Source organism: Bacillus sp. JJ783 (genome assembly GCF_036963225.1).
GTDB lineage: Bacteria > Bacillota > Bacilli > Bacillales > Bacillaceae_G > Bacillus_A > Bacillus_A cereus_U.
On sequence record NZ_JBALMG010000016.1, the window covers coordinates 1 to 43,390 of the forward strand.

Sequence of the window (43,390 nt, forward strand, 5' to 3'; positions counted from 1 at the left end):
CAATGCAGCAAGTGGTAGTGGAATCACAAGTAGAAGAAAAACCGATGCAACAAGTAGTGGTGGCTGAACAAGTACAAGAGAAAGCATATGTTGTAAATCAAAAAGAGAACGATATGCGCAACGTACTACAAACGCCGCCGAAGTATGAATTTCCGCCATTAACGTTGTTGACAATTCCGCAGCAGGCAGCATTAGATAATACGGAGTGGCTAGAAGAACAGGAAGAATTATTAAATACGACATTTAATAATTTCCATGTTGGAGCACATGTTATTAATGTGTCACAAGGGCCGGCGGTAACTCGTTTTGAAGTACAACCAGACCCAGGTGTGAAAGTAAATAAAATTACAAATTTAAGTGATGATATTAAGTTAAGTTTAGCTGCGAAAGATATTCGAATTGAAGCACCAATTCCAGGGAAGAGTGCAATTGGAATTGAAGTTCCGAATAAGGAAAGTAAGCCAGTATTCCTTCGTGAAATTTTAAGAAGTCCTGTATTTACAAAGAGTGAATCACCGCTTACAGTTGCGCTGGGGCTTGATATTTCAGGTGATCCAATTGTAACGGATATTCGAAAAATGCCACATGGACTTATTGCGGGTGCAACTGGTTCAGGGAAAAGTGTGTGCATTAACGCGATTTTAACGAGCATTTTATATAAAGCGAAGCCGCATGAAGTGAAGTTGATACTAATTGATCCGAAGATGGTTGAGCTGGCACCATACAATTCTGTTCCGCATCTTGTAGCACCTGTTATTACTGACGTAAAAGCAGCTACAGCCGCGTTAAAGTGGGCGGTTGAAGAGATGGAACGTCGTTATGAATTGTTTGCTCATGCTGGTGCTCGTGATTTAACTCGTTACAATACGATTGTAAGTGGGAGAGAAATCCCAGGTGAGACATTACCTTATATTGTAATCGTCATTGACGAGTTAGCGGACTTAATGATGGTTGCTCCTGGTGATGTTGAGGAAGCGATTTGTCGTATTGCACAAAAGGCCCGAGCTTGTGGTATTCACTTATTAGTTGCGACGCAGCGTCCATCTGTAGACGTTATTACAGGTTTAATTAAATCAAACATTCCAACGCGTATTTCGTTTACGGTATCATCTCAAGTTGATTCGCGTACGATTATTGATATTGGGGGCGCGGAGAAATTACTTGGCCGTGGTGATATGCTATTTTTAGGAAACGGCACATCTAAACCAGTTCGTGTACAAGGCGTATACGTATCAGATGATGAGATTGAAAGAACCGTTGATCATGTGAAAAAGCAAATGAAGCCAAATTACTTATTTAAGCAAGAGGATTTATTAGCAAAATCAGAGCAGAGTGAGTCTGAAGATGAACTGTTTTTTGATGCATGTCAATTTGTTGTAGAGCAAGGGGGAGCGTCCACATCTTCTGTACAGAGAAAATTCCGCATTGGCTATAATCGCGCAGCACGTCTAATTGAAGAGATGGAATCGCAAGGGATTATTTCTGAAGCAAGAGGAACGAAACCGAGAGATGTCCTTATTTCTGAGGATGAATTTGCCGCTATGCAGGAAACGAATGTATAGTAAACGGTTTTGCTGTATACTAAGAGAAAATGTTGGATAGTAAAGTAGGGAGTAAAGCGACATGAAAGAAATTGAATTAAAATTAAAAGGTGAAATAAATCGACTAACAAATAAAACATTTAAATTTGATGAACGTGTTGGAGAAGGCTGGTTCTCTGCCGTTTACTTTTTAAAAACTAGAGAAATCATTGAAGAATTTCGCCCGAAAAGTGTTGTAACAATGCAGTTTTTCCAAAAAGAACATTCAGTTCTTTGCGGAGCAGATGAGGTAATCGCATTGCTACAAACATTCGCCAAAAATCCTGAGGAATTAGAAATTCATTCTTTAAAGGATGGCGATAATATTAGTCCATTTGAAACAGTTTTAACAATTCATGGTCCTTATGAATACTTCGGCTTTTTAGAAGGTGTAATTGATGGGATTTTAGCTCGTCGTACATCAGTTGCGACAAACGTATATAACGTTGTCCAAGCTGCACGTAGTGTAGATAAAGAAAAACCGGTTATTTTCATGGGAGATCGTGACGATCATTATACGCAACAAGCTGGTGACGGCTATGCGGCATACATCGGAGGTATGAGCGCACAAGCAACGCATGCAATGAATGAATGGTGGGGCAGAAGTGGTATGGGGACGATGCCTCACGCTTTAATTCAAATGTTTAATGGCGATGTTGTTGAAGCAGCAAAGGCATATCATAAAAAATTCCCAGAAGATGAATTAGTCGTACTAATTGATTATAACAATGATGTCATTACAGATGCACTTCGCGTAGCGCGTGAATTTGGATCAACATTAAAAGGTGTACGTGTCGATACGTCTCGTACAATGATTGATCAATACTTCATTCGTCACCCAGAAGTACTTGGAACATTCGATCCACGTGGTGTAAATCCATCACTTGTATTTGCTCTTCGTAAGGCTCTTGATGAGGAAGGTTTCCAACATGTAGATATCGTTGTAACTGGTGGGTTTGATGAGAAGCGTATTCGTGAATTTGAAGCTCAAAATGTTCCTGTCGATATATACGGAGTAGGAAGTAGCTTATTAAAAATGAATATTGGTTTTACTGGTGATAACGTAGAATTAAATGGAAAACCAGAAGCAAAAGCTGGTCGTAAATACCGTCCAAATTCACGTCTAGAGCGTGTTCAATTAGAAACAAAAGAAGATATGTAAAAGCGAGAAAAACTGATAGGTGATTGACCCTATCAGTTTTTCTGTTATCATAGTATAGCAGCTTGTTTTTTGCTATAATAAATGTGTTATGGACATAAAAGAAGTACGTACGAGTTTATCACTGATAAGTGAATATAAAAAGAAATTCACTGCATCAGAAATGTATGATGATTACCAAAATAAGAAAAGATTCATATACTGTCTTATAGATAGGCCGTTGTATTAGTTCGAAATGTTGGAGGTTCTTTAAGATGACAGTTTACCATTTTGTAGGAATTAAAGGAACAGGAATGAGTTCATTAGCACAAATTCTTCATGACATGAAGCATACTGTTCAAGGGTCTGATTATGAAAAGCGTTTCTTTACACAAATAGCATTGGAAAAGCGTGGTATTTCCATCCTTCCTTTTGATAAAAATAATATTAAAGAAGGACAAGTGATTATCGCGGGAAACGCATTTCCTGATACGCATGAAGAAATCGTAGCAGCAAAAGAATTAAATATCCCAGTACATCGTTATCATCACTTCTTAGGTGACCTTATGAATCAGTACACAAGTGTTGCAGTAACTGGTGCACATGGAAAAACATCAACTACAGGTTTGTTAGCCCATGTAATGCAAGGCGCACACCCAACATCTTACCTTATTGGAGATGGAACTGGGCATGGGGTAGAAAATAGTAAGTATTTTGTATTTGAAGCTTGTGAGTATCGTCGTCATTTCTTGTCTTACTATCCAGACTATGCAATTATGACAAATATTGATTTCGATCATCCAGATTATTTTTCAGACATCAATGATGTATTTAATGCATTCCAAGAGATGGCATTGCAAGTGAAAAAAGGTATTATTGCATGTGGTGATGATGAAGAACTTCAAAAAATTCAAGCGAAAGTACCTGTTATTTTCTATGGATTTGGAGAAGATAATGATTTCCAAGCACGTAACATTCAAAAGAGAACTGATGGTACTATATTCGATGTATTCGTTCGTAATACGTATTATGACACGTTCAAAATTACAGGATACGGCGATCACAGCGTATTAAATGCATTAGCAGTTATCGCGCTTTGCCATTACGAAGACGTTGATGTAGAAGCGGTTAAACATCAACTAACAACATTTGAAGGTGTTAAACGTCGCTTTAATGAAAAACCGATGGGAGAGCAAGTTATCATTGATGACTATGCACACCATCCGACAGAAATTAATGCAACGATTGAAGCAGCTCGTCAAAAACATCCAGAGCGTGAAGTTGTCGCTGTATTCCAGCCACATACATTCTCACGTACAGAGAAATTTTTAGATGAGTTCGCAGAAAGCCTAAGTAAAGCTGACCAAGTATACTTATGTGATATTTTCGGATCAGCACGTGAAAACAAAGGTGAATTAACAATTGAAGATCTGCAAAAGCGTATTGACGGTGCAGAGCTAATTACAGATACAACAACAGAGGTATTAAAGAAACATAAAAACGGCGTTCTTATTTTCATGGGCGCAGGTGACATCCAAAAATTCGAAGCAGCTTACGTAAAAGAAGTTCAAGTTGCAGAGAAGTAAGAAAAAAGACGCATAGCTATGGCTGTGCGTCTTTTTTGTGCTGTTGTGGGTGTGCAGCGTTGTCGAATCTAGTCGGTAAGCCGATATATTTCAAAAAACGTTGATATATTATGGTGCATTTCTTTAGTTTTAAATGTTAGAATAATAAGAAAAATAAAAAGGGGCTAAAAAACATGTTCACACTCCGAGTAGATGACGAAATCGAATTACAACTATTAGCAAAACATCATAAAGAGGAACTATATGAATTAATAGATCAGAATCGTAACCATTTAAGAAAGTGGCTTCCGTGGGTAGATGGGACGAAATCTGCTGATGCGTATAATGAGATTTTTCCGATGTGGTTAAGGAAATTTGCAGAGGGAGATGGGTTCGAGGCTGGCATACGTTATAAAGGAAAGCTCGTTGGGATGGTAGGTATTCATCCGGTGAGCTGGGGTAAGAAAGCTACGAGTCTTGGATATTATCTTGCAGAAGATGCTGGCGGGAAAGGTGTTATGACGCGAAGTGTGAAGGCTGTGCTTCATTATGCATTTGATAATTTAAAGCTGAATAAAATTGAAATTCGTTGCGGTGTTGAAAATGCGAAAAGCCGTGCAATCCCAGAACGTTTAGGGTTTAAGTTAGATGGAATTTTACGAGATGAAGAATGGTTGTATGACCATTTTCAGGATATTGCTGTTTATAGTTTACTAGCTTCAGAATGGAAGGATATTCGATGAACGAGAAGATTTGTATTATGCCATATGAAAGTAAGTTTCAAGATGAAGTAGTAGATCTCATTGTTCATATTCAGCGAAAAGAGTACAATGTCCCAATTACGAAAGAAGAGCAGCCTGACTTACTTGAAATAGAAACGTTCTATCAAAGGGAAAACGGAAACTTTTGGGTAGCAACTTATGATGGTAAAGTAGTTGGAACGGTAGCTTTATTAGATATTGGGAAGCATCAAGTAGCGCTAAGAAAAATGTTCGTGAAGAAAGAGTTCCGCGGAAAAGAATGGGGCGCATCGCATATGCTGCTTCAAAAAGCGATTTTGTGGGCTGATGATAAAAAGTTGAAAGATATTTATTTAGGAACAACAGTAAAATTTTTAGCGGCGCATCGCTTTTATGAGAAGAATGGTTTCCAAAGTGTGAGTATAGAAGAGTTGCCGAAAAGTTTTCCGGTGCTAGAGGTAGATAAGAAATTTTATAGATATATTATTTGAAAAGATCATTCATAAATGATCTTTTTTTATAAACTAAAATGGAAATTATAGTATAATTTGGATTAGGGGGTGTGGTTATGAACTTTCCGATTCAAAGAAGTAAGTTAGGAATAATTTTCGTTAGTATAACGTTAGCTTTTATGGTGGTATATCCAATAGTTTTATTTTTTACAAGAAAAGGGGATTGGGCTTCAGCTCTAATTGGGATGGGCTTATGTTTTATTGTAAATGCCCCTCTCGTTTGGGAAATGTTCATTAAAAAACATAAAGTGGAAAATGGAATTTTAAAATACGGAATTTTAAATGACGACGTTGTATTAAAAGATATAAGGGTTGTTCGTCAAGTTGGAAAATCATTTGAGATTACAACGAATGCGTATAAAGTACATATGATTGCGATGCCGCAAGATCCGGATGAATTTTTGGCGCTTATCGCGAAAGAAAATCCATATGTGAAAATAGAAATGGTAGGTAAGAAATGAAATATGTAAAACTTTTACCCCGCATTAACGGGCAGTAAGACTCCCACCTCAAAATTCGGCAGGAGCAAAGAAGTTAGGTGGGAGATCAACTGCTCGTAAAAGCCCGATTGGTGCGGGCTAATAATCAGTGGGGGATGAACAAAACCCCCACTGATTAAAGTTTCACTTTATTTTGTTTGGAAATTTTGTTTGTGCTTGTTGGCTGCACTAGAGTATATATGAAATGGGATCTGCCTTTATATGTCCCAATATTAATAGGTACTATCGCAGTGACGCTTTTATTTTATTTTCATTTTCAGCAAACAAAAAGTGAGAAAAATAGCTCTATATAGTGCAGGGGGATTAGACATGAAAAAAATCTGTATGTTGTTTTTGTTTTTGCTAACCACATCTATTCTTTTAATAGGATGTAGTGCGAAGAAAGAGAAGTCTGATGTTAGCTTAGAAAAGGCACAAAAAATTGAAATAGAATCGCTTATTGATTCGAGCGATAAAAAAACAATTACCGATAAGAAAGAAATCACAAAGTTGTTTGAATCAATCAAGATGGATGAGTGGGAAATGGAATCGGCTCCTTTAGATACTCCGCAAGGGAAAACGTTTAAAATGTATCAAGAGGATACACCGAAATTATTGGATTCGAGTAAAGATAAAAAAGAGTTACATGAAATTGGTACTATGACAGTATATAGAGATGTCCCTTATGTTGAGGTTGAATTGAAAATTAGTAAAATAAAAAATAAAAATAGTTTTAAAGTACCAGAAGATGTAGCTAAAAAATTATTAGAGTATTAATGAAAAAGCGCTCGGATAGAATTCCGAGCACTTTTCATATTATTTTAAGTTCTCTGGGTTTAAAGCTTCTAGTTCAGTTACAACGAAGCGTCCGTCTTTACGGATTAGTACGTCGTCGAAGTAAATTTCGCCGCCGCCGTATTCAGGGCGCTGAATGCATACTAAATCCCAGTGGATGTTAGAGTTGTTGCCGTTCCATGCATCGTCATAAGCTTGTCCAGGTGTGAAGTGGAAGCTGCCATCGATTTTTTCATCGAATAGAATGTCTCCCATTGGATGTAAGATGTATGGGTTTACGCCGATTGCGAACTCACCAACGTAGCGTGCGCCTTCGTCTGTATCGAAGATTTTGTTAATGCGCTCTGAATCGTTTGCAGTTGCGTCAACGATTTGGCCATTCTCAAATTTAAGTTGTACATTTTCAAATGTATAGCCGTTGTAAGGTGATGGTGTGTTATAAGAAACTGTACCGTTAACAGAATCGCGAACTGGTGCAGAGTATACTTCACCATCTGGAATGTTTAAATGACCTGAGCATTTAATAGCTGGAATGTCTTTAATAGAGAATGTTAAGTCAGTTCCAGGGCCAGTTAAGCGAACCTTATCTGTTTTATTCATTAATGTAACAAGGCTATCCATTGCCTTATCCATTTTACCGTAATCTAAGTTACATACCTCGAAGTAGAAGTCTTCGAAAGCTTCTGTGCTCATTTTAGCAAGCTGCGCCATAGAAGCATTTGGGTAGCGAAGAACAACCCAGCGTGTTTTCGGAACACGGATGTCTCTATGAACCTTTTTACCAACTGTTTGGCCGTGAACTTTCATACGTTCACTTGGAACGTCGGCTTGTTCGTTAATGTTATCGCCAGAGCGAAGGCCAATGTAAGCATCCATATCTTTCATTACGCTCGCTTCATATGCAGCGATTTGTTCGAAATGTTCTTCAGTAGCACCCATTAATAAAGAGCGATCTACTTGATGATCTTTTAAAGAAACGAATGGGAAACCACCAGCTGCATATGCTTCTTTTACAAGTGCTGTTACAAGTTCTTTTTGTAAGCCAAAGTTTTCAATTAATACTTTCTCACCTTTTTGTAATCGGATAGAGTAGTTAATTAAATTGTATGCTAACTTTTCAATACGTGGATCTTTCATATGTAAAGCCTCCCTACTAATTATGTATCCTTACCTATTGTAACCTACTTAGTGGAATTTGTTGAATGATTTATGTTAAAGTTAACGAATAAGTATGAAAATTCTAATGAAAAGATAGGGATTAGAACGAAACGGAAAATGATTGTATAATAAGAGAAAGTATGAAAAAGATAAAGGAAGTGATGAAATGCAAGTTCTTTTATATGTAAGTGCGGCTATTATTGCAGTTGCTTTCGCTGTATTAGTAGTGTATGTATGCAGAACGTTGTTATCGGTTCAGAAGACGTTAGAAAATGTTGCAAGTACGTTAGAAGGTTTAGAGAAGCAAATGCAAGGAATAAGCGTAGAGACGGAGCAATTATTACATAAGACAAATGCGTTAGCTGATGATATTCAACAGAAGTCACAGTCGCTAAATAAAGTAGTAGAAGGTGTAGATGGAATCGGAACGACGATTCACTCTTTAAATACGAAGCTTCGCAATGTTTCAGAGTCTGTTACAGACGAAATTGAAAATAATGCAGATAAAGTAGCACAAGTTGTACAGTGGAGCAGCGCAGCAATTGAAGTATACAATCATTACCGTGCTACGAGACAAGAGAAAAAGATTGAAAAAGAAGAGCGTAAACTTGAGAAATCTGAGCAGAAGGCTGAAAAGAGAGAGAAGCGCTCTAGACTTCGCATGAGAGGTGAGTAATGATGAGTATGATGAAGATTGAAACAATTGAAGAACTTGAAGCGTTAGTAGAAAAGAATGAGCCTTACGTTCTTTTTAAACATAGTACGACATGCCCAATTAGTCACGGTGCATATACAGAGTTTCAAGCGTATTGTGGTGAAGAAAGAGAAGTGCCAGCATATTACTTATACGTACAAGATGCGAGAGATGTTTCGAACCATGTTGCAGAGCAGTACAGCATTAAGCATGAATCTCCGCAAGTGCTATACATAAAAGATGGAATGGTAGTATGGCATACATCGCATTGGAATATTAAAAAAGAAGCTTTAGAAGAGAATGTAAAATAGGGGGAGGCAAGCGAAGGGCTTGCTTCTTTTTTATTTTGTTGCAATATATTTAACGCATTATCCGAAAGAAGTCTCCTTCCTCAAGCGTGTGACAGACGATAGTCTAGCGGTAGGTGGGAGATGAATTTCGGTTTGGCGTAGCCGGAAATTTGGTTTTCCTATTTATTTCGGCTCTGATATAATCAGTTTTATAAGAGGCGAAATTTGGTATAATAATGAAAGTAGATAATAATCGTGTAGTGTTCAGGTTGTATTATCACCGTCATAGCTTATGGGAAATGAAGGCGAAAAGTGAGGTGAACTGATATGACAAAGCATAATAAGGCGTACAAATTTCGTTTGTATCCAACAGAAGAACAAGCCTATCTGATACGTAAAACTTTCGGGTGTGTACGCTTTGTGTATAATAAAATGCTGGCTGAACGGAAAGAAGTATACGAAAAGTACAAAGAGAACAAGGAAGAACTAAAGAAACAAAAATTCCCTACGCCTGCGAAATACAAAGCAGAGTATGAATGGTTGAAAGAAGTCGATTCATTAGCACTGGCCAACGCTCAACTAAACTTGCAAACTGCTTATAAGAATTTTTTTAGTGGTCAAAGTGATTTTCCTACATTCAAAAGTAGAAAGAGTAGAAAATCCTATACAACGAATCGAGTAAACGGAAATATTATGTTATTTCATGGTTATATCAAATTACCGAAACTGAAATTAGTACGACTGAAACAACATAGAGAGATCCCGCAAAATTATATCATCAAATCATGCACGATTTCGATGACACCAACTGGCAAGTATTATGTGTCTGTCTTAACTGAATATGAAAAGGAAATTGTTCAGAAAGAAGTAGAAAGTGTAGTTGGATTAGACTTCGCAATGGCTGAATTGTACGTGAGTAGCGAAGATGAGAAAGCCAATTATCCTCGCTTTTATCGTCAGATGTTAGACCGATTAACAAAGGCACAACGAGTATTAGCAAGGCGTGTACAAGGCTCAGCACGCTTTAATAAACAACGGATCTGTGTAGCCAAGTTGCATGAAAAAGTCGCCAATCAACGTAAAAATTTCCTTCATCACAAGTCTAAAGAATTGGCTACTCATTTTGACGTTGTAGCAATCGAAGACTTACATATGAAAGGAATGTCACGAGCACTTCGCTTTGGTAAGAGTGTAGCGGATAACGGTTGGAGGATGTTCACGACATTTTTAGCATATAAGCTACAAGAACAAGGAAAACAGCTTGTGAAAATAGATAAATGGTTTCCTTCTACAAAGATGTGTAGTCGTTGTGGAAACAAAAAAGAAATGTCATTATCTGAACGCACGTATGAGTGTTCGTGTGGACTAACAATAAGTCGTGATTATAACGCAGCTATCAATATCAAAAAGGAAGCCATGCGGTTATTAGCATTGATATAAACCGTAAGAAATAACCTTTGGAACAAGGGAGTTAGCTCGGCTGTCTTAAGACAAATTCGTTAGCTATCAAAAGTAACGATGAACCGAGAAGCCCCCACTTCGGGGTAAACTCGTAAGAGATACTAAGTGGTGGGTAGTTCACTGGTACACTAGAGATACATTAAAACTAAGTAAATTGACTTTTGAAAGTGGGTTTTAAGCAATGAAGAAAATGGCGTTATGCATCGCAAGCTTAAGTTTATTACTGGGGGCTTGCAGCAATAATACTATTGAGAAGAAAGATGAAGTTGTACAGAAAGATACGAAAGAAAAAAGTATGATTCCAAGAACTGCTGTTTCTAAGGATTACTATAGAACTGTTATTCCTTTAAAAGAACAAAAGGTAATTAATACAGTTAATGTTAAAACTAATTCTAAACTAGATTTAGCAGAATATGAAAATGGTTTAATGGATATTGCTTCAAAACAATTCGATACAGAAAATTACGTATTACAATTAAATCAATATATTTCAGAGAAAACAATTGATGAATTAGTTACGAAACAAGAAGTACCAGTTTTGACTAATATTATAGAACAGGACTACTTCGGTAAACAGAATTCAAATGAACTAAGCTTATCTGGTGTTGTTATTGGTTTATCTATGTCTTCAAGTGTATCTAATGAGGAAGCTATTTCTAAAGGTACTGAAGTTGCTAAGGGGCTTGTAGAAGCTATTAATAAAAATGATAAATATAACAAATCACCAATTACGTTTGCTATATTCAAGCAAGAAAGTACAAGTTCTTTAAAGAATGGTACTTATATTGCAAGCGCTACTGTTCAAAAGAACGAGACTAACCTTGGAAATTGGAATACTATTGATGAAAAATCGTATTCGTATCCTTCTCAAGAATTTGATGGAGCACAGGGAGAAGATAAGAAAAAGTTAGATGATTTTTCGGAAGCAATAAAGAAATTCTCTCCAGGAGATTATATCCCTGTTAATGCTAAGATTTCTTATAAGCAAAATAAGATGGATAAATTAAAGATGGATCTTGTCGTTAAATATAATGGTAAGTCAGAATTAATGGCACTCTCTCAAATGGCTGCTCAAAGTATGTTAGAACAATTTCCTAAAGATGCTAAAGTTCAATTACAGATAAAGTCCGAGAATAAAATCGAGGTTGTTATTATAAAAGAGAAGAACAGCGATAAACCGTTTGTTTCTTTCCTATAAAATAAAAAAGACAGTTTTTAAGCTGTCTTTTTTATTTTATAAATTTTCCGCAGTTCAATGAGTTTATGAAAGAATTAAAAGCATTCGGAAGTAAATTATAAAAAGATTTCTTAGTCTATGTAGCCCTTGTCACATAGTTTTTTACAAAAATTGACCTTTTTTGCATAAAAAATACGAAAATACGAGAAAAGAAGCGAATTTTTTCGAAACTTTTGCGGGAAAATATTGTATGACCCTGCGTTTTTATCGTATCATTAGTAAAAGGAAGAACTCGGGACGATTGTTGGCATCTGCAAATAGAGTTGATGTCTTTTTTTCATTCAAGTGAACCGATACATAAAAATAGATAACATAAATAGAAGGAGTGTGCGAAGAGATGAACATAACAATCTATGATGTAGCGCGCGAAGCAAACGTTTCAATGGCTACCGTATCACGTGTTGTGAACGGTAACCCAAATGTAAAGCCTACAACAAGAAAGAAAGTATTAGAAGCAATTGATCTTTTAGGATACCGCCCAAATGCGGTAGCACGTGGACTGGCAAGTAAGAAGACAACTACAGTGGGTGTTATTATTCCTGATATCTCAAATACGTTTTATGCAGAACTTGCTCGTGGAATTGAAGATATCGCAACAATGTACAAATATAACATCATTTTAAGTAACTCTGACCAGAACAAAGAGAAGGAGTTCCACTTATTAAATACGATGCTTGGGAAACAAGTGGACGGGATTGTTTTCATGGGTGAAGATATTACAGATATTCACGTTGAAGAGTTCAAAAAATCTCCAGTACCAATTGTATTAGCAGCGTCATTTGATGAGCAAAATGAAACGTCATCAGTAAATATTGATTATACACAAGCGGCTTACGATGCAATGAAGCATTTTATTGAGCAAGGACATAAACGTATCGGTTTCGTCTCTGGTCCTTTCATTGATAAAGCAGGAAGCGCGAAGAAGTTACAAGGTTATAAAAAAGCTTTAGAAGAAGCAGGTATTTCATATGATGAAAATCTTATAATTGATGGAGATTACACATATGATTCAGGTATAGAAGCGTTTGAAAGACTTTGGAGCATTGATGAAAAGCCAACAGCAATCTTCGTATCTTCTGATGAAATGGCGCTAGGTGTAATCCACGCAGCACAAGACGCTGGATTAAACGTACCAACTGATATCGAAGTGCTTGGTTTTGACAACACACGTCTTGCATTAATGGTACGCCCACAGCTTTCGACAGTTGTACAACCAATGTATGATATCGGTGCAGTAGCAATGCGTCTACTAACGAAATACATGAACAAAGAAAAAGTAGAAGATCACTCAGTTATCTTACCTCACCGTATCCAATTTAGAGATTCAACGAAGTAAGAATAAGAGAGCTCACAGCGATAGCTGTGAGCTCTTATTAGTATTCAGGATAGTATTGTTTAACTACTGTATCGACAGTTTCATTTTTCTTAACATGTAAAAATCTTGCGTACAATTCTGTTCCTGTCTCAAATGACGTATCATTTAATTCAAATACATGTAACACTTTTCGAAACTGCCATGTTACTTGCACATCGTACATATTATCGTACGTATCTTCAGACTGTAGAGCTATCTTTTCACCTAGCTCGTGAGCTTCCTCTAAAGTGTTCGCCTTAACGAGAATGATACTTTCTTCAAAAAGTGTATCGTGATTCTCTTCATAATGTTCATCAATTTTACTAGGATTAGGTTCACCTGAATGAACAGATTCAAATAATAATTTTACAGCGTACATATGAGATCAATCTCCTTATGCTGAATGTTTTACTTTATAAACAATACTCGCGATAAGTGAAGCCGGTATTGTAAATACGTTGCTTTGATAATGGTAATGTATTTGGGATTCTACATAAGACATTCGCTACAGTTGGGGTTATTCCTTGTTATATGTCACACAAGTGCAAATTTAACTATTATAGGGCAATGTCATGTATAATAGAAAGAAAAGGCTTGTGAGGGGGGAGAAGAGATGATCGTTCTTTGGATAATTACGCTTTGCATGACTGCTATTTTTGCATATATGACGTTAAAACAAAATGGCTTAAAGCGATTTGTTCCAGGAAGTATTCTTGCAGGAATCGCCCTTATCACGTATGTAATTTCAATTTTTACTGAAAGTATTTCGATAGATTTAAGTACGAGTTTAATGTTTATCGGTATTACACTATTTGCAGGTAGCATTATGGTACTTATGGTTGCAGGTATTATTGCATTTATTCATATGAATTCAGAAACGTTATAGCATATAAAAAAGCATGTCCCGAGAGGGGCATGCCTTTTGTCCGTTCAATTATGCTCTATCTTTAGAAGAGTTTTGTTGTTTTAGTAAGTCGCGAATTTCGCTAAGAATTTCTTCTTCTTTTGTTGGTTCTGGAAGTTCTTCTTTCTTTTCTTCTTCTCTTTTTAAAGTCATTTTGTTAAAGACTTTAACGAAAATGAAGATTGCAAATGCAACAATTAGGAAGTCAAATATCGTTTGGATAAAGTTACCATATTTAACAGAGGCCTCGCCTACTGTAAATTTTAATCCTGTGAAGTTAATTCCTCCCATTAATAAACCGATTAATGGTGTAATGATATCTTTTACTAAAGAACTAACGATTTTACCGAATGCAGCACCAATTACAACCCCGACAGCTAGATCAATGACGTTTCCCTTTAAAGCGAACTTTTTAAACTCGTTCCACATGTGTCAATCCCATCCTTTCCACGATTCAATATGAAATTTATAATTCCTATCAACATATTCTATAGAAATTTGTGAGAGAAATAAAGAGGAAATGGGAATGAAAGTAAATTCTGAAAAATGTATCCGTTTTAATTTTTGCTTACGTCGTCCAGTAGAGATTGGAGAATTTGCTGTGTTTTTAACCCTTCTAATCCATCTGTAATCGGTTTCGTATCACCTTGTACACATTCGATAAAATGGTTAACCGCACCTTCAAAACCGCGTTGTTTTAACGTCGTTTCCCATGATGGTGAACCGATTTGTGAAACTGAATTTTCTTGCTCCACTTCAAATGTGTTCATATTTTTTACGCGAATGATTTTACCTGTCGTTACAAGTTCAATTTGTTCTAAATTTGTACCAGCATGGCGATGCATCGCCGTAGAAAGTAATAGTCCATTTGAAGTTGTATATGTATGATGTCCGTAAAGAAGTTCGTTCTTTTCATTTGTTTGCACCATATTATGAACGACGTTAAGGTCATCATTAGCTAACCAGCGAGCAGTATCTACAATATGTAAGTAATCATCTAACATAGTAAAGTCATACGTATATGGCCCCACTTTATTTGTACGGTGCTTTTCAATTCGAATCCATGAAATATCATTAGCTTGTTCTTTTGCAGCGACGTACATAGGAACGAAACGGCGATTAAATCCTACCATTAATTTTCGATTATACTTTTCACTCATTTCAACTAGTTTTTCTGCTTGCTCAGTAGTAGCAGCTAGCGGCTTATCAACATAAACATCGATTCCTTTTTTCAGAAGTTCAGAAACGATTTCATAATGTGTAGCAGTCGAACTATGAACGAAGATTGCATCGCATTCCGAAGCTAATGTTTCAATAGAATGAAAATCTTGAATACGATATTGCTGGCAAATTTGTTTTCTTTTCTCTGCGTTAGGTGTAAACGCCCCAACAAAGTTCCAATCTGTTTCTTTTGTAAGTGTTGGAAGATAGGCTTTTTGTGCAATACTTCCAAGTCCAATCATTCCAATTCTAGGTTTGTTCATATTTATTCCCACCCTATTAATATTGATGTAACGGGTTAAATGTAGCATAGGGCGTGGGAGGAAGGCAAAAATTAGCTTTTTACTTACGACCTTCTAACAAAATTTTCTCTATCTCTTCAAAGTTATGAGCACGGGCATGTTGCAATGGGGTAACACCATCGTTGTCGGGAATGTTTACATCAGCACCATGTTCAATAAGAAGGCGAATGACTTGTTGCTGTGCTTCATCTCCATTACTTAGTACGATGGCTTCCATTAAAGCTGTCCATCCGAGGTTATTTATATGGTTTACATCGATATTTGTTCGAGTAAGGAGTTCTTTTATAACATCAATATAGCCATGTTCTGACGCGGGAATAAGAGCTGTTCCGCCGTAACGATTCGTAAGTGCTGGATCCGCACCAGCATCAATCGTTAGTTTTAAAATGTCCAAGTAACCTTCTGCACCGGCGTATAGAAATGGATTGTTTTTCATATCATCTTGGATATTTACGTCAGCACCAGCGTCGATAAGAGCTTTGGCGGTTTTTACATCATTTTTGTATGTAGCAATCATAAGAGAAGTACGTCCTTTATTGTCCGTTATATTTATGTCAGCCCCTTTTTTGAGTAATGATATAACAGTATTCGTTTCTTGTTTCTCAGTAGCTGTTAGTAGTGCTGTCTCCATGTTTGTCATCTCCTTTTTAACTTCTTGTGCTTGTGAGCATCCTTGTAAAAAAATTACGCAACATATCATGCTTAATGTTTTTTTGAACATGGAATTTCAACCTCCTTTTGTAAGCAATTCGGTATCCTAATTTAAACTGTAAAATAGGAACATTAAATTTTTATAAACTGGTGCTAAAATTACTATAAAATCGCTTGAGTATTTGAACATATATTTTTATGCTTATGAGTAATAAGGATAGATAAAGTGAAACTTTAATCAATGGGGGGGCATCCCCCACTGATTATTAGCCTTCACCAATCGGGCGTTTACGGGCAGCCCGACTCCCACCTAACTTCTTTGCTCCAGGCGAATTTTGAGGTGGGAGTCTTACTGCCCACAAATAGCGGGGTAAAGTGAGGATTTTAATTATGTCTATTAAAACAAGATTTTTATTTTCTTATATCGCTGTTATTCTCGTTTCCATTACGCTTATATTAGTTACGGGATTTTTAATTGTTTTTTCGATAACTGGTGATTTAGAATCAGTGAAAAATTTCTACAAAAGTTCTTATATTCAAAAGCCACTGACGGCAGAAGAAGAAAATATTTTTCTTGAATTGAAATCGGAGGCTAAACAGAATCAATCGCAATTGTTAGATGAATCGTTCATGTCATCGATTGAAGAGGAGGATGTGAAAATAGTTGTAAGGAAAGGAGAAGCAATTTCATATGCTTCAAAAGTATTTGAAAGCGTAGCTTTAAAAGAAGCTCTTCCAAAGTTTGAAAAGACAAATATCAATAGTCGTGGCACAACGGAACTAAATGGTACATTTTATCGATATGTAAAATTTGATTTTTATTTTCCAGAGAATGAAGAAGGGAGTATATTTGTACTAAAAAAGCAAAGTTCGTTCGTAGATCTTACACAAAAATTATTTCCAATTTTGTTCGTATCGCTCTTACTTTTAGCCATTTTACTTATTGGACTATTAAGTTACTTCGTTTCAAGAAGTGTGATAAAACCAATTTTTGTATTGAAAGATGCGACTGAGAGAATTAAAGAAGGAAATTTAGATTTTCAAATTCCAGCTACATCGCATGATGAAATAGGACAGTTAAACCAAGGATTTGAGGAAATGAGGAAGAAGTTAAAAGGGTCGATTGAGATGCAAACGCAATATGAAGAAAATCGAAAAGAACTTATTTCAAACATCTCTCACGATTTAAAAACACCAATTACATCTATTATAGGCTATGTGGAAGGAATAAAAGATGGGATAGCAAATACGCCGGAAAAAATGGATAAATATTTAACAACCATTCATACGAAAGCAAAACATATGGACACACTCATTGATGAACTCTTTTTGTTTTCGAAGCTCGATTTGAACCGAGTTCCATTTCAGTTTGAAACGATAGAGTTAAATATGTTTATGCAAGATTTAATAGAAGAGATGCAGATGGATTTAAGTGAAGAAGGTATATCTGTATACTTACAATTACAGCATGTATCACCGCTATATGTAATAGCGGATCGTGAAAAAATAAAGAGAGTTATATCGAATTTAATTCATAATAGTGTGAAGTACATGGATAAAGGTGAGAAAAAAATTACCGTTACAGCATCAAGTAATGAAAACAAAGTTATCGTGAAGGTAAAGGATAATGGATCAGGAATAGAATCTGATACACTTCCATATATTTTTGAGCGTTTTTATCGTGCAGAGCAATCACGAAATTCTAGCACAGGTGGAAGTGGACTTGGTTTAGCGATAGCGAAGCAAATTGTTGAAGAACATGGTGGGGAAATTTGGGCAGAAAGTAAGCTTGGAGAAAGCACAAGTATTTTCTTCTCGCTGCAAAAAGTACAGGAATGTGGTGAATGAATTGAAGAGAGTTTTACTAATTGAAGATGAAGTAAGTATTGCAGAATTACAGCGAGATTATTTAGAAATTAATGATTTTCAAGTTGATGTAGAGCATTCTGGAGAAACAGGCTTACAAAGGGCTTTACAGGAAGATTATGACTTAATTATTTTAGATATTATGCTTCCGAAGATGAACGGATTTGAAATTTGTAAACAAATACGCGCTATAAAAGACATTCCTATTTTGCTTGTTTCAGCGAAAAAAGAAGATATAGATAAAATTCGCGGACTCGGATTAGGTGCGGATGATTATATAACGAAACCATTTAGTCCAAGTGAGTTAGTCGCGAGAGTAAAAGCACATATTTCTCGTTATGAAAGATTATCAGGAAATATGGTTAAGAAACGTGATACGTTATACATTCACGGGATTTCTATTGATCAGCGAGCGAGGAAAGTTTTTATCAATAATGAAGAAGTTTCGTTTACAACGAAGGAATTTGATTTATTAACATTTTTTGTAATGCATCCAAACCAAGTGTTAAATAAAGAACAGTTATTTGAACGTATTTGGGGATTAGACTCAGCTGGTGATTTAGCGACGGTTGTTGTTCATATTAGAAAGTTGCGTGAAAAAATTGAAAGAGATCCTGCTCATCCGCAATATATTGAAACAGTGTGGGGAGCTGGTTATCGCTTTAATGTGTAGTGAACCTGTCAAATTGTTGATAGGTTTTTTTATTGAAAAAAATGAGATTAAAAATATATTATCTTTATTTTATCTTTTTTTAATAATTTATTTATAGGCAATTTATACCCGCTATTTATTATAAATATCATAGGAAACAATGAAGATATTAATCATAAATTTGGAGGGTATAAAGATGAAAAAAATGAAATTTTTAGTACCAGCAGTAATTGGATTTACAGTACTTGTAACAGGGTGCGCGCAAGGTGAAACGAAGGCGGAATCAAAACAAGAAACGAAGCAAGAGGCGAAAAAAGAGAAGAAAAAACAACAAGCACAAATTACGAAATTAGAGCCGTTAAATGCGATGACATTGCAACTAACGTTTGCTAAACCGTTATCAGAAGAAGAAGTGAAATTAGAAAACTTAGATGCTATTAAGAAAAACTTCGTGTTTAGTAATGGCCTGGAAATTGTGAATGTACCGAGACTAAAAACAGGGGCAACGAGTACATATATCGTACCTGTAAAGGTGCAAAAACCAGGTAAAAAATATACGTTAAGTTATAAGGGTGGTAAAAAAGAAAAGTTTGAAGGAAGTTCGGAAAAGATTAATGTTCGCCAAGCGAAGCAAGTGACAAATGATACGTTTGAAATTGAATCATTTTTAGAAGATGGTGTGGTAGATTATGCAAATATTATTGAAGCGTATAAAGCAGGAAGAGGTAATCAAGCATTCCAATTAGATGAAGAAAATAAAGATAAAGATGGTAAACAATATCAAATCATTTCTTCACTTCGTGATAGAAAACTAACGATTACAGCAAGTTCAGGTGAGAAAATTGAAGTTGGATATGTTCCGTTTACACAAGCAGCAGATGGTAGACAAGCGCCTAAATTCCGCCTACCTGCAGGGCAAACGTTGAAACCAGGAACAGAGTACACAATTACGTCTGACTGGGTAACCGTTAAAAATCCGAAATTTACTGCTTCAGTTATTGCGCCATTAGTCATTCAAAGTGCAGAAGCAATAGACAATAAATCTATTCAAGTTACATTAGATAAAGATCCGAGCATGGAACTCTTTGCTGGTAGAAAAGTAGAGTTGCAAAGTGAAGATGGAAAGAAAGTAGAAGCACAATATCGCTTCAGCTCTCGAAAAGGTACAGTAGGAATCTTCGACTTACAAAATGGTGCAACTCTGCAGCAAGGAATGAAGTATATAGTTGTGCCGATGGGAGGTTGGGCGACTGGGGAACAAGTTACATTTGTAGGGAAGTAAAATATGAAAAAAGTAGCAGGTTTAGTGCATGCTGCTTTTTTTTTGTAACGATTTATAAAATTTTTGAGTAGTAGAAGTAAATAAGGCGACTTCTTCTAAAAAAGGATAATGGTTACTGTCCTCAAATGGCACAAAAATAGAATTGCGTATCCCCTCATGCATTTCAATAGAATATTGAATCGGGCACTGCACATCATGTCTTCCGCAAATAATAAGCGTCTTTGTATGGATAGAAGGTAAGTACTTTCTTAAATCAAATAACGGATATTCATAAGAGAAAGCGTTCATCCGGCTAGCGGACATTGTTTTTTGGATTGGTTTACAAAAATAAGAGTTGTAGTTTTCAGGTTTATACAATGATAATTTGGTTCTCTTAGTAGATAATTCTTTTCGTTCTGCATTTGTAAGATGAGGGCTTTTCAAGTTTTCGATGAGTTCTTGCATATAATGAAACTGTGGATGTTCTGGATGATAAATACAAAATGGTGTTTCGGTATAGTTACTTGCTGCGGCTCCGGCCATGACTAATGATTGCAAGGAAGTTGGATATGTAATGGCATATAAAAGTCCAAGTATACCGCCTGTTGAATGACCAGCAAAATGCCATGTGGGAAATTGTAAAGATTCTCGAATCGCTTCTAAGTCGTGAATCGTTTCGATCATACGTAATTCATTTTCTGACCGGGCTTTTACAGAGTTACCAGCGTCTCGTAAATTAATAAGGAATACACGATGTGTAGAAGTAAAAACATCCGCAAAGTAATCACCAGTTTCATTAAATTGTGAATAGTGATGTGTAATGCAAAGCGGTTCACCATTTCCTTTTGTAAAGAGTTCAAATGTGCCACGTTTCGTGTTAATTATTTGTTGTTTCCACATAATATCACTCCCTTGTCTTATAAAAGTTGGACCAGTCCATTAGTAACTGAAAATATATCAGCGATTTTTCGATTATATCGGCCGCAACTCGAAATATATCAGCGATTATTAAAATATATCGACTTACCGACAGAAATCGACAATAAATAAAAGGAGGCTGTTCAAAAAGCGAGCCTCCTTTCTGCTTAATACAAAGATTTTGTCATATTATTCCGAATAATTTCAAGGGATTTCGCTACAGTTAATGCATTTTTTTCTTCGATTTCTGGTTTTCTAGGGATAGGTTGATACATGTTGTCTGGATCTTCCCATGTGAGGGGAAGTTCTGTTTCTGCTTGTCCTTTCCAAGCGTCAATCCATTCTGGAGGGAGATAACCTGAGATGTTTTGGATGTTGTTCATTTCGAGCCAAATGAGTGCCCAGGCTCTTGGGACGACACGCCAGTGGTCGTAGCCACCGCCGCCGACGGCAATCCAGCGACCATTGCAATATTCATTAGCGATTTCACGAGCGAGTTTCGGTATTTCACGATAAATGTTCATCGTTGCGCAAAGGTGTGTGAGTGGATCGTAATAATGAGCGTCAGCACCATTTTGCGTTAAAATAATATCCGGTTTAAAGTACTCTGCAACTTCTTTTACAACAGTTCGATATGAATTTAAAAATGATTCGTCTTCTGTAAAAGCATCGAGTGGAACGTTAAAAGAATAACTATATCCATTTCCTTGTCCACGTTCATTTACTGCGCCAGTTCCAGGGAATAAATAACGCCCAGTTTCATGTAATGAAATGGTGCACACGTTAGGATCGTCATAAAAAGACCATTGTACCCCGTCACCGTGATGAGCATCTGTATCAATATATAAAACGCGTAAACCGTATTTCTTCTGAATGTATTTCATTGCGATAGAGCTATCATTATAAATGCAAAAGCCAGATGCTTTACCACGAAAGCCATGATGTAAGCCGCCGCCTAAATTGAGGGCGTGCTTTACTTTCCCGGAAAGAACAGCATCGACAGCTGTTAACGTACCGCCAACGAGTAATGCACTTGCTTCATGCATATTTGGAAACATCGGTGTATCTTCTGTTCCGAGCCCATATGTCATCGCAATTGATTTTTCTAACTTTCCTTCTCCAGCAAGTTTTACCGCATTTATGTACTCCTCTGTATGAATGAATGCAATTTCCTCATCCGTAGCCATTCTTGGCGAGATGACTTGAGAAGGGGAGATAAAACCACTCTTTTGTAATAAATCATACGTAAGTGTGACGCGTAGTTGGTTAAAAGGATGATCAGGGCTAAAAGAATAGCCCCGAAAATCATCCGAATAAATGAAGGCGCTGCTCATGCTTGCATCCCCATTATGTTTGGCCATAATACGCGGTAGCCCTCTGCTTCAAGTGCATCAATCACTTTTAGAGGATTCATCGTTTGAATGCGGAAAACAAGTACTTTATCATTCTCGTCTTTTGCTGGATAGACGAGAACGCTCACAATATTAATTTGTAAATTGCTAAAAATAGCAACTACTTTTCCGAGAATACCAGGTTCATTCTTCACTTGAATTTCAATTTGTGAACTAGGCTGATGTGCTCCTGTTAATTTCACTAATGTGTGCAGTACTGTAGATTCGGAAATAATGCCTACTAGCTTTCCGGCCTTTGTAACAGGGAGACAGCCAATTTTATTTTCAAAAAATAAAGTAGCAATTTCCTCAACGAAATCAAGAGGATGGCAAGTCATGACAGGGTGTTTCATAATAAGTTCGAGCGGTTGCTGTAGCATATCGAGTGAAACTTGTTCATCAAGAATTGATGGACTTGCATCTCTTACATCCCGGTCAGAAATAATGCCTACTACGTGATTATTTTGATCGACAATTGGAATGTGCCGAATGCCTTTTGTACGTATCGTTCGGATTGCTGTTTCAATTGTATCGTTTGGATGTAGTGTCACTACATTTTGATTCATAATTTCTTCTACAATCATTCCAGTTGCCCCCTTTATTAATACATAAAACGATTGTGAAAACGTAGACGATCAAATGCTTGAATAGAATCCGTATCAACGCGTTTACCGATGCGAACCATTAAACAGTTGGCAGGATGTGAACATATTTCAGGATCATCTGTAGCCATCCATTGTAACCCACCAGCATTCATCATCTTTTCCATTACTTTTCGGTATTCCCAAACATTTAAGCCTGTTTGTTTTAAATCCCAGTGCCAATAATATTCAGTCGTTAATATAATGTAATCTTCCATATGATCGTCCATCATTGAAACTTCTAATAAGTTTTTTCCGACAGAGCAACCGCGAAAGGCTGGGACAACTTCAATCGCCCCGAGTTCAATTAAGTTTTCAATTTTTCCTTCTGACCATCGCTCGAGCGGATCAGGATATAAGTATGTAACATATCCAACGATCGTTTGGTCATGTCTAGCAATAATGAGACGAGCTTCTGGTAATTTAGAAATTTCGACAATTGCTTTATATTGCTGCTCGGCAGGACGAAACGCAATTAAGTCTGGATGAAATTCATACATTTCAAGATTATGTGTAGAGACAGGACCTTCAATAATTAAAGTACCTTTCGCTGTTTTTAAGTTTCTGGCATTATATATTTTTTTATGAATCAATTTATTGCTCACCACCTTGAGGGTTTGTGAATCTATTAATATCGTACTTTATAATATATGCGATGTGAATCGAATTTTGTCATTAAAAATTTGTCTAAAAATCAACAAAAATACTGAAAATTTTAAATAATGTCATTATAATAGATAATAGAATACATAGGAGGGGGATGTAAAGTATGAAAGTGGAAACGCTTCCTGTCATTAAAGGAGAAAATAATTTGCCGAATTATGAAGAGGCATACGCGAATTTTAACTGGGAAGAGGTTAATAAAAACTTTACTTGGAATGAAACTGGCCGAGTAAATATGGCGTATGAGGCAATTGATAAGCATGCGAAATCCGATCGAAAGAATAAAGTAGCACTTTATTATCAAGATGGATCGCGAAAAGAGAAATATACGTTTAAGGAAATGAAGGATTTTTCTAATAAAGCAGGAAATGTCCTGAAAAACTATGGCGATGTTGAGAAAGGCGATCGCGTTTTTATTTTTATGCCGCGTTCCCCAGAATTATATTTCGCACTTCTAGGTGCAGTGAAATTAGGGGCAATTGTTGGACCATTATTTGAAGCATTTATGGAAGGCGCGGTACGCGATCGTTTAGAAGATAGCGAAGCGAAGGTGTTAATTACAACTCCTGAATTGTTAGAGCGCATACCATTAAATGATTTACCAGCTTTAAAAACGGTCTTTCTTGTTGGAGACAATGCAGAAGAAGGCGGTAAAACTGTAGCGTTCAATCCTTTATTTGAACAAGCTTCAAAAGAATTACATATCGAATGGTTAGGCCGTGAAGACGGTTTAATTCTTCATTACACATCTGGTTCTACTGGTAAGCCAAAAGGCGTCCTTCATGCGCAAAACGCAATGGTTCAGCATTATCAAACAGCGAAATGGGTATTAGACTTAAAAGAAGATGATGTATATTGGTGTACAGCTGATCCTGGCTGGGTAACTGGAACAGCTTACGGTATTTTTGCACCGTGGTTAGTGGGGGCATCAAATGTTATTTTAGGCGGGAGATTTAGTCCAGAAGCGTGGTATGAAGCGTTACAAGATTACGGTGTAACAGTTTGGTATAGTGCACCAACAGCGTTCCGTATGTTAATGGGAGCTGGACAAGATGCAATTAAAAAATATGATTTATCACAAGTGCGTCACGTATTAAGTGTTGGTGAGCCATTAAATCCAGAAGTAATTCGCTGGGGTATGAGCGCATTTGGACTTCGTATTCATGATACGTGGTGGATGACAGAAACAGGTGGACAAGTTATTTGTAACTATCCTTGTATGGAAATCCGTCCAGGTTCAATGGGTAAACCAATTCCAGGTGTGAAAGCAGCGATTGTTGATAATGAAGGAAATGAAGTGCCTCCATACACAATGGGGAATTTAGCGATTGGTAAAGGTTGGCCAGCTATGATGCGTGGAATCTGGAATAACCCACAAAAATATGATTCTTACTTCATGCCGGGAGATTGGTACGTATCAGGTGACTCAGCTTATATGGACGAAGATGGATACTTCTGGTTCCAAGGACGTATTGATGATGTAATTATGACGTCAGGTGAGCGCGTTGGTCCGTTTGAAGTAGAAAGTAAATTAATCGAGCATGCTGCGGTTGCAGAAGCCGGTGTAATTGGTATTCCTGATCCAGTACGCGGGGAAATCATTAAAGCATTTATCGCGCTTCGCGTGGGATACGAACCGTCTGATGAATTAAAAGAAGAAATTCGTCAATTTGTAAAGAAAGGTCTAGCAGCTCATGCAGCGCCAAGACAAATTGAATTTAGAGATAAATTACCGAAAACGAGAAGTGGTAAAATTATGCGCCGCGTATTAAAAGCGTGGGAATTAAACTTACCAACAGGCGATTTATCGACGATGGAAGATTAAGAGAGAAAGGTCTGAACGATGATACGTTCAGACCTTTCTTTTTTGTGTTATGATAAACTTATATATACGTGTCGGAAGGGGAGAAGGAAATGAACACAGAAAAAGAAAAGATGATACAAGGGGAAATGTACATACCGGCTGATCCCGTTTTAGTAAAGGACAGGGAGCAAGCTCGTATATTAACAAGAAAGTTAAATGAAACATCAGAAGTAAGATTAGAAGAACGTAGTGCAATCGTAAAAGAACTATTCGGAACGACTGGAGATAACATTCATATTGAATCTTCTTTTAGATGTGATTATGGCTATAACATTCACGCTGGTGAAAATTTTTACGCGAATTTTGATTGTACGATTTTAGACGTATGCCCAGTTACAATCGGAGTGAATTGTATGTTAGCTCCAGGAGTTCACATTTATACAGCAACGCACCCACTTGATCCGGTGGAGCGCATAAGCGGATCAGAGTACGGAAAACCAGTAACAATTGGCGATAACGTATGGATTGGCGGAAGAGCGATTATTAATCCGGGCGTAACAATTGGACATAATGCAGTCATTGCATCTGGAGCTGTTGTAACGAAAGATGTACCGGATAATGTAGTAGTGGGCGGGAATCCTGCGAAGATTATTAAAAAAATAAAATAATATTTGAACGAAGTGCCTTCCTCGTCTGTATACATTTATGAAAGAATAGATGAGGGAGGCTTTTATATGTCTAATAAGTTACTTCTTACTTTTGCTTTAATTGGAATTATAGTCGTATTTTCTTGTGGTCTGTTATTACCGATGCCGATTGGATTTAAAGTTTCAATGATTACAGCTGGAGTTATGATGATTGTTATGTTTTCAATCATTATTCCGTTTGATAGAAAATATATAGTGCGGAAAAAAGGATATAAAATTGATTTTACAAAAACAAAAGTGTATTTTCGCTGGAATGTATTTGATACTATCTCGGCCAGTCTTGCAGTGTATGCATGCATATGTGTGCAAGCATTAAACATTTTAGTTTCAACCGGCCATACAATTCAAAACCCATATGTTCAATTTTTTACGAATCAATCACAAGTGTGGATTATTGTCGCAAGTGTATATTTAATTTCCCGAATTTCATTAACGTTAAAAGGAATAAAGGAGATCAAAAATCATGGCGCAGATTGGGATTGAGGAGGAGCTCATGCTTGCGTATCAAAGTGGAGATAAGCAGGCTGGGGAAAAACTATACGTTTTATTGAAACCAGCGCTATATACATTTTTGTATCGTTTTAACCGAGATGAACAATTAAGTAGCGACCTTGTGCAAGATACGTTTTTGACGTTAGAACGCAAGAAACATATGTATGAAACCGAAAAAGGAAAAATAAAAACGTATTTATTTCAAATTGGTTATCGTCTTATGATAAATAAATTGAATAGAAGAAAGAAATGGCGTTCTCTTTTACCGTTTTTAGTGCCGATTCAGGAAAAGGAGTTTTCCCATGAAGACCGTCTTACAGTAAGAGAAGCAATTTTGAAAGTTCCTGAAGAGCAAAGAGCTGTTCTCATTCTTTCTTATTATCATGATATGCAGCAAAAAGAGATTGCAGATGTATTAAATATTCCTATTGGAACAGTGAAGTCGAGACTCCATAATGGGATAAAGAAATTGAAACAATTGCTGGAGGTGGATGAAATTGAGCGAAAATCCCTTTAAGAATGAATATAAATTAAAGCAGCATTTAGATAGTGACCATGTAGAAATACCGGATTTTCCGAAAACGGTAAGTCGCTTCGATCGATTACTCGGATTTCTTGCTTCTCCAGCGAAAGATCCTGTGGAAGCGACGATTGGGAATGATTTATCGGTTTTGTTTCATATATCATTATTAGTCGGTGTCCCAGTTCTTTCTCTTATTACGATACTCCTTGCGACGTTGTAAAGGATTGGGAAGGAGAGAAACCCTACCTCTATTTGACATGCCTATATAAATGATGGTATAAAGAAAAGTATATGAATAATTGAGCGTGGAAAGGGAGAAGTAGTGATCATTTCCCTGTTTTAGAGAGCTGATGGTCGGTGAAAATCAGCACATAGATGATCGCGAATTACGCCCCTAGAGCATCTTTTTTCGATTGAGTTATATTCAAAAGGGAAAAGACGGTGCTAAGCCGTTATGTAAATAAGGTGGTAGGCTTTTTTGTCTGCAACTAGGGTGGTAACGCGATGATCAAAATCGTCCCTTATTTGAAGGGGCGATTTTTTTATGTTTTCAACCTTCACGCCAGTAATGAACTTAAAGGAGAGTATGTAGGATATGGGTATTTTACAAGATCTTGAATTTCGCGGGCTAATTAATCAGCAAACAGATGCTGAGGGATTAGAGCAATTATTAGAAAAAGAAAGCGTTAAATTATACTGTGGTTTCGACCCGACAGCGGATAGCTTACATATTGGTCATATGTTACCAGTATTAATGTTACGTCGTTTCCAATTAGCTGGTCACCAACCAATCGCACTTGTTGGTGGTGGTACTGGTATGATCGGTGACCCAAGTGGTAAAAAAGCAGAGCGTACATTAAATACGAAAGATACAGTTGCTTACTACACGGAAAGCATTAAAAACCAACTTTCAAACTTCTTAGAGTTTGAAAATGTGGACAACCCAGCAACGATGGCTAACAACTATGACTGGCTTGGTAACTTAGATGTAATTACATTCTTACGCGATATCGGTAAAAACTTCGGTTTAAACTATATGTTAGCAAAAGATACAGTAGCATCTCGTTTAGAAACTGGTATTTCATTTACTGAGTTTAGTTACATGATTTTACAATCATACGACTTCTTAAACTTATACCAACAACACAATTGCCGTCTTCAAATCGGTGGTAGTGACCAATGGGGTAACATTACAGCTGGTCTTGAATTAATCCGTAAATCAGAAGAAGATGCGAAAGCATTCGGTTTAACAATTCCACTAGTTACAAAATCTGACGGTACGAAGTTTGGTAAAACAGAGGGCGGCGCAATTTGGTTAGACCCAGAGAAAACAACTCCTTACGAGTTCTACCAATTCTGGATCAATACAGATGACCGCGATGTAGTTAAATACTTAAAATACTTCACATTCTTATCTCATGAAGAAATTCTTGAGCTTGAGAAGCAAGTAACTGAAGCACCAGAAAAACGTGCAGCACAAAAATCATTAGGATCTGAAATGACAAAACTTGTTCACGGCGAAGAAGCGTTAGAGCAAGCAATTAAAATTTCAGCTGCATTATTCAGTGGCTCAGTAGCAGAACTTACTGCAAGCGAAATCGAACAAGGATTCAAAGACGTACCATCTGTAGAACGTACTGCAGAAGATACGGTATTAATCGACTTACTTGTAGAAAGCAAAATCTCTCCATCTAAACGTCAAGCACGTGAAGATGTAACGAACGGTGCAATCTACGTAAACGGTGAGCGTACACAAGCGTTAGACTATGTTGTAACAGAAAACGACCGCATCGAAGGTAAATTTACAATCATTCGCCGCGGTAAGAAGAAATATTTCTTAATTCGTTACTAATCAGAAACGAATGTAAAACAAATAGTACCCCGAATGGTAGGCTGAAAAGTCTATCGTTCGGGGTTTTTATGTATGCATTTAAATTGCCTCATGATTTCTTTTAAATAGAATATGAAGAATTAATACGAGCATGTAAAGTAAGCTAATTAGCATAACAACAAATGCTGTTGGATAAAATTTTGCTGCATATATAAAGAAATCGATTTGATAAATATCTTGGTAATTTGAAACGGTGCCTTTAAAGTAATTCGTAAACTTAGCACTATATTTCCATTCATCAGGATAATCTATCAAATTACTCCCTTGATACCAACTCATAAGTGCTGAAGTAATAAACAGCATACATGCACTGCCCAATTGAACCATTTGGTTTATTGTCAAAACGAATCGACCTCCTATTTTATGGTTATTATAGCGTGCATTCGTATTCCTGTAACCTTTTTGTTGTAATCTCCTTTTCGAGTTCATACGGAAATCACATGTAAGCGGTATGATAAACGTATAACAAATAGAAAGGAGTGGTAAAACGAAATGTCACTAGAAGCGCTCATTATTTTTTCTTTGCTAAATGCAGGACAGCTTGCAGAGAACACGAAGGTTGATATACATAAAGAGCAGAAAGATGCTTATGTATATGTTCAAAAAGAGGAAAATAAATAACTTTATTTTATATATAAAAATGAAGGCTGTTTGAAGTAACTGTTTAGTTGCTTTAAACAGTCTTTTTTAGCTAGAAAGAATAAATCTGTCTAAGGATGTCGTCGATAAATCAAAGAGAAAATGTCGTTATTATATGCGTAGTTTTAACTGTAATTATTAGATGTAAATTAAAAAAGTCTTTTTTAAAAAATAAAGGGGGTGTGAAATGTCTACGAAAATCTATAAATTATTACATAATAAAAGCCACAACTCATATGAGTGTGACTTAAATGTTTTTATTCAGCTTCAGCCTCGAAGCGTAAAGTGATTAAAACTCAAATGAAACCATAAGATATCTAGCAGGATTTATTTTCCTAGATTTGAAATTGTTATATCAATTTTGTTTCTTTTTGCAGTGTTTAAAGCGTTGCTTAGTAAATCTAAAAAAATTGTACCTGTTGGAGTAGCATGATAATTGGCTAAACTAGTTATTTTATTAGGGATTTTATTTCCCCAAGGTGGCTGTTTTTCCATGTGCTCAATATCCCAAATGACTTCTGCAGGAGGTAATTCACTTAAAATTTTTCTTATCTCTTCTACATTTTGAAGTGCTTCTTCTGTGTCCTCCCAACGTAACTTGTCGAAATATAAATTCTTCATTAATAGTGGGTACTTAGTGCCCCAACCTTCAGACTCTGTATGATATGACATGGTTGAAAAAAAGCTATGTAAAAAATCAGGGTGTCCTGTTTCATAGAAAAATATATCTACTTTAAATCCTACTGCCATTAATATCAATCCTCTCGCTTAAATATTACGTTTTTGATGAATAATTACATAGACCAATAAAAAGAAGAACGTTTACCCTCAATACAAGGCGTTCTTCTTTTTTCTTTTATTCTTCGTCTTCAAAATCACGTAAGTTATTAAGCAATTCTGTGAAAGAGGAACAAACAGGGTAAATTGCTTCTTCCATCTCTTCTTCTTCGTGGTCCCAAAATACAACAGTTGGAGCTTCGAGATTATTTCGGTAATCAAAGCATAGAAGGTTACCAAACGGGTCTCTAGCAAAAGGGTATACTTTATCAACTAATCTATCTTTTATACCTTCATAGTTTTGGACAATCGAATATTTATCTTCTATATGAAGAGTTAAGAGGTCACTGAATACATTTTCATCTTGTCCTGGTACATCAAATACTTTTGGGTTAGGGTATCCCCCGTCATATTTCTTCACGCACGCAACAAAATCGTTGGGTAATTTAATATTAAAATATTGTTCTATCTTTTGGATTTCTTCGTCTGTAACTGGTGTTTTACTCATAAAGGACCATGTAATATTGTTCATTTTTGCCACTCCTTATTTATCGCTATCTTTTCCCCAAATTCTATATCCACCTGTATGACCAGTATCGTGATGTATCTGATAATCTACAAGTTGCATTCTACCAGTATCTTGATGGTGATGCCATGTGTAATGCTTTGGTGTTTCACCTTGTTTAAACATTTGAATTTCTTCTTTCGTAAATTTTGAAGCTAAATCAGGGTCTTTTATTATTTGTTCGTATAATGCTTTACTACATTTTCTAAAATGTGTTGGTCTAGATTTTTTGAAGTCTGCCTCTTTGAGGATTACCTCACCCTTAGATTTAAAAATAGGGAACCCATCTGCATCATACGGAATACCTGTAACAGGATGTTTGTCTCCTGCCAACTCACCTTTTCTTAATCTTATTGTCTTAGGGCCATTTGGACCTTCATAAGTATATGGAGCTGCTTTCTGCAAATACTGTTGGATACTTCCAACTCCTGCATATGAGAAAGGAGTTCCAGGTATGAATTCATAGTTATTTAATATATGCAATGCATTTCTGTATGCAGAGGAGTTTGTTAGAAGCGATTTTCCTTTTGTAAGACTTGTAACAGCTGCTACTTTTCCTACTTGTCCAACTTTATCCAGACCTTTGCTACCAATAAAACCAGTGAGTAGCGAAGTGACTGCATAAGCTGCATAATGTTCTCTGCTTTCCATATCCCCATTCCAAAATTCATTCATGAATGAATCTGATAAAGCATTCCATGCAGCGGGAAGTGTTTCCTCATAGTTTACAATCGCATCCCGCATATTCAACCAGGTCTCTTTATCTCCCAAAGTAACAAATCCGTCCCATGCGTCTACAACGCCATCTACTACACCAGTGGAAATACCAGTCCAGGCATCGTTCAAATCCTTTTTATTTCTATCCCAAAAGGATTGTTCTGATTGTGGTGGGATTTTGCCGCACATTGCACCTTCTTCAATTGAATTATCAGCCTGACGCTTCCTATCTTCTGTAATTGCTTGGATAGAAGTCACCCATTCCATATTCAACCCTTGTGTACTAAATGTACCACTTGCAGGACTAAAACCTTTTCCACTTTGGACTTCTGCAAGACCTGTTGCAATACTAGCAGCTAATTGAATTGCTGTACTGTAGTTATTGCTAGATGTTTGGTTGAACTGATACAAATGATCTAACTTTTCTTGAAGTTTGCGCCTCATGGCAATAAAAAGATTTACCATAGCGTCCATACCTGGGATTGGCATAGCTTGACTGATAGCTTCCATACTTGCCTTCATTCGGTCAATTTCTCGAATTTGTTCTAATATTTCTTGTTCGATTACATCTGTCGAAGCGACCTGTGATTGAAATTGATTTGGAAAGGCATCATTCTGACGAATTAGTTCTTCACACAAATAAATGATTCCTTGTGCTAAAGGACGAAAAGTTTCTGCAAAGAATGCCTTTGCACTGTCATATGTTTGCCCTTGTAGAACAGTATCACTGGTGAAAGCATCAATCGACTGAATAGCTTGTTCCATACCTTGAATAGTAGCGGTACAGAAAGCATTCATACTTTGTGTTTGAGCCTGTACTTCTCCCAGATACATATTTAAAGACATGAACTTTCCCTCCCCTTTACAAGGAAATAATACCAATTTAAGGGGAGGGTTGTAAATGGAATATTCTCATAAATTAATGATCAAAGAGGTACTTGTTCATTAAGTTCTTTAATCTCATTCGGATGCTCGGGTGATGCAGGGGTTTTTAAGGTTGAATGTAAATAGAAAAGGGGAAGGTATAGTTTATGTACAAAAGAATACGTTGTAAAAATAATATTAACAAAAGGGGAGTATAGGAAAGAAAAATGAGTTATGGGATAGAGCGTAGTATGTTTCCGGTGTTAGAAGAAGAGGGGAATTTTTATTAATGTGAATAAAAAATTGATGAAATTCTAGAGAGAGGGTTAATTTTTATTAACTATAGACTTGCAGTTCTTTTTTATTTTGTTACATTGTTCCGTTTCTATACATATACCGGCTATATTCAATAAAAAAAGCCCAGGCCCCTTGATAAACAAGGTTCCTAAGGCTTTTAATAATACTCTTTGCAGAGTACCGAGATTAACGAGAGTAGAACTCGATAGTATTAAAAAGCCTTATTATATCAGTGTTTGGAGTAGGTTTATTATTAACTAGCCCCAAATTTAGCCCCACTTTCTGCTAAGCTTTGACTAAATAACTCTACTGACATAGATTCCATTTCCTTTAATACATGGCCATAAATTTCATAAATCATTTGTGGAGTATTCCCTAAACGTTCGGCAATTACTTTCACATTTAAACCTTGATTTAATAATATGGTGCAATGTGTATGACGTAAGCCATGTATTGTTATCGAAGGAAGGTTTGTTTTATTTAATACTCTCCTAAATGCATATAGGACACTGCTATCTGTTATAGGTTTTCCAGTTTGATATGATGTAAATACAAAAGATTCATCATGTAGTTTATATCCAAAAGACAGCATTGTTTCCATGCACCATTTCCGATAGACCTTCAATTGATTTACTAATACATCATCTATTAGAATTGTTCTATAGCTATTTTTTGTTTTGGGTGATCGTACACCTTTATTATCCCTGGTACGTTCAATAGTAATTGTTTTTTTATCAAAATCGATGTTTTTCCATTGCAAACCACAAGTTTCGCCTCTACGAATTCCTGTGTATGCAACGGTTAATAAAAATGTATAGTTTGTGGTGTTTTCTTCTTGTTTCGCTACTTTTAAAAATTCAACTAATTGCTCAGGTGTGAAATAATTGTTGTTTTCGTCTTTAACAGTTTCTTGGCTTGAAAGTTTAATTTTTGTGAAGCGATTACGAGACAATATTTCATCTTCTACAGCTGCGTTAATAGCGATCTTGAATAGGGTGTGAAATAAATGAACTGTACTTGGCTTATATTTCTTTTCAAGTACATTCAAAAATTCTCTCTTATATGTGGTTCTATCCAATGTTTGCAACTTGTAACGGCCAAGTAATGGTTTCATTTGTAAGCGAATAGCCATTTCACGTTGCGCTCGAGAGGTTGGTTTCCAACTATTTTTATGAGTGTTATACCAAATATCTAACCATTCCCCAATGGTCATTTGATCATGTTCGACTTGTTTAGATTCGCCACGTAGTGTTGCAGCCTTCACTTCTAATAGTGATTTTAGGGCTGCTTTTTCTGTTTTAAACCCACTTTTTTTCTTCTCTTTACGCTTTCCAATGTTGTCATAATACTTATGACGGTACATCCATAGTTTTTCATTCTTTGCATTGAAATAATAGTATATTTCCGGTTCTTTTGCTGATTTGTGTAACTTCACCATTACCATTCCTTTCATTGCTTTGGCTGGCGTATGCATAGGAATGGATAAGTGTTAATTAAGGCTACTAATCTTTGGCATGATTAGATGAATCTTTCTTCAGGAATGCAAACCTATTTTTTAATTCATTATATTCTTTCTCGATTTTTTTCATCTGAAGGATAGCTTACTTCAAGTTTTCAAATAGGACATCTAACATTTTTGTAGCTAATTTCCTGTTTTCTTTAGTCAATGCTTTACCATTAAAGTAAACATTACTTTGCTCTAGAATTTCTTTTATGTCTGGATATTCATGTCTACGGTAATCTTCTGCTGCATAAGATTTATTTTCTGCTTCTTTTTCCTCCAGTTTTATGGAATGAAAAAATGTTTCCATTTCACTCAAGTTAAATCTTAGCTCTGCTATGCGTCTTTCTAGGAGAACTTTCCTCGCATACAAATTCTGTTTTTCTTCTTCAGAATCACATTGTTGCAGTTCTTTTTCAATTGCATTCAATTCGTTAACATTCATTGCATAGGATGCTTCGTCAGATTTTATCTGTTCTTTGTTTATATATCCTGCTTTTATCATTAAATCGGTGTATCCGACGTTTAATACTTTAGACAATTCAGTTATTGTTTTTGCGTTAGGAGTATTTGTGCCAAGCTCCCACATTCTTATTGTACTTTCAGCTTTTCCAAGCTTTTCAGCGAGTTGTTTTTGCGTAAATTTGTTGCTTTTCCTTAATTCTTTTATTTTCTCTCCGAATGTAGATGGTTTCATTTTTTTTCACCTCTCATATAGTACATATCCTTATTAAAGCATCCTATAAGGTGATTAGCAAGAAAAAACAGCATAATAAATGCTTGACAGCATTTCAGATGCTGTGATAAGTTATAAGCATAGTAAATGCGGAAAGGTGGTGCGAGTGAAAGTGACTGTACGACTTAAAGTATTTAGACAAGAAATTAGGCTAACTCAGCAGCAAATGGCTAATTCTATAGGGGTATCGCTGTCGATGTATGAGAAAGTCGAGCGTGGAAGTATTAAGGCATCAAGGAACTTTATAGATGCTTTAAAACACACATATCCTCACATTGATATCAATTATATTTTTTTTTGGTATTAAACAGCATTTTAGATGCTGTTTTGATAGGTGGAGATTAGAAAAAAGAGGGGGGAATAACAGTGCTTCCTGCAAATGTGCAAGTGAATATTGATGAAAAAGCTATTAAGAAATACATACTTCAGCAGATAGATCAACAACTTCATGAAACATTATTGATGATCGATCTTGAAAAATTAGTAGTTATTACATCAATGAGTAAGAGATTCCTAGAAGATGAGATTTTATCTGATCCACGTATGAGATTAATAGAGCGACGTCGCAACAGAAAACGTTGGTGGTTCTATAAGCAAGCTCTTGAAGTAATAACAGAAATTGTAGATGAATGGTAAGCAACAACGCTTTGGCTGGCGTGTGCATAGGAAACAAAGTCCATAAAAGATTAGGTGGATAATACTTATTAATTCAAATTGCTTGATATTTTGTAGCAACGTCGATTTTGAAACAATTGAGGTGAATAGGTTAATGAAAACTGCTGAAATACGTGAAGACAAGTTACATGTGATTTTAGAAAAAGCGGAGAACGGTGATCCAAAAGCAATCAAAGTTTTAAGAGAAATTAATCGAATATTAAAGCAAGTATGATGGTTCCTTTTAAAAACATTATTAAGAGAAAAGGAGGTGAGAAAGTGTTATCTACTATAACATCACATAAAGAAAAAATAGAGCTTAAATATGACAGGTTAATAGATATAACTAGTTTTAAATCCCTTACTAATACCAATGCATTTAACGAAAAAATATCATATGGAGAGTTCTTAAACAGGATAAGCGATCCTATGATAACTACCAAAAAAGGAAATGCAGGCGGGTTTGTAGGAGGGTATGTTCAAAATAAAAGAAATAAAGAAAATGTTAAAAGCAGAAGCATAATATCGATTGATATAGATGAAGTGCCACAAGGTTTAAATGTTTGGGAGAACATTGAGGGCTTTACAAATTTCGCGGTTGCTATGTATTCAACACACAAACATACAAAAGATGATCCGCGGTACAGAATCATCATACCTTTGCTTTACGACATTGAGCCGGAACACTATGAGGAGGTTACACAATATTTAGTTGGCATTCTCCAAATGTGGATAGATGAAAGTTCTTACCAATTTGAACGACACATGCACTATCCAACATGCAGTAACTCTAATGATTACGAATTTTATTATCAAGACTTACCCTTTTTTGATGCAAGTTTTCTTACAAAACAGCATGAAGAAATTAAGACGTTTAAAAAGAATGAAAAAGTGGACCCACGCACAAAGCAAAACTGGATTGGGGCATGGACAAATATTTATTTCGTTACGGACGTTTTGAACAATTTCTTATCTGATAAATATGAGCCATTTAGAAACAACAGATATATCTATATTGATGGCAGCACTAAAGGTGGATTAATTATTTATGATGGTGACACACATGCGCATAGCAATCATTCAACAGACCCTATAAGCGGTAAGAACGTAAACAGTTTTGACTTATATAGGCTACATAAATTTTCCCACCTAGATAACGGCACGGAGGATATGAAGGACAAGCCTAGTTATAAAGCTATGATTGAGCATTGTAAGAAAGACGAAAAAGTGAGGGCGTATTACGAGGAACATATAAGTGGTGGACAAGGCATTCATAAACAAGAAGAACCAAAAGTACAAAATGAAATAGATTTTAAAAGAAATAGCAGAAATAAAATTCTTGTTAAAGCTGAAAATACTAAGAAGTTATTAGATTCAATGGGCATAGAGGTTTATTACGATGTTATAAGAAAACGTGAATACTTATCATCCCTAATTTTATATTTTGATGGTGAAATAGCAGATCATCATGCGCAAGGGATTATAGAAGAAGCTATTGATATGGATTATTTCATAACAAAGGATAAACTAATTGACCATCTTTTATATTTAGCTAGCTGTAATAAGAAGAACAAAGTAGCTGAATATTTCTTAAACGTATCTAAGAAATGGGACGGAAAGAGTCGTATCGAGGAAATTTTCACCACATTAAACGCTAGATCAGATAGAGAATTAGGAATTGCATATTTAAAAAAATGGGCAATCCAAGCTGTTAAACTTGCATTTAACGAAAATGGGAAGATGAATCAAGAATTTGTACTTGTCCTTCAAGGTTCTCAAGGTTGTGGGAAAACATTCTGGTTCAAGTTGTTATTTAACTCACTAGGTGATGATTATTTTAAAACAGGTAAAAGACTTAACCCAGAGAATAAAGACAGTGTAATCGAAGCAGTAAGCAACTTTGCTGTTGAGTTAGGTGAGTTAGATTCCACAATGAAATTTGAACAGGCGGCACTAAAAGCATTCTTTACAGAGAATGTTGACGAGTTTAGACGACCATATCAGAGGTTATCAGTTAAATATCCGAGGATGACAGTATTTTTTGCAACTGTTAATGACGATGAATTTTTGAAAGATAAGACAGGAAATAGACGATACGCTGTAATAAACGTAGGCGATAAGATAAGTGACTTAAAAGCGATTGATATTGACCAGTTTTGGGGAGAAATCGCCACAATGGCGTTAAAAAATGCTTCCCACCTTCTTACTAGTGAAGAAGCACAGAAACAAAAAGAACACAACGAAGAAAGTGAACTGCAGACACATGAAGAAATTGAAATTTTAAGTGGATTTTCTTGGGGTACATCTAAAGAACTGTGGACGTGGAAGAGCAGTAAAGTTATTTTCAAGGAATTGGATTTAACTAAGAATACGAAAAATGCAGCTATAGCACTTAAGAAGTACGGTGCAGTAAGAAAACAAAAGGGTAAAGACAGAGAAAGAGGATGGATAACACCGCCTTTTGCTGGTAAACCTTCATGTTAATAGAGTGAACAGGTAATTGTTATGGTGAACACAAGCGAACACGTAGGTGAACAGGTAAAACACAAGTTGCTGTTCTACCTTTAAACCCAGTCATACCAATGGATAGAGGGAAAAGCGAACACCATGAACACCATAATCTATATAAAAGTGTAAAAGTAAGAATATAGAGAAGTAGGTAGAGAGAGTAGCAGAAAGAATTCATAGTTTGTTACTTTTGCCGATTTCTGGTGTTCATAGTGTTCGCCTTGCCGCAAACCTAGTCATATCAAGGTTTTGGGGTAGAACGTTTACATTAAATATGTGTTCACCTTGGTGTTCACTATTAATCTAGATGCTGTTCACCCAGTGTGAAGGTGCGTGTGAGGTTACTTTTTCGGATACAAACTAAAAAAATGGAGGTAAGTCAATGGCAACTAAAAAAGCTCCAATCGTATTAGCAATTGAACGTGATGAAAAAGGAAATCTTAGTACATGGTGTCAATACTGTAGAAAGTTTCATCATCACGGAACAGGTGAAGGACACAGGGATGCACATTGTTTTGAGGAAGATAGTCCATATATTCGTACAGGTTATGTCCTTAAGAAGATGAAACTATCGGGTAGAGAGGTTGTTACAAAGAGCGAACCTAAGTAGGTGATACGTAATTGGTTTGCCTTAAAGATTATCAAATGTTAGAAGAAGAAATCGCTTATTTGGAATACAAGTTTAATAGAATACATGCTGAATTAAAACGTCAGAGTAAATGGGGGAAAGATATATTATCAATTAATACAGGCAATGAAGAAACAGAAAAGATACTGGATCAACTTAAGAAGAAGCTCACATTTAAGAAAGAACAATTGCAACAGCTCGTTGACTTAGTGAGTAATTTTAAAAACTTAGAACAACAGATACTTAAGCTGAAATATATTGATGGAATGACGTTGGAAGGCATAGGAACCAAATTAAATTACAGTACGCACTATATTAAAGTGAAACATGCTGAGATTATGAGAAGAATCAAGTTTGCAGAGAGATTAAAGGCAGGAGGATAAAGAACTGTGGAAGGAAAATAAAATATTTTAAAAACTATTTAATTAATTAAACAAGAATTGAATTGTTCATTTGTAAACAAAAATTAAAAATAAATTTTTCTATAATACCCCCCGGGTAAAATATAGAAACAATTTTGCTGGGGGACCAGGCAACGCGGGGGGGAGATTTGTCTTTTTATTTTTTGCTTTTCGCGCGCGGAAAATAGAAAAAAAGGCCTAAAAAAGATGCTTTCCTATTTTTTTAGGAAAACATTTATGTTTTTAATCGGTAAATTAAATTGTTACTTATGAACCTATAAACCGCATGAAATCAACGTTTGTTTCGTTAAATTCAGATTATCACAACTCAAATATACACGTCAAATAGTGATTTTCATTTTAAAAAAATAATAAAACAAGTGATGAAAGGGTGATGAAAGTATGATTTCAAATGAAGACAAAAAACAAACAGCTTATGAAATGTATAAAAGCGGAAAATACTCGTTTAAAGAAATCGCAGCAGAATTAGAAGTCAAAGAGAGTACGCTAAACAATTGGCGTCACCGTTACAAGTGGGTAGAACTATTGGCAAATGTAGATCGTCAAAAGCTTTATGATTTACTGATGTCTAAATTGAAAGATAAAGGTCTAGAAAACGAAATGCAATTCGTAGACATGGTGAATACGTACATGAAATTTTTCGATATCAAAAACAAATTGATTGAAGATATTGAAGAACGCGGCGTATCTGTAATGGGTGTAACGGGATCAGTCAAAAAGAATGATTCTATTTCAGAATTAACAAAAGTTATCACGTCTATGTCAAAGTTGCTGGAGTTTTTAGGTATCAACATTGAAGAAGCTGAAGACGATGAAGAACTTGATATATAAATAATAATATAACAGGAGGTCATGAAAACATGGCACATTTAGAAAATAGTTTAAAATTGAAAGAATTATTTTATCAACGAATCAAAACAGAAGAAAGAAGCCTTCCAATCCTGGAAAAGCTAAAATTAGCAGAAGAGTGTCAAAGAAACGTTACATCACGCGTCGAATATGACCATATTACAAAGATTGTATTGGAACTAGAAAAAGAGTATGAAGCCGAAAGGAAATTCGGTTACACTCCAACTGTTATTTTTAGCAAAGAAGACAAAGACCAAGCCGCGAAAGTTATCAAGAAAGATATCGCAGCAATGGACAAACGGTATATCGAGTTATGCAAACGAAAAAATGACTTAGAAACGTCTATTGCTGATGAAGTTGCCGCTATTAATGTAGAACTAAATGAAATGCATGAAGCTCACAGAAAGTTAATGCATTGTAACGTGCTTTACGGAAGTTATTACCGCGAACTATATGAAATGGTTACTTCTACGAAATCGGAGGTATTACGATAATGATTACACTATATGAAAAGATTCTATCGGCACGAGAAAGAAAACATGCTTATCATACTTATGATATTGAACTAACGCCACTAACAGATGCAGGGAAAGTATTATTCGGTCGGATGGACTTATTAAAGGAAGAAAGGGACGGACAAGTTGAAAACTGGTTAAAGAATGCTTTATCACGTAACAAAAGCAACTTCAAACCTAATGACAAATATACTTTTTACTATGATGATCCGAACGAATCAGAAGATCAGCGAGTAAATGAAGTATTACGTTATGTAGAAAACAAGATTTATAGAAAATGGGAAACAAGTACAAAATGGGGTAATTTAAAATCTCCTATACTTGGAGTCGACTATTCAGTGAAGATTGAAAAGAGAGTTGACGTGATCGACGAGCCGCAAAAGTCAGGTTCGAGACAAAAAACGTTAAAAAATCCAGCGATTGATGTAGAAGAAAAAGAAGTAACCGATACATTAGTTACTGAAGGTTAACGCTTGAAAAAAATTCAGATGGATTGGAAATTGAAATTATGAGGGAAATGTATACGAATGTTAATGAAGCAGGATTGAAGTTATACAACCTTCTTGATGGGAAGTTAATCTATTCAGAGATAGAACCAACTGTGTATCGTTTGGAGATTGAATAAGGTAGTTATAAATATATTATTCTAACAGAATTAAAATTATTAAAGAACACTGATTAATTAAAATTATGCAGTGTTCTTTTTTATTAAAATAGAATCTGTTCATCCGGCTGAGGAAGAAATGTGAAGAAAATAATAATAAAATAAAAAGTTGTAATATATCAGAATATTATGTAGAATTTTTCTGAGGGGCTTTGTAATTATTTGTAATAAAGAGGAGGGAAAGCGATTGGATTTTAAATATGTACCTACTTTTAGGTACAGAAGCCAAGAAAGAAAAGCTCTTAATTCAACATCTATTAGCAATAAAATTTTACCGTTAATTGAAATTGTTACTGAAAAACCTACACAAAGGAGTAAAAAGGATTCTATAGAACAATTATTAACGGATTTAAAAGATACAAATACAAGTGTGATGATAGACATACCTATGTACATTAGATTACGGAATAATACTATAGGTAATGTTCGAAGATACTTGACACCAGTTTTAGCAGACCCTCAAACTAGAATTGATATTCTAACAGATAGTAGACTTGTAGATAGTGATAAAGTTATCCCTGTGATAACTTATAATCCAAACGATACATATATACCTAACTATCTTGCGCTTCAAAATCAACAACTAAGAAAATATTATAATCAACTTGCTTATAGGATTTACCCAAATGAATTTAGCAATACTATGAAGGAATTAGTCAACATTGTTACAGAAAGGGATATTATAATACTCGATTTAGATGAAACTCCGCACACGCACCCTGCAAATGATAATTTGTATAAAAGTGTACAACAGCTAAGTTCATCAAAAAAATGTAAGAGTGTACTACTAAGATCGGCTATTCCAAGAACTGTTTCAAATGTGAGTTTAAATCACAATGCTATTATTCAAGAGGCTGATAATAGTTTGTTAACTGCTTATAGTTCACTTGGTTTTTCAGCATTTGGGGATTATTGTGGAGTTAAAAAAGATGAATTAACTGATGGTGGGATAATAAGCCCTGGTTATATTAAGTATTCATGGGACGATAATTCTTATTATGGATTTAAAGGTATAAAAGAACAGGCAGATACTTTCGAAAGTATAGTAGCTCCATCTATAGTTTCTTCTCAAGTATGGAGTAGTTTTACGAAAGTGCACAAAGATAATTGTCGAGGATGTAAAAGTATAGATGGAATATACAATAAAATTAAAAAAGGTAAAAGCCAACCTGAGTGGAAAGGTTTCGCATGTGGCCATTACCTTTATACTATGGAGGAATTTTTATAATATACCCAGTAAGGATCAGCTTGTGTTGAAAAAAAAGACTGAATATCCACTGGCATAATTTTTTCAAAGTGATTACAAAGGTATCCCCAATTTTTATTATATCTTTTTTTTAATACCTTCTTATAGAGGGTATTAATTTTTTTATAATTTACTTTCTCGACAATTATTTCTTCTTTTACCTTTTTATTAGAAACAATATTGTCAATTTTACTTGCTTTTATAATCCAATCTAACTCTTTATTTGTTAAAGTTGAAAGTTGTGCTTCTGGTTTCATATTGTCACTTTTTAACGCCTTTTTTCGGAAACTAAATTTACAAACACCATGTTTTAAATTATAGGTAATTATTCCGCAATGCTGCGGGACTAATTCAGTGACCTTTTTTAAATGTGAAGGATGAATAATGACATAAACATACTCAAATACCTTTGAATAGTCTGTAATTTGTTTATGTAATTTATCCAATGTGTCTAGTTCTGTCTTTATTTCATATGCAATAGACTTACCATTAATCCTTCCGATATCTAACCTACTTGAATTTATTTTTAATTCAAATACAGTAATTTCATTAAGGCGATTAAGGTGATTTTTAATAAAATTGTATTTTATGGTAATTTCACCAGGGAAGTATTTCATAACCAACTCATTTATAATAGCGTGACCGACTACTGTTCGTTTAAAGGGTTTTATTTTATCAAATACTTCATTTGGAATTATTTCTTGTATGTTAGTCCAAATTTTAGAATCGAAGTCAAAAGGATTATATGATGAGTAAAGGAGTCGGGAGACCCTCTCTAGTTCATGTTGAGGTAAATTATCTTCTATAATTGTTAAACATTTACGTAACACCTTTCTATCCTCCTTTTCTAAAAGCCTTTCTCATTATAAATTCATTTATGTATTTTTTCTATAAAAAAGTTTTATTAACCTTTAATTT

General features: G+C 35.6%; 49 protein-coding genes, 1 pseudogene and 1 other annotated feature. Of the genes and pseudogenes, 33 read left to right on the forward strand and 17 right to left on the reverse strand.

Annotated features, from left to right (window positions below; genetic code table 11):
• The 7 genes from V7038_RS04145 to V7038_RS04175 all read left to right on the forward strand — a co-directional run.
• Positions 1 to 1,562 (forward strand): DNA translocase FtsK (locus V7038_RS04145; RefSeq protein WP_335469251.1); only part of this gene is annotated, 1,562 nt, incomplete at its 5' end.
• Between the two features lie 61 nt (positions 1,563 to 1,623).
• Positions 1,624 to 2,742 carry a nicotinate phosphoribosyltransferase gene (locus V7038_RS04150; protein WP_002112321.1) on the forward strand — a complete coding sequence of 373 codons (1,119 nt, stop codon included), beginning with the start codon at positions 1,624 to 1,626 and terminating at the stop codon, positions 2,740 to 2,742.
• A 251-nt stretch (positions 2,743 to 2,993) separates the two neighbouring features.
• On the forward strand, positions 2,994 to 4,304 hold the full coding sequence (gene murC, locus V7038_RS04155) for a UDP-N-acetylmuramate--L-alanine ligase (protein ID WP_002112319.1): 1,311 nt from the start codon (positions 2,994 to 2,996) through the stop codon (positions 4,302 to 4,304).
• 173 nt (positions 4,305 to 4,477) lie between these two features.
• Positions 4,478 to 5,026 (forward strand): GNAT family N-acetyltransferase, encoded by a 549-nt coding sequence (locus tag V7038_RS04160; protein WP_335469255.1) that lies wholly within the window; start codon positions 4,478 to 4,480, stop codon positions 5,024 to 5,026.
• Positions 5,023 to 5,514: a GNAT family N-acetyltransferase gene (locus V7038_RS04165; RefSeq protein WP_335469258.1), complete on the forward strand. Its 492-nt coding sequence runs from the start codon at positions 5,023 to 5,025 to the stop codon at positions 5,512 to 5,514. Before V7038_RS04160 ends, V7038_RS04165 begins: the two co-directional genes overlap by 4 nt.
• A gap of 77 nt (positions 5,515 to 5,591) precedes the next feature.
• Positions 5,592 to 5,996, forward strand: a complete 405-nt coding sequence (locus tag V7038_RS04170; RefSeq protein ID WP_002112316.1) for a PH domain-containing protein — start codon at positions 5,592 to 5,594, stop codon at positions 5,994 to 5,996.
• 348 nt (positions 5,997 to 6,344) lie between these two features.
• Entirely contained in the window at positions 6,345 to 6,791 is a 447-nt protein-coding gene (locus V7038_RS04175) for a hypothetical protein (protein ID WP_070129071.1), read from the forward strand.
• A gap of 39 nt (positions 6,792 to 6,830) precedes the next feature.
• Here V7038_RS04175 and V7038_RS04180 read toward each other — a convergent pair whose 3' ends face one another.
• Positions 6,831 to 7,946, reverse strand: coding sequence for an aminopeptidase (locus tag V7038_RS04180; RefSeq protein WP_002034367.1), 1,116 nt, complete (start codon positions 7,944 to 7,946; stop codon positions 6,831 to 6,833).
• A gap of 187 nt (positions 7,947 to 8,133) precedes the next feature.
• Between V7038_RS04180 and V7038_RS04185 the strand changes: the two genes are divergently transcribed.
• The 5 genes from V7038_RS04185 to ccpA all read left to right on the forward strand — a co-directional run bounded on the left by V7038_RS04185 (position 8,134) and on the right by ccpA (position 12,985).
• Positions 8,134 to 8,643, forward strand: coding sequence for a DUF948 domain-containing protein (locus tag V7038_RS04185; RefSeq protein ID WP_179117558.1), 510 nt, complete (start codon positions 8,134 to 8,136; stop codon positions 8,641 to 8,643).
• Between the two features lie 2 nt (positions 8,644 to 8,645).
• Entirely contained in the window at positions 8,646 to 8,972 is a 327-nt protein-coding gene (ytxJ, locus tag V7038_RS04190; protein WP_002145356.1) for a bacillithiol system redox-active protein YtxJ, read from the forward strand.
• 306 nt (positions 8,973 to 9,278) lie between these two features.
• Positions 9,279 to 10,391, forward strand: a complete 1,113-nt coding sequence (locus V7038_RS04195; protein ID WP_438825101.1) for an RNA-guided endonuclease TnpB family protein — start codon at positions 9,279 to 9,281, stop codon at positions 10,389 to 10,391.
• Positions 10,392 to 10,593: 202 nt separating this feature from the next.
• On the forward strand, positions 10,594 to 11,610 hold the full coding sequence (locus V7038_RS04200) for a CamS family sex pheromone protein (protein ID WP_335469261.1): 1,017 nt from the start codon (positions 10,594 to 10,596) through the stop codon (positions 11,608 to 11,610).
• 376 nt (positions 11,611 to 11,986) lie between these two features.
• Entirely contained in the window at positions 11,987 to 12,985 is a 999-nt protein-coding gene (gene ccpA, locus V7038_RS04205; protein WP_002112310.1) for a catabolite control protein A, read from the forward strand.
• A 37-nt stretch (positions 12,986 to 13,022) separates the two neighbouring features.
• On the opposite strand, the gene V7038_RS04210 is transcribed toward ccpA, so the two are convergent.
• Positions 13,023 to 13,382 (reverse strand): DUF4288 domain-containing protein, encoded by a 360-nt coding sequence (locus V7038_RS04210; protein WP_098988711.1) that lies wholly within the window; start codon positions 13,380 to 13,382, stop codon positions 13,023 to 13,025.
• Positions 13,383 to 13,397: 15 nt separating this feature from the next.
• Positions 13,398 to 13,505, reverse strand: a pseudogene (locus V7038_RS04215) (DUF3949 domain-containing protein); the annotation flags it as partial.
• A 111-nt stretch (positions 13,506 to 13,616) separates the two neighbouring features.
• Between V7038_RS04215 and V7038_RS04220 the strand changes: the two are divergent.
• On the forward strand, positions 13,617 to 13,889 hold the full coding sequence (locus V7038_RS04220; protein WP_002112306.1) for a DUF3917 domain-containing protein: 273 nt from the start codon (positions 13,617 to 13,619) through the stop codon (positions 13,887 to 13,889).
• Positions 13,890 to 13,937: 48 nt separating this feature from the next.
• Here V7038_RS04220 and mscL read toward each other — a convergent pair whose 3' ends face one another.
• The 3 genes from mscL to V7038_RS04235 all read right to left on the reverse strand — a co-directional run bounded on the left by mscL (position 13,938) and on the right by V7038_RS04235 (position 16,151).
• Positions 13,938 to 14,336 carry a large conductance mechanosensitive channel protein MscL gene (mscL, locus tag V7038_RS04225; protein WP_002112305.1) on the reverse strand — a complete coding sequence of 133 codons (399 nt, stop codon included), beginning with the start codon at positions 14,334 to 14,336 and terminating at the stop codon, positions 13,938 to 13,940.
• Positions 14,337 to 14,464: 128 nt separating this feature from the next.
• The gene (locus V7038_RS04230; RefSeq protein ID WP_335469267.1) at positions 14,465 to 15,391 is read right to left on the reverse strand and encodes a Gfo/Idh/MocA family protein; all 927 of its coding nucleotides are present in this window, start codon (positions 15,389 to 15,391) and stop codon (positions 14,465 to 14,467) included.
• A 79-nt stretch (positions 15,392 to 15,470) separates the two neighbouring features.
• Positions 15,471 to 16,151, reverse strand: a complete 681-nt coding sequence (locus tag V7038_RS04235; protein WP_002112300.1) for an ankyrin repeat domain-containing protein — start codon at positions 16,149 to 16,151, stop codon at positions 15,471 to 15,473.
• Positions 16,152 to 16,471: 320 nt separating this feature from the next.
• Between V7038_RS04235 and V7038_RS04240 the strand changes: the two genes are divergently transcribed.
• The 3 genes from V7038_RS04240 to V7038_RS04250 all read left to right on the forward strand — a co-directional run bounded on the left by V7038_RS04240 (position 16,472) and on the right by V7038_RS04250 (position 19,881).
• A complete protein-coding gene (locus tag V7038_RS04240) occupies positions 16,472 to 17,929 on the forward strand; it encodes a sensor histidine kinase (RefSeq protein WP_002112299.1) in 1,458 nt (485 codons plus the stop codon).
• Between the two features lies 1 nt (position 17,930).
• On the forward strand, positions 17,931 to 18,620 hold the full coding sequence (locus tag V7038_RS04245) for a response regulator transcription factor (protein ID WP_033714038.1): 690 nt from the start codon (positions 17,931 to 17,933) through the stop codon (positions 18,618 to 18,620).
• A gap of 175 nt (positions 18,621 to 18,795) precedes the next feature.
• A complete protein-coding gene (locus V7038_RS04250) occupies positions 18,796 to 19,881 on the forward strand; it encodes a hypothetical protein (RefSeq protein WP_002112297.1) in 1,086 nt (361 codons plus the stop codon).
• Between the two features lie 21 nt (positions 19,882 to 19,902).
• On the opposite strand, the gene V7038_RS04255 is transcribed toward V7038_RS04250, so the two are convergent.
• The 4 genes from V7038_RS04255 to acuA form a co-directional block, all read right to left on the reverse strand.
• Entirely contained in the window at positions 19,903 to 20,760 is an 858-nt protein-coding gene (locus V7038_RS04255) for an alpha/beta fold hydrolase (RefSeq protein WP_070129068.1), read from the reverse strand.
• A gap of 185 nt (positions 20,761 to 20,945) precedes the next feature.
• A complete protein-coding gene (gene acuC, locus V7038_RS04260; protein ID WP_199659301.1) occupies positions 20,946 to 22,112 on the reverse strand; it encodes an acetoin utilization protein AcuC in 1,167 nt (388 codons plus the stop codon).
• Positions 22,109 to 22,753 (reverse strand): acetoin utilization AcuB family protein, encoded by a 645-nt coding sequence (locus V7038_RS04265; RefSeq protein WP_070129067.1) that lies wholly within the window; start codon positions 22,751 to 22,753, stop codon positions 22,109 to 22,111. Before V7038_RS04265 ends, acuC begins: the two co-directional genes overlap by 4 nt.
• 17 nt (positions 22,754 to 22,770) lie before the next feature.
• Positions 22,771 to 23,403, reverse strand: a complete 633-nt coding sequence (gene acuA, locus V7038_RS04270) for an acetoin utilization protein acetyltransferase AcuA (protein ID WP_002112293.1) — start codon at positions 23,401 to 23,403, stop codon at positions 22,771 to 22,773.
• 176 nt (positions 23,404 to 23,579) lie between these two features.
• Here acuA and acsA point away from each other — a divergent pair, with 176 nt between their 5' ends.
• The 6 genes from acsA (at position 23,580) to tyrS (ending at position 28,851) form a co-directional block, all read left to right on the forward strand.
• A complete protein-coding gene (acsA, locus tag V7038_RS04275; protein WP_002067621.1) occupies positions 23,580 to 25,298 on the forward strand; it encodes an acetate--CoA ligase in 1,719 nt (572 codons plus the stop codon).
• Positions 25,299 to 25,387: 89 nt separating this feature from the next.
• Entirely contained in the window at positions 25,388 to 25,945 is a 558-nt protein-coding gene (locus V7038_RS04280) for a maltose acetyltransferase domain-containing protein (RefSeq protein WP_335469270.1), read from the forward strand.
• 66 nt (positions 25,946 to 26,011) lie between these two features.
• Positions 26,012 to 26,467: a hypothetical protein gene (locus tag V7038_RS04285; protein WP_002112291.1), complete on the forward strand. Its 456-nt coding sequence runs from the start codon at positions 26,012 to 26,014 to the stop codon at positions 26,465 to 26,467.
• Positions 26,448 to 26,993 carry an RNA polymerase sigma factor gene (locus V7038_RS04290; protein WP_002112290.1) on the forward strand — a complete coding sequence of 182 codons (546 nt, stop codon included), beginning with the start codon at positions 26,448 to 26,450 and terminating at the stop codon, positions 26,991 to 26,993. The genes V7038_RS04285 and V7038_RS04290 overlap by 20 nt, the downstream gene beginning before the upstream one ends.
• Positions 26,974 to 27,219: a hypothetical protein gene (locus tag V7038_RS04295; RefSeq protein ID WP_002112289.1), complete on the forward strand. Its 246-nt coding sequence runs from the start codon at positions 26,974 to 26,976 to the stop codon at positions 27,217 to 27,219. Before V7038_RS04290 ends, V7038_RS04295 begins: the two co-directional genes overlap by 20 nt.
• A 77-nt stretch (positions 27,220 to 27,296) precedes the next feature.
• Positions 27,297 to 27,524: a binding site (T-box leader), on the forward strand.
• Between the two features lie 70 nt (positions 27,525 to 27,594).
• The gene (tyrS, locus tag V7038_RS04300) at positions 27,595 to 28,851 is read left to right on the forward strand and encodes a tyrosine--tRNA ligase (protein WP_002034349.1); all 1,257 of its coding nucleotides are present in this window, start codon (positions 27,595 to 27,597) and stop codon (positions 28,849 to 28,851) included.
• Between the two features lie 78 nt (positions 28,852 to 28,929).
• Here tyrS and V7038_RS04305 read toward each other — a convergent pair whose 3' ends face one another.
• A complete protein-coding gene (locus V7038_RS04305) occupies positions 28,930 to 29,232 on the reverse strand; it encodes a YjdJ family protein (RefSeq protein WP_071151593.1) in 303 nt (100 codons plus the stop codon).
• Positions 29,233 to 29,382: 150 nt separating this feature from the next.
• Between V7038_RS04305 and V7038_RS04310 the strand changes: the two genes are divergently transcribed.
• Complete coding sequence (locus V7038_RS04310; protein WP_002112286.1) at positions 29,383 to 29,511, forward strand: hypothetical protein; 129 nt, start codon at positions 29,383 to 29,385, stop codon at positions 29,509 to 29,511.
• Positions 29,512 to 29,856: 345 nt separating this feature from the next.
• On the opposite strand, the gene V7038_RS04315 is transcribed toward V7038_RS04310, so the two are convergent.
• The 5 genes from V7038_RS04315 to V7038_RS04335 form a co-directional block, all read right to left on the reverse strand.
• On the reverse strand, positions 29,857 to 30,279 hold the full coding sequence (locus V7038_RS04315) for an immunity 70 family protein (RefSeq protein WP_002015572.1): 423 nt from the start codon (positions 30,277 to 30,279) through the stop codon (positions 29,857 to 29,859).
• 106 nt (positions 30,280 to 30,385) lie between these two features.
• On the reverse strand, positions 30,386 to 30,838 hold the full coding sequence (locus V7038_RS04320) for an SMI1/KNR4 family protein (RefSeq protein WP_002112284.1): 453 nt from the start codon (positions 30,836 to 30,838) through the stop codon (positions 30,386 to 30,388).
• A gap of 12 nt (positions 30,839 to 30,850) precedes the next feature.
• The gene (locus V7038_RS04325; RefSeq protein WP_335469272.1) at positions 30,851 to 32,434 is read right to left on the reverse strand and encodes an HNH endonuclease; all 1,584 of its coding nucleotides are present in this window, start codon (positions 32,432 to 32,434) and stop codon (positions 30,851 to 30,853) included.
• 568 nt (positions 32,435 to 33,002) lie between these two features.
• A complete protein-coding gene (locus V7038_RS04330; protein WP_335469276.1) occupies positions 33,003 to 34,223 on the reverse strand; it encodes a tyrosine-type recombinase/integrase in 1,221 nt (406 codons plus the stop codon).
• A 127-nt stretch (positions 34,224 to 34,350) separates the two neighbouring features.
• Positions 34,351 to 34,947: a helix-turn-helix domain-containing protein gene (locus tag V7038_RS04335; protein ID WP_335469278.1), complete on the reverse strand. Its 597-nt coding sequence runs from the start codon at positions 34,945 to 34,947 to the stop codon at positions 34,351 to 34,353.
• Positions 34,948 to 35,026: 79 nt separating this feature from the next.
• Between V7038_RS04335 and V7038_RS29485 the strand changes: the two genes are divergently transcribed.
• The 10 genes from V7038_RS29485 (at position 35,027) to V7038_RS04385 (ending at position 42,454) form a co-directional block, all read left to right on the forward strand.
• A complete protein-coding gene (locus V7038_RS29485) occupies positions 35,027 to 35,293 on the forward strand; it encodes a helix-turn-helix domain-containing protein (protein WP_438825102.1) in 267 nt (88 codons plus the stop codon).
• A 59-nt stretch (positions 35,294 to 35,352) separates the two neighbouring features.
• Positions 35,353 to 35,622, forward strand: a complete 270-nt coding sequence (locus tag V7038_RS04345; RefSeq protein ID WP_335469280.1) for a hypothetical protein — start codon at positions 35,353 to 35,355, stop codon at positions 35,620 to 35,622.
• Positions 35,623 to 35,871: 249 nt separating this feature from the next.
• On the forward strand, positions 35,872 to 38,124 hold the full coding sequence (locus V7038_RS04350) for a VapE domain-containing protein (RefSeq protein ID WP_335469283.1): 2,253 nt from the start codon (positions 35,872 to 35,874) through the stop codon (positions 38,122 to 38,124).
• Positions 38,125 to 38,530: 406 nt separating this feature from the next.
• Positions 38,531 to 38,758 (forward strand): hypothetical protein, encoded by a 228-nt coding sequence (locus tag V7038_RS04355; protein ID WP_098642689.1) that lies wholly within the window; start codon positions 38,531 to 38,533, stop codon positions 38,756 to 38,758.
• Positions 38,759 to 38,769: 11 nt separating this feature from the next.
• Entirely contained in the window at positions 38,770 to 39,159 is a 390-nt protein-coding gene (locus tag V7038_RS04360) for a sigma factor-like helix-turn-helix DNA-binding protein (protein ID WP_107886994.1), read from the forward strand.
• 420 nt (positions 39,160 to 39,579) lie between these two features.
• A complete protein-coding gene (locus V7038_RS04365; RefSeq protein WP_113938572.1) occupies positions 39,580 to 40,029 on the forward strand; it encodes a terminase gpP N-terminus-related DNA-binding protein in 450 nt (149 codons plus the stop codon).
• A gap of 29 nt (positions 40,030 to 40,058) precedes the next feature.
• Positions 40,059 to 40,541 carry a DNA repair protein Rad50 gene (locus tag V7038_RS04370; RefSeq protein ID WP_335469286.1) on the forward strand — a complete coding sequence of 161 codons (483 nt, stop codon included), beginning with the start codon at positions 40,059 to 40,061 and terminating at the stop codon, positions 40,539 to 40,541.
• Entirely contained in the window at positions 40,541 to 41,032 is a 492-nt protein-coding gene (locus tag V7038_RS04375; RefSeq protein WP_016126715.1) for a hypothetical protein, read from the forward strand. Before V7038_RS04370 ends, V7038_RS04375 begins: the two co-directional genes overlap by 1 nt.
• A gap of 38 nt (positions 41,033 to 41,070) precedes the next feature.
• Positions 41,071 to 41,187, forward strand: coding sequence for a hypothetical protein (locus V7038_RS04380; RefSeq protein ID WP_016126716.1), 117 nt, complete (start codon positions 41,071 to 41,073; stop codon positions 41,185 to 41,187).
• Positions 41,188 to 41,413: 226 nt separating this feature from the next.
• Positions 41,414 to 42,454 (forward strand): beta family protein, encoded by a 1,041-nt coding sequence (locus tag V7038_RS04385; RefSeq protein ID WP_016126717.1) that lies wholly within the window; start codon positions 41,414 to 41,416, stop codon positions 42,452 to 42,454.
• On the opposite strand, the gene V7038_RS04390 is transcribed toward V7038_RS04385, so the two are convergent.
• Entirely contained in the window at positions 42,430 to 43,302 is an 873-nt protein-coding gene (locus tag V7038_RS04390; protein WP_016126718.1) for a sce7726 family protein, read from the reverse strand. The two genes, V7038_RS04385 and V7038_RS04390, sit on opposite strands and share 25 nt — an antisense overlap.
• Between the last annotated feature and the right edge of the window lie 88 nt (positions 43,303 to 43,390).

Coding starts and splice junctions, on each gene's coding strand:
- V7038_RS04150 (WP_002112321.1), top strand. CDS start 1,624: ATGAAAGAAATTGAATTAAAATTAAAAGGTGAAATAAATCGACTAACA.
- murC (WP_002112319.1), top strand. CDS start 2,994: ATGACAGTTTACCATTTTGTAGGAATTAAAGGAACAGGAATGAGTTCA.
- V7038_RS04160 (WP_335469255.1), top strand. CDS start 4,478: ATGTTCACACTCCGAGTAGATGACGAAATCGAATTACAACTATTAGCA.
- V7038_RS04165 (WP_335469258.1), top strand. CDS start 5,023: ATGAACGAGAAGATTTGTATTATGCCATATGAAAGTAAGTTTCAAGAT.
- V7038_RS04170 (WP_002112316.1), top strand. CDS start 5,592: ATGAACTTTCCGATTCAAAGAAGTAAGTTAGGAATAATTTTCGTTAGT.
- V7038_RS04175 (WP_070129071.1), top strand. CDS start 6,345: ATGAAAAAAATCTGTATGTTGTTTTTGTTTTTGCTAACCACATCTATT.
- V7038_RS04180 (WP_002034367.1), bottom strand. CDS start 7,946: ATGAAAGATCCACGTATTGAAAAGTTAGCATACAATTTAATTAACTAC.
- V7038_RS04185 (WP_179117558.1), top strand. CDS start 8,134: ATGCAAGTTCTTTTATATGTAAGTGCGGCTATTATTGCAGTTGCTTTC.
- ytxJ (WP_002145356.1), top strand. CDS start 8,646: ATGAGTATGATGAAGATTGAAACAATTGAAGAACTTGAAGCGTTAGTA.
- V7038_RS04195 (WP_438825101.1), top strand. CDS start 9,279: ATGACAAAGCATAATAAGGCGTACAAATTTCGTTTGTATCCAACAGAA.
- V7038_RS04200 (WP_335469261.1), top strand. CDS start 10,594: ATGAAGAAAATGGCGTTATGCATCGCAAGCTTAAGTTTATTACTGGGG.
- ccpA (WP_002112310.1), top strand. CDS start 11,987: ATGAACATAACAATCTATGATGTAGCGCGCGAAGCAAACGTTTCAATG.
- V7038_RS04210 (WP_098988711.1), bottom strand. CDS start 13,382: ATGTACGCTGTAAAATTATTATTTGAATCTGTTCATTCAGGTGAACCT.
- V7038_RS04220 (WP_002112306.1), top strand. CDS start 13,617: ATGATCGTTCTTTGGATAATTACGCTTTGCATGACTGCTATTTTTGCA.
- mscL (WP_002112305.1), bottom strand. CDS start 14,336: ATGTGGAACGAGTTTAAAAAGTTCGCTTTAAAGGGAAACGTCATTGAT.
- V7038_RS04230 (WP_335469267.1), bottom strand. CDS start 15,391: ATGAACAAACCTAGAATTGGAATGATTGGACTTGGAAGTATTGCACAA.
- V7038_RS04235 (WP_002112300.1), bottom strand. CDS start 16,151: ATGTTCAAAAAAACATTAAGCATGATATGTTGCGTAATTTTTTTACAA.
- V7038_RS04240 (WP_002112299.1), top strand. CDS start 16,472: ATGTCTATTAAAACAAGATTTTTATTTTCTTATATCGCTGTTATTCTC.
- V7038_RS04250 (WP_002112297.1), top strand. CDS start 18,796: ATGAAAAAAATGAAATTTTTAGTACCAGCAGTAATTGGATTTACAGTA.
- V7038_RS04255 (WP_070129068.1), bottom strand. CDS start 20,760: ATGTGGAAACAACAAATAATTAACACGAAACGTGGCACATTTGAACTC.
- acuC (WP_199659301.1), bottom strand. CDS start 22,112: ATGAGCAGCGCCTTCATTTATTCGGATGATTTTCGGGGCTATTCTTTT.
- V7038_RS04265 (WP_070129067.1), bottom strand. CDS start 22,753: ATGATTGTAGAAGAAATTATGAATCAAAATGTAGTGACACTACATCCA.
- acsA (WP_002067621.1), top strand. CDS start 23,580: ATGAAAGTGGAAACGCTTCCTGTCATTAAAGGAGAAAATAATTTGCCG.
- V7038_RS04280 (WP_335469270.1), top strand. CDS start 25,388: ATGAACACAGAAAAAGAAAAGATGATACAAGGGGAAATGTACATACCG.
- V7038_RS04285 (WP_002112291.1), top strand. CDS start 26,012: ATGTCTAATAAGTTACTTCTTACTTTTGCTTTAATTGGAATTATAGTC.
- V7038_RS04290 (WP_002112290.1), top strand. CDS start 26,448: ATGGCGCAGATTGGGATTGAGGAGGAGCTCATGCTTGCGTATCAAAGT.
- tyrS (WP_002034349.1), top strand. CDS start 27,595: ATGGGTATTTTACAAGATCTTGAATTTCGCGGGCTAATTAATCAGCAA.
- V7038_RS04310 (WP_002112286.1), top strand. CDS start 29,383: ATGTCACTAGAAGCGCTCATTATTTTTTCTTTGCTAAATGCAGGACAG.
- V7038_RS04315 (WP_002015572.1), bottom strand. CDS start 30,279: ATGGCAGTAGGATTTAAAGTAGATATATTTTTCTATGAAACAGGACAC.
- V7038_RS04320 (WP_002112284.1), bottom strand. CDS start 30,838: ATGAACAATATTACATGGTCCTTTATGAGTAAAACACCAGTTACAGAC.
- V7038_RS04325 (WP_335469272.1), bottom strand. CDS start 32,434: ATGTCTTTAAATATGTATCTGGGAGAAGTACAGGCTCAAACACAAAGT.
- V7038_RS04330 (WP_335469276.1), bottom strand. CDS start 34,223: ATGCATACGCCAGCCAAAGCAATGAAAGGAATGGTAATGGTGAAGTTA.
- V7038_RS04335 (WP_335469278.1), bottom strand. CDS start 34,947: ATGAAACCATCTACATTCGGAGAGAAAATAAAAGAATTAAGGAAAAGC.
- V7038_RS29485 (WP_438825102.1), top strand. CDS start 35,027: ATGCTTGACAGCATTTCAGATGCTGTGATAAGTTATAAGCATAGTAAA.
- V7038_RS04350 (WP_335469283.1), top strand. CDS start 35,872: ATGATGGTTCCTTTTAAAAACATTATTAAGAGAAAAGGAGGTGAGAAA.
- V7038_RS04355 (WP_098642689.1), top strand. CDS start 38,531: ATGGCAACTAAAAAAGCTCCAATCGTATTAGCAATTGAACGTGATGAA.
- V7038_RS04365 (WP_113938572.1), top strand. CDS start 39,580: ATGATTTCAAATGAAGACAAAAAACAAACAGCTTATGAAATGTATAAA.
- V7038_RS04370 (WP_335469286.1), top strand. CDS start 40,059: ATGGCACATTTAGAAAATAGTTTAAAATTGAAAGAATTATTTTATCAA.
- V7038_RS04375 (WP_016126715.1), top strand. CDS start 40,541: ATGATTACACTATATGAAAAGATTCTATCGGCACGAGAAAGAAAACAT.
- V7038_RS04380 (WP_016126716.1), top strand. CDS start 41,071: ATGAGGGAAATGTATACGAATGTTAATGAAGCAGGATTGAAGTTATAC.